The following is a 46,667-nucleotide window of genomic DNA, read 5'->3' as shown; positions in this document are numbered from 1 at the left end:
AAATCTAACTGACTTAAAACTAAATTAGTACTTAAAACTAAGTCAAAGATAAAATCAAAAGTTAGATGATAAATAATTAAAATTAAAACACAAAAAGCCCTGTAGAAATACAGGGCTTTTTGCGTTACAGCTACCAAAAAAAATGTTATGATAGAAGCTAACTAATTTAGTGCATATTTGTCTCTTTGGAGTCGATGAGTTTTAATGATGAGTTCTTATATAACTGCTATATCCTTGCTGGCTTACTTATTTAGTATTGGCCTGATATTACCCGCGATATTAAATCCTAAAAGCTATTATCGAAAGCTTCTCTTAATCACAGGCTCAATAGCATTAGTAAATCATGGGATCTATCTTCATGAGCGAATTGTATTACGTAGTGATAATATTGAGTTAGGACTTTTGAATATCGGTTCTTTTGTCAGTATCTTACTTTCGATAGCGGCTATATTTATCAGTGCAAAGGATAAAGGCTGGCAATTACTTCCAATTGCTTTTAGTTTTGCTCTAATTAATTTGATATTAACTGCTTTTTTCCCAGTGAGCTTTGTATTACATTTAGATGCTACACCTCTTTTGCTGATCCACATTGGTATGGCACTACTAGCGTACAGTACATTATTTATATGTGTCTTATACGCAACATTCTTAGGCTGGATAAATTACAGACTCAAACATAAAAATTTGCCCATGGGGAAACCCATCCCTCCACTCTTGCAAATTGAAAGACGCCTGCTGAATTTGATTTATGTAGGACTAGGATTTTTAACTATCACTCTTTTTGTTGGATTTGTATTTTTACCGGATCCATTTGGTCCACATAATGTACATAAAACATTATTGGCAAGCACTGCTTGGTGTGTCTATTTTTGTCTTATCCTTGGACATCATTTCTTTGGATGGAGAGGGATTAGAGTAGTTAGAATTAATTATTTAGGTATAATTCTATTGTCCTTAGCTTATATAGGCAATCGTTTACTTATTGGATATTGAAGGAGGGACATAATTGGCTTTTTTATCAACTCCAGCAACATTTATTATCATCTTATTATTATTGCTCTTATCTGCTTTTTTCTCTTCTTCTGAAACCAGCATTCTATCAATTAATCGTTATCGATTAAAACATCTAGTCACTCAAAAACACAAAGGCGCTATCCGCGTTGAAAAATTATTACAAAGACCAGATGAACTCATCAGTATGCTGTTAATAGGAAATAATATCGTAAATATTTTAGCTTCGGTGTTATCTGCAGATTTAGGCCATAGACTTTCAGGGGACTTAGGCGTTGCGATAGCTACTGGTGTGTTAACATTCATTGTATTGCTATTTTCTGAGATAATCCCAAAGACTTTTGCTGCTGCTTATCCAGAAAAAATTGCCTTTCCTGCGAGCTTTATTTTGAGCCCTTTGCGTACCACTTTGCTTCCATTGATTATCTGCCTAAATGTAATGAGTAGAATTTTACTGAAAATATTAGGGATCAAAGAAGTCAGCATGGGAAGCAATGCTCTTACACCTGATGAATTAAAATCGATAGTTAATGAATCAGCTGAAGAGCTGCATGAGAAAGATCAATCCATGCTATTATCTGTCTTAGATTTAGATAAATTAACTGTAAGCGATGTGATGAAGCCCCGGTATGAAGTTATAGGTATCGATATTAATAATGAGTGGAAGGTAATTTTAAAGCAATTAACACATTCACCTCACGGTAGAATCATTTTATATCGTGATTCTTTAGACGACGTAATCGGTATTTTGAGAGTAAGGGAAGCATACCGTTTATTGGCTGAAAATGATTTTGATAAACCTTATTTGCTTAGGGCGGTAGATGAACCATATTTTATTCCGGAAAGTACTACACTTAAGCAACAATTAATTGAATTTCAGCAACAAAAGAAAAAATTAGGTTTGGTTGTGAATGAATATGGTGACATCACAGGATTAGTCGCTGTTGAAGATATTTTAGAAGAGATCATAGGTGAATATACGACTTCTATCTCGCCTTCTATTCAAGAAGAGGTAAAATCTCTAGGCAATGGTCTGTTGTTAATAGATGGTGGTGCCCATGTGAGAGAGATAAATAAAGTATATCATCTAGATTTACCGATAACTGAGGCAAAAACTATCAATGGATTAATTCTGGAGTATTTCGAATCTATTCCAGCAGTCGGAGAGATTATCGTTATTGCAAAATATGAGTTCATAGTCCAAGAAGTCGAAGATAATCGCGTGAAATGGGTTAAGATAGCTAAGAGATAAATTTTATTTATAGATGTTGTCTATAAAATATTCGCAATATTATCGCCTAGTTAAATAAGCTAAGCGATAAAAACTTTTAATTGTTAAGTATTTTAGTCCTTCCTACAAAAGAATGAGAAAGAGTGGTGCTGTCAACCATCTCTAAATCTCCACCCACAGGAATTCCATGAGCAATCCGACTTGCAGTGACATCACACTCTAAACAAATTTGTGCTATATAATTAGCAGTAACTTCCCCTTCAATTGTAGGGTTTGTCGCTAAAATAACTTCAGTAATCTCTTCTTCTATTAACCGCTTAGCCAGCTTATCTAATCCTAATTCTTTGGGCCCTATACCATCAAGTGGTGATAAATGACCCATGAGTACAAAATAGCGCCCTGAAAATTGCCCAGTTTGCTCAATAGCATGAATGTCTGCTGGCGTTTCAACAATGCACAGTGTCTTGTTTGATTGTCGCTTAACGCTGGCACAAATATGGCACTGAGTTGATTCAGTAAATGTATTGCAATCAATACAATGGCCAATCTCATCCATCGCTTGAGATAAAACATTTGCTAAATTCAGTCCACCTCGTCTATCGCGTTGCAATAAATGAAATGCCATTCGTTGAGATGACTTAGGCCCAACACCAGGTAGGCATTGTAATGCTTGCATCAGATTTTCTAAAAGTACGCTTGTTTGCATATTATCTATTAGGTTAGGACACGTAAATGTTTAATTGATTAAAATGGAAATTTCATACCAGGAGGTAATTGCATTCCACCTGAAATACTCGCCATTTTTTCTTTTTGTGTTTCTTCAACTCTTCTTGCTGCATCATTGATAGCTGCTGCAATCAGATCTTCTAGCATTTCTTTATCGTCTTCCATTAAGCTTGGATCAATTTCTACACGCTTGCAATTATGCGCGCCATTGATTGTTACTTTGACCATGCCTGCACCAGATTCGCCTGTGACTTCTAATTGCGCGATTTCTTCTTGCATTTTTTGCATTTTTTCTTGCATTTGTTGTGCTTGCTTTAATAAACCACCCATTCCTGCTTTACCAAACATAGTGTTCTCCTTAGTAATATATATTAATGTTATTTAGTGATAATTTTAAGATTGTCAATTAAGGTAGGTAGACTGTTACTGTTTATTCAAAAATTAAATATTCAAATGTGTTTTGGCACACTCTTACAAAGAGGGTTTAAGCGAATAAACAGACGAAAATGAATACCATCTAAAATAATCAAATCCTACTTGTCGCTCTTTTCACATGGGTGTAATACTATCATTTTTTATACTTAAAAAGTATAGCTTACAAAAAATAATGAATTTCAAAGGCAAAATTCTAATCATTTGTTTTTGCAACACTCAAGCTATAGGTCTTATACTCTCCTCTTCTATATTAGCATCAAAGAAATTACAAAGTACTTTTAGCTGTGGATCGCCATGAATATGTTCCTTTGCTTCATTAAGAAGTTCTTTGTATATTTCTTGCCTTATTTCGAATGGGGTTATGTGAGTCTTATCATCTGAGTTATCCCAGCTTATCTCAATTCTTTCTTTATAAAATGCACTTAATTCATCGAGTATTTTTTGCTTTGCGCCATTATGAGCTAAATGTTGGTGGCTTGTACGATACGAAATTTTCACATGTTGCCCATTTTTTTCAAAAAAACTATTGAGAGCAAGTTGTTCAACCAATTTAGGTAGAGTTAATTCGTTTATCAGTTTCGCCCATGTATCCCTTTGCTGTGCCATCTCGATGAGTTTTTTTTGTACCTCAGGCGTTTTGTCTGTTTCAAATGAGTTTTTTAACTCTTTGATAGAGCTATTTAATAAGTCGCTATCCTCGATTTGTGAAGCCGTCCACTGATATTCGTCCGGTGTGTTTATCTCATCTTCATCCTCTATTTGGTTAATTAACTTTTGATGTACTGCAATCTTCTCATCTAAGGTGAGTTGTGCAGAAGCTTGCTGATTTTTGTGAGGAATATCTATTTTAGTGCCCGTAAACTGTATTTTGGATTGAGCGTCATTTGACAGATTCTTATTTAGCTTAGAGTCATCGATTAATTCATTTGCTGTTTTTGATGCATGCAACGACTCAATAGATCGATCTTCGGACTCTGAGGTAGGTATAGACTGAGCAACCTGCTCAGTCCTTAAGGACTTTTTTTCTTCAGAACCTCTAGCATGGGCTTGTTTTATTTTTTCTCTTGCTCTCAATAAGTGCTCTGTAGGGGAGAGAGTGATTTTTTCTGTTTCTGCTATTGAAGGATCTTGAGGAGAACTTGCCGTGTTGGGATCCATCACAATGTTCACTTCATTTAATAAATGAGCACCAGATGAAATCTCAGTAGGGGGAGGAGAATGGTTTGTTATAGGTACTGGAGTATAACTACCAGGGGAGTTTCTAAGCTCAGGACTATGAGTCGATTGTATGCTTGGTGAAAAATCTATTGCTTGTTTATTAACAGAACTATTTTGGGTTAAATTGCTCGTACCCTCAGAATTTTTGACTTCTTGTTTCGGTATTTTATGCGGATGAAAGGCTAATGCCCGCAGTAAAGTCATTTCTACCCCCATTTTAGGATCTGGTGCATAGGGTAACTCTTTTTGTCCTAAAATCATGATTTGATAAAATATTTGTAAATCAGTTGGGGTTACTATCCTTGCTAAGTCTTTTAGCTTCATTTCATGGTGAGCGTAGTGCGGTTCAAGTGCAGAGGGAATCATTTGAATCAATGCAATTTGATGCAAAATTGAGGTGATTTCAAGTAGCGCTTCGCGCCAAGAGTTGCCTTTTTCATTAATTAAACGAATTTGCTCAAACAGCTCTATTGTGTTACCTCGAATTAAAGCATCAACAATCGCAATAGGCTGTTCTTCATCTAACATGCCAAGCATGTTAATAACAGCATCAGCAAGTACCTGGTTCTCTCCACTAGCAATCGCCTGATCCGTTAAGCTAAGTGCATCACGCATACTGCCTTCAGCAGCTCGAGCTAATAGCTGAAGCGCTTTTATATCAAACGGTATTTTTTCTTCTGTTAGTATATAACTCAGCTGTTCGGTAATTTGCCCAATGTCCATCGCCCTAAGATTGAATTGTAAGCAGCGTGATAGAATGGTGATAGGTAATTTTTGTGGATCAGTAGTCGCAAGTAAAAATTTTACATGCTCAGGTGGTTCTTCGAGCGTTTTTAAAAGTGCATTAAAGCTATGCTTTGACAGCATATGCACTTCATCTATAAGATAAACTTTAAATCGTCCTTTCACTGGTGCATATTGGATGTTTTCCAATAATTCTCTTGTATCTTCAACTTTAGTTCTAGAAGCAGCATCGATTTCTAATAAATCAACAAAACGTCCTTTTTCTATTTCTTTGCAATTTTGGCATATACCACAAGGTGTATCCGTAACGCCTTTTTCACAGTTTAAACCCTTAGCAAGAAGTCTAGCAATACTGGTTTTTCCAACACCTCTAGTACCTGAAAATAAATAAGCATGATGAACTCTGCCATGTTTAAGGCCATTAGCAAGTGCTTTAAGCACATGCACCTGCCCAACCACTTGTTCAAAAGTTTGTGGTCTCCATTTTCTTGCTAAGACTTGATAACTCACTGTGTATTCCTTAACTGCTTCATTAAATGAATAAAAAGTTCAAAAAATCGACATGTCAATATATAGAGAGATGAATTAATGACCTTCAAAATCAGTCAGACAATAGCAGTCTATGCCCTCTGATTCCAAACGCGCTAATCCACCTATGTCTGGTAAATTTATTACAAAAGCAGCACCCACTACTTCGGCGCCCGCTTTTTTTACAAGGTTGCTTGTTGCAACGACAGTACCACCGGTAGCAAGTAAATCATCGACAATTAATACTTTATCCTCAGGTGTAAGTGCATCGGTATGAATTTCTAATTTATCCGTTCCGTACTCAAGCACATACTCTTCGCTGAATGTTTCTCTGGGTAATTTACCAGGTTTACGTACTGGAATAAATGGTATTTTTAATGCTAAAGCCAAGGGGGCACCAAATAAAAAACCTCTAGCTTCTGCGCCAAGTATTTTGGTAATTCCTCGGTTTTTATAGTGTTCAAAAAAGAGATCTATCGTCAATTGATAAGCCTCAGGGTTTTCTAAAAGGCTAGTGATATCTCTAAACAAGATACCCTCTTTAGGATAGTTAGGTATTGTTTTAATGGTTGATTTAATGTAATCAAGCGACTGGCTAGGCATTTAGCATGTCTCCTAAACTGATTTAAAGTAATATTAGACGATAAAATATTGATGTTCCAAGTTATGGATAAATCAATAAGATAATCAAACGTGGCAATTAAAATACTATTTTCTCCACTCAATTATATAAATTTCTTTGATTAAAGCATAAGATGATAAATGTATAGCTATATTTCTTTAAATGCAATAAATACGTTGAAAAAAATAAAAAATACTTGAATTGGTGCGCAAATTTAATGCGTTAAAATAGGATAGCATTATTAAAGAATTCGATACTAACGCAATGAAACATTTGTATCCTACTTTGCTTACGTTATAATCTGGTGATATTTTGTGTTATTATAACTTAGGTAACTATCAATGAATTATTTAAAATCAATTCAATTGTAATGACTGACTATACATTAGGTGTACAGCTAATGTATAGTCAGAGCCTATTATTGTATACTAATGTTTTAACAATTTGCGGTATATTGAGTTGATCTCATTAAAACTAAAAGTATCTGTTTAAGAGTCAATAATCGTGATAAGCAACAAACTGAATGATTAAAGGACTAAACGTTAAATTATCTTTATTAGAACCTGATAAATGGTTAGTTTATATCTAATAGAGAGTTGTTAGTTAATAGAAATCGAGTAAAGTTTTTGTATTAGCCGAATAAATTGATTCAGTCGGAATTCTCTCTTCATTTGAGGGAAATTATAGAAATAAATAGCATTCTTAATTTAAAAATAGTTGAGGCTAACACATGCGTGGTCATAGTAATTTTAAGCAATTAAAAAAAATAGTCTTCTTTTCAAGCGTGATTGGTGGTTCGCTACTTTTAGCAGGGTGTAACGGAGCAACGTGGTGTAATATAAAAGCAAGTCTAGGTTTCGGTTCTAAAGCAATCTGCCAACAACAAGAAAATCAAGCCAAAGGACCTGAAGTAGGTGTGTATACCTTAAAAGCACAATCATTTACACTTCAAAGTAACTTACCAGGTAGGGTGTTAGCTTATAGAACTGCTGAAATAAGACCTCAGGTGAGTGGGGTGCTTTTAAAAAAACATTTTGAGGAAGGAGCTGATGTAAAAGCAGGTACTTCTCTATATCAAATCGATCCTGCTCCATTTGAGGCTGCTGTCAGAAGTGCTGAAGGTAATTTAGCTGCAGCTAAAGCAAGCGCTGAAATTGCGAGTATCACTGTAAGCAGATTTCAATCTCTTCTAGCAAATAAATCTGTCAGTCGACAAGATTTTGATAGCGCTTTGGCCACTAAACGTCAAGCTGATGCCGCAGTGAAACAAGCAGAAGGTGCACTTGATAATGCAAAAATTAATTTAGATTACACCAAAGTGCTTGCACCTATAGATGGTAGAGTCGGGCGTTCTCATTTTACGGAAGGCGCATTAGTTAGCAGCTCTCAAACGCAAGCATTAGCAACAATCAATCAGTTAGATTCTGTGTATATAGATATTCCTCAGTCAAGTAGAGACTATCAATATCTTAGAAACAAAATTGCAGCAGGTGAACTTAAAGTAGCTGATGTGGTTAAAGTTTCTCTTAAATTAGAGAACGGCGATATCTATTCGCATACAGGTGAAGTCAGTTTTTCAGACATCAATGTCAATCCCTCTACAGGTGCTGTTGTTCTCAGGGCCATTTTCCCAAATCCTAATCAAACTTTATTACCCGGTATGTTTGTCAGTACTGTAATAGATGAAGGTGTAATTGAAAATGCAGTACTTATCCCCCAACAAGCTGTTTCCAGAACGCCATCGGGAGATGCGACAACGATTGTTGTCACCAAGGAAAATACTATAGAGCCTAGAGTCTTAAAAATTGATAGGGCTGAGGGAAACATGTGGCTTGTTGCTGAGGGCGTGAAAGCTGGAGAAAGGGTGTTGGTTTCAGGATTAGCAAACCTCAGGTTTCTAAATAAGGATAACCCGACTGTGACGGCTATTGAAGAGGATCCTAATGCACCTCCAACACAAGCGAAGAGTGAAGAAAAACCTAAAGAGTCTTAAGAGTCCTAAAAATATTTTTCACCTATAAGAATTTGCAGAGTAGTTAGTCTTATAACCCACATCGTTTAGACTTATGGGGTTCTAAGAATAAAACGATTAATCCGAATTATTTCATAATCATAGGATTTTAAAAGTATGTCTAGTTTTTTTATTGATCGTCCCATATTTGCTTGGGTTTTATCAATCATTACCATGCTCTTTGGCGCGTTGGCTGTCGTTAAATTACCTATTTCACAATATCCACCGATAGCTCCCCCTACTGTCAGTATTGAAGCGACTTATCCTGGTGCGGATGCGGTGACTGTTGAAAATACGGTAACTCAGTTGATAGAGCAAAACATGAATGGTCTGGATAACTTTTTGTATATGAGTTCAACCAGTGACTCTGCAGGTAACTCAGCGATTACTATTACATTTGAGAATGGCACAGACCCTGATATAGCACAAGTTCAAGTACAAAACCAGCTGCAAAGGGTTACTTCATTATTGCCTCAAGTAGTACAGCAACAGGGAATAAACGTCTCTAAATCAGGCGATAGTATGATGATGGTTGTTGGGTTTATCTCCGAAGATGGTAGTATGACTCAAGATGATATCTCTGATTTTATTAGCTCAAATGTTCAAGACCCACTGAGCCGTGTATCCGGTGTAGGTAATATCATTCAATTTGGTTCTCGTTATGCCATGAGAATTTGGCTTGATGCGGATAAACTTTATAGTTTTAACTTAACTACCCAAGATGTTCTCAATTCTATCAGAATTCAAAATAATCAAGTGGCGGCAGGTCAATTAGGTGGTACACCTGCTATTGAAGGCCAGCAGTTAAATGCACCGATACTAGTTCAATCCTTACTTCAAACACCAGAAGAGTTTGGTCGAATTATTTTAAAATCAGAAGCGGATGGTTCAAAAGTGACTCTTGCTGATGTTGCAAGGATAGAACTAGGCGGTGAAAACTATGCTATTTTAGCGAGATATAATGGTAGCCCTGCTTCAGGTGTTGGTGTCACTTTGGCCACTGGCGCTAATGCATTAGATACAGCTGCATTAGTTAAAGAAGAATTGGTGCGTTTAGAGCGAAATTTCCCGCCCAGTTTAAAAATTGTTTATCCTTATGACACAACGCCTTTTGTTAAATTATCAATAAAAGAAGTAACAAGAACACTAGTTGAAGCGATTATTTTAGTTATCATCGTAATGTACCTCTTTTTACAAAATGTCAGAGCAACTTTAGTGCCTACAATCGCTGTACCAGTGACATTACTTGGTACTTTTGCCGTGTTACAAGCATTTGGTTATAGCATTAATACTTTAACAATGTTTGCTATGGTACTTGCTATAGGGCTTCTGGTAGATGATGCGATTGTTGTGGTAGAAAATGTTGAGCGTATTATGCTTGAAGAAGGATTACCTCCAAGAGAAGCCACTAAAAAATCTATGGGACAAATTCAGGGACCTTTAATAGGGACTGCATTAGTAATTATAGCTGTATTTATGCCAATGATGTTTTTTGGAGGGGCGACAGGCGAGATATATAGGCAATTTGCATTAACTATCATAGCTTCCTATACAATTTCAACCTTTGTTGCACTTATCCTTTCGCCTGCAATGTGCGCTCTTTTACTTAAAAAACCTCAACATGTCGATTTTGCGACACAGCCTGGTTTTTTTGGTTGGTTTAATCGCGCATTTGAAAAAAATACTAACCACTATACTGGTAGTGTGGCAAGCATGGTACGCAAAGTGAAACGCTTTGGTGTGATTTATCTGGTATTACTAGGCCTTGGTTTTCTTATGTTCACGAATATTCCTAAAGACTTTTTACCTGAAGAAGATCAAGGGATCTTGATTGCTGGGGTGCAAATGCCTGCTGGGACTACCCAAGAATCAACGCAAAAAATATTAGAAGAAATTAACCACTATTTTGCTACTGAAGAAAAAGATAATATTGAATCAGTGTTTACAGTTAATGGGTTTGGTTTTTCTGGTCGTGGACAGAGTACCGGTTTGGTGTTTCTTCGTTTGAAAGATTGGAGTGAAAGGCGAGGTTCCGCTAATTCTGCCAGTGAAATTGCCAATAGAGCAAACGATGCGCTGAGTAAAATAAAAGCCCCTTTATTTATTTTCACCTCTGCGCCTCCTGCAATTATTGAACTTGGGAATGCGACAGGTTTTTCAATGGAATTGATGGATGTTAGTAATATTGGTACAGACAGACTGCGTGAAATAGAAGCTCAAATATCTCAACAGGCAAATGGCAGCGGACAGTTGCAAGAAGTTCGGGCCCAGTCATTACCTCCTGCACCACAATTTAAGCTCAATATTGACGAGCAGAAGGCTTTTGCCCTAGGAATTTCACTTGCTGATATTAATGCGACCCTTACAACCGTTCTTGCGAGTACCTATGTTAATGATTTTATTGATAGAGGAGATGTAAAACGAGTAATGGTTCAAGGTGAAGCACCACAAAGGATGTTACCGCAAGATATTAATCAGTGGTATGTTAGAAATAACCAAGGTGAGATGATCTCCTTTGCTGAGTTTTCAACGGCTAGCTGGCAAGTTGGACCCCAACGTTTAGAGCGTTTTAACGGTAATCCGTCCTTGAAAATTACTGGACAAGCTAATGGGGTCAGTTCTGGTCAAGCGATGGATTTAGTTGAAAGTATTGCCAATCAATTTGATGGCGTAGATGTAGCTTGGAGTGGTATGTCTTTTCAAGAACAAGCCTCAGGTAATCAGTTACCTGCCTTATTTGCCTTAGCAAGTATCATGGTTTTTCTCTGTTTAGCTGCACTTTACGAAAGCTGGTCTATTCCTTTTGCCGTTATGTTGTCTGTATTACTTGGTGTGCTAGGTGTGGTCGTCGCGGGATACTCAAGGGGGTTAAATAACGACGTTTACTTTATTGTGGCCCTTTTAACAACGATTGCACTGGCTGCAAAAAATGCAATTTTGATAGTCGATTTCGCTAAGGAGGGCATAGAGAAACATAATATGAAATTGTATGATGCAGTAGTAACCGCTGTAAAGATACGCTATCGCCCAATAATAATGACATCACTTGCTTTTATGCTTGGTGTTATTCCATTAGCTATCAGCTCAGGAGCTGGTGCAGGTGCTCAAAATGCAGTTGGTACTGCCGTACTAGGTGGGATGATAAGCTCTACTTTATTAGTTATATTTTTTGTTCCCGTATTTTTCGTTATTGTAAGATTAGTTTTCAATAAAAAAACAACAGAAACAAAAGAGGAGTAAATATTTTTGGTAGCTATGTTAATATATTAAATATTTTACCAATCAACTAAATAATAAAGGCGCATTATGCGCCTTTATTATTTAGTTGCTGCTTAATGAGTCGATATATACGCTTAAACAAAAACAAAAACAAAAAAAACATAACCTGTTTTAAGAAAAATGAAGTTTAGCAAGGACGATATTACATAAATTCACAACCATATATTAAGGAGCGGAAGGTGTTACTATGAGAATAACTCATTTAATGGAAAATCGATTGTATTTTAGTATTATTTTTACCTGTATCTTCATTACCCCTCTATTGGCTATCTTGTTCAATTTAGATTTTTCTTATTTTGTTAGCGAACAAGGAATGTATGGGAAAAGCCCTTTGAAATTTAATCAATATTTTCTCACTTTTCTATTTGTTATGACTGAAACGGTTAGTTTCCCTTATGGAGTATTGACTGGTAGCTTAGTTGTATTGACTGTCGGACGAATGCTTTTTTTTAATAAAAAACAAATAATAGGATTATTTGCGATTATCAGTTTGTGTATTTTAGTAGGACTGTCGATTAAAATGGGCATTAAGCAACTAACCTCTGAGCCAAGGCCTTATTTAATTTGGTTATCAATGATAAAGGATGGAATGCCCTTTGACTTGACAAGTTATTATGAACTAACGCGATCAAACAAAGAAGAAGTGCTCAAACATATCATTTACCAGCCTGCTCTTGAATCATGGAACATACCCCCCTATCTTGCAGAACACTGGATTATTGATAAATCTTATCGATTTCCTTCAGGGCACACTTTTTATGCCACTTTTTTTGCTTTTTTTAGTGCGTACATTTTACCGAAAAAAAACTATGGATTTGCTTTTTTATTGGGGGCTTGGGCGGTTATCGTTATGCTAAGTCGCTTATATCTGGGAATGCATATACCAATTGATTTAGTAGGCGGTGTAATAATTGCACTGCTAGCAACAACACTTGCAGCAATATTAGTGAAATTTTTCTTATTTCGCCCATTTTTTACATTATGACGCTATCTAATTACTCTATGAACAACTGAATCAGCATGATGTTAATGCTGATTATTGGGATTTTTATTCTTTTCCTTGATTGCAAATTGATTGAAAAAAATCAAAAAATCAAGCATAATTGTAATATAAATGCAAGATGGGTGAAGTTTTACATGGAATTGTAACGATTTTTTTGTGTTGTCTTCCCACAAATAATTATATAATTCACAACAATTAATTTCGATTTATAAAATCGTCCTATCTTCTGTTAATACGATTTTTTCCTAGAAATTTAGGGTTTAGCTGTCTTGGCCTAAATTTTCAGTATTTTGAGTGTCTCGCTCTAAGCAACATTATTTTGTGTTGCGCTATCGCGTTCAGGACTCATAGTCAGTTTCAGTCCTGAATAACATTGTAACTCCTGATTGCTTACAAAGGTTTTGTATGATCCGTATTTCAAAAGGCTTAGATATACCGATTGCTGGTGAACCGGTTCAATCGATTACTGAGAGCAAAACTGTCAAACAGCAAGCTCTTATAGGTTTTGATTATCCTGGACTTAAACCTTCATTTTTGGTTGAAGTAGGGCAAAGCGTCAAACAAGGGCAACCGCTCTTTTTTGATAAAAAAAATCCAGACATCATGTTCACTTCACCTGCTGCAGGTAAGGTGACTGCAATAAATCGTGGGGAAAAACGTATCTTTCAATCGATTGTAATAGAAGCGGAAACGCTAAATGATGACAATCAAATTACGTTTGAACCACTTAATGAATCAGCATCAGATGAAAATGTCCGTGCATTACTACAAAAGTCAGGTTTATGGACGGCATTTAGAACAAGACCTTACAGCAAAGTACCCGCTGTTGATGCAGTTCCTAACTCTATTTTTATTAATGCCATGGATACGCATCCATTAGCCGCGAATCCAAACATTATAATAAAAAAATACCAGAAAGAGTTTGATGCTGGAGTTAAGGTAATTGCCAAATTAGCCCCAGTGCACTTATGTCACAAATCTGATGAAAGCGTTACTGAACAAACCATTAGCAATGTAAAAACGCATCAATTTACAGGACCGCATCCTGCTGGATTAAGTGGTACACATATCCACTTTATCGATCCTGTTGGAATGAAAAAAGTGGTGTGGTCTATAAATTATCAAGATGTCATAGCGATAGGTAAGCTTGCTAATGAAGGAAACATTTGGGCTAATCGAGTGATCAGTTTAGCTGGGCCTGTAGTAAGCAAACCTAGATTGCTTGAAGTTCCTTTGGGTGCATGTATCAATGAAATCATTGATTCTGAAATAAGCCATGATTTAGCAAAAACACGCTTTATATCGGGTTCAATTTTAGGTGGACGTCATGCAAAAAATGCATTTGCGTTTCTTGGTCGATATCATTTGCAGATCAGTTGTATCGCAGAAGCTGAACACCCTGAATTTTTAGACTACATTCGTTTAACAGGTGAACGTTTTTCAGCGATGAACCTATTTTTTTCAAAATTATTTAAGAGAAAGCTCAATCTAACAACAAATACTGAGGGCGAACCACGCCATATGGTACCTTTTGGTAACTATGAGTTAGTTATGCCGCTTGATATCCTGCCTACTCAATTATTAAGATCTTTAATCATTGGCGACACCGATATGGCCCAGAAATTAGGATGTCTTGAATTAGATGAAGAAGACTTGGCACTTTGTAGCTATGTATGTGCGGGCAAATATGAATATGGCCCAATATTACGTGCACAATTGACACGCATAGAAGTGGAGGGGTAATTGTGAGTTTTTTAAAAGATCTAATTTATTCAAATGCGACTGAAAAGCATTTAAGAACTAAGACAACTGCTCATGTTAGAGATGGTGTAAGTCTTAAAAGAGCTATGTCATGGGTATGCCTTTGGACCCTTCCTGCCGTGTTATTTGCGTGGTGGAATGTGGGCTATCAAGCGAACTTAGTTTTACATGCAAATCCTCAGTTAATTGATATTCAAGATAACTGGCGCATTCCTTTACTACAAATGTTAGTTGGATTTGATCCTAGCAGCATCTTAGCTAATATGCTTCACGGAGCTATGTATTTTTTCCCTATTTTCGCCACAGCAATTGCGGTAGGTGGGATTATTGAAGTAAGTTTTGTTAAAATCCGTAATCATCTTCTTCATGAAGGATTTATGGTCAGTGCGACATTATTTACTTTAAGTGTCCCTCCAACCATTCCGTTATGGATGGTGGCAGTAGCTATTGCCTTTGGTGTGATTGTCGGTAAAGAAGTGTTCGGTGGAACAGGAATGAATTTTCTAAACCCTGCTTTGGTCGCTAGGGCATTTTTATTCTTTGCTTATCCATCTAGTATGACAGGCGATAGTATCTGGATTGCTGCGCAAGTTAATGAAACTGTTCAAGGATTTTCTGGGGCTACACCACTGGCTTTAGCTCAAATAGGTGGTGTAGAGGCCATTGAAGCTGCGAATTATACATGGCTCCAAGCATTTTTGGGCTATATGCCAGGTTCATTAGGTGAAACCAGTACATTGGCACTCGCTATTGGTGGTCTTGGGATCATTATTATGCGAATCGCATCTTGGCGAATTGTGCTCAGCGGCTTTGTTGGATTAATCGCTATGAGTTATATGTTTAATTGGATTGGTTCTGATACGAACCCATTATTTGCCATGCCTTGGTACTGGCATATGGTTCTAGGTGGTTTTGCATTAGGTATCTTCTTCATGGCCACCGATCCTGTGTCGGCATCTATGACAAATACAGGGAAGTTAATCTACGGATTTTTTATTGGTGCTTCTATTGTGTTCCTGCGTGTGCTAAACCCAAGCTTCCCTGAAAGCGTTATGTTAGCTATTTTACTAGGTAACTTAGTTGCGCCATTAATTGACTATTTTGTGATTAAAGCCAACATTAAACGTAGGAGTATCCGTAATGGCTAATGAAGAAAATCAAGTGCGTAAGGAAACACCGTTTACAATCATAAGAGCAGCATTCATTATTTGTCTTATCTGTTCTGTAATTGTATCTACGGCAGCTATTGTACTTAGCGATAAACAAGCTGAAAATAGAGCGATAGACAGACAGCGCAGTATACTTGTAGTTGCAAGACTTATCGGTGAAACTGAGCGTGTTACGGGTAATCAAATTAATGAACTATACAGTACTTTTGTGGTGCCTCGATTAGTTAATTTAAAAACAGGCCAGTTCACTGATGAAATGTCTATTGATAATTTTGACTCTTTGGCTTTAGCAAATAATCCAAATCAATCTATGGCTGTTGAGCCAAGCCAAGATATCGCTGGACTAGGCCGTATAGAAAATTTGAGTTTGGTTTATATTGTGAAAGATAAAAGCGGTCAATTGGATAAAATCATTTTACCTATGCGAGGTCCTGGACTTTGGGGACAAATTTACGGTTTTCTCGCGGTAGATGGTAATTTGAATGAAGCTTCTAATATTATTTTTTACAAACACGCTGAAACTCCAGGTTTAGGTGGTGAAATTGATAATATCCTGTGGCGTCAGCAATGGAATGGTGTGATGTTATTTAATGAACAAGGAGATGTTGTTGTTGAAGTTGTCAAACAGCGTGATCCAAATTCAGCAGTAGCTAACCAACAAATTCAAGGCTTAGCAGGTGCAACACTGACCAGTCAAGGCGTAAATAACTTTGTAAGATTCTGGTTAGGTGAGGCGGCCTTTGGACCCTTCATCAATCAATTAAGAACCATGAGTCCTGAAGAAATTGTGAAAGGAGTGAACTAATGGCTGCAAATTCACAAAAACCTACAGTATCTGGTGTAATTACTTCACCAATCGTTAATAATAATCCTATAGGTTTACAAATATTAGGAATATGTTCGGCACTTGCTGTTACATCCAATCTACAAACGGCAATGGTTATGTCTATGGCGCTCACGACTGTGGTCGCTTTTTCTAGTTTTTTTATATCATTAATTAGAAACTTTATTCCAAATTCAATCCGTATGATAGTACAGATGGTGATTATCGGGACATTGGTTATTGTTGTTGATCAGATTTTACAAGCTTATGCTTTTGAAGTGTCTCGGCAACTCTCTGTATTTGTTGGACTTATCATTACAAACTGTATTGTGATGGGCCGAGCAGAGGCATTTGCGATGTCAAATCCTCCTGTTATGTCATTTTTGGACGGACTAGGAAATGGATTGGGTTATAGTGCAATGTTATTTGTTGTCGGAGCTATTCGTGAATTCTTTGGACGAGGAAGTCTATTTAATTTCACTATCCTATCTCCTGTTAATGAAGGCGGGTGGTACATCACTAACGGCTTAATGCTTTTGCCACCTTCTGCATTTTTCATCATAGGCCTGGTGATTTGGCTTCTTAGAACCTTCAAGAAAAATCAAGTGGAAGAAAATCAGTTCCCGCTTGCATCACAGACTTCAGGTCAAGAGGGACAATAATCATGGAACATTATATCAGTTTGTTTGTAAGAGCAATATTCGTTGAAAACCTAGCTCTTTCTTTTTTCTTAGGTATGTGTACTTTTATTGCGGTCTCTAAAAAAGTTGAAACTGCATTAGGCTTAGGTATTGCGGTTGTCGTTGTTCAATCTATTACTATTCCAATCAATAACCTTATCTTTAATCATGTATTGAAGGAAGGAGCTTTAGCATGGGCAGGGTATCCAGAGATTGACTTAAGTTTCTTGGGGTTACTTGTCTATATAGGTGTGATTGCGACATTGGTTCAAATACTGGAAATGTTGTTGGATAAATTTTTCCCTAGTTTATATAACGCCTTAGGTATTTTCTTACCTCTTTTAACCGTAAACTGTGCCATCATGGGTGGAGCCTTATTTATGGTTGAACGTCGTTATGACTTTACCGAAAGTGTGGTGTTTGGTGTTGGTTCTGGTTTGTCGTGGGCCCTTGCTATTGTATTACTTGCCGCTATACGTGAGAAATTAAAATATAGTGATCCTCCCGCAGGTATCCGTGGACTAGGCTTAACTTTTATTACCATAGGTCTGATGTCATTAGGTTTCATGGTTTTATCAGGCGTACAAATCTAAGGAGAATACTATGTTAAGCAGTTTAATTGTTGCGGTGGTTGTTTTTCTCATTTTATTACTTTCAATGGTAATAATCACTCTAGTTGCCCGTTCGAAATTGGTGCAAAGTGGGGATGTCAGTATTACTATTAATGATGAAAAAACCATTACAGTACCTGCTGGCGGGAAATTATTACAAACGTTAGCAAGCCAAAATATATTTTTATCCTCAGCATGTGGTGGGGGTGGGACTTGTGCCCAGTGTCGCTGTGTGGTTAAGTCAGGTGGTGGAGAAATTCTTCCGACGGAAGAGGGCTCTTTTACAAAGCATGAAATCAGAGAAGGATACCGCCTTTCTTGTCAAACTGCAGTAAAACAGGATATGAGCATTCAAATTCCTGAAGAAGTATTTGGTGTAAAAAAATGGGAGTGTACAGTCGTATCTAATCCGAATGTGGCTACGTTCATTAAAGAGCTCACTTTAGCTCTGCCTGAGGGAGAGGATGTTGCTTTCAGAGCAGGTGGTTATGTGCAGTTAGAATGCCCCCCTCATGTGGTCAAATATGAAGATTTTGATATTGAAGAAGAGTATCGTGGTGATTGGGATAAATTTAGTTTGTGGCGTTTTGTTTCTACAGTTGAAGAGCCCGTAATAAGAGCCTATTCAATGGCGAATTATCCTGATGAAAAAGGTTTAGTTAAATTCAATATTCGTATCGCAACCCCTCCTCCAGGAAAAGATACTGTTCCTCCTGGCCAGATGTCCTCTTGGGTATTTAATTTAAAACCTGGTGATAAGGTAACTGTTTATGGGCCTTTTGGTGAATTCTTTGTGAAAGAAACCCAAGCTGAGATGGTATTTGTTGGTGGAGGTGCGGGTATGGCGCCTATGCGTTCAATGATTTTTGATCAATTAAAACGCTTATCAACTGATAGGAAAGTCACATTTTGGTATGGTGCTCGTTCTTTACGTGAAGCATTCTATGTTGATGAATTTGATAAACTACAAGAAGAAAATCCTAACTTTAAATGGCATCTTGCTTTGTCTGAGCCATTACCAGAAGATAACTGGAAAGGAATGACAGGATTTATTCATAATGTTCTTTATGACAACTATCTCAAAGCACATTCAGCTCCTGAAGACTGTGAGTTCTATATGTGTGGACCACCTATGATGAATGCATCAGTTATTAAAATGTTACATGATTTAGGTGTAGAAGATGAAAACATTATGCTAGATGACTTTGGGGGATGATAAAACCACTCATTTAGAGTAAATTTAAAAAGCCAGAGTAATCTGGCTTTTTCTTAGGTGTGAAGAGTTAATAATACGGTAAACACAACTATTGTTAAAATTATATCCTCTAAAATGAACTTAATCTCAATCCAATGAGGATATTATTATGAATCTGACGACTGAAGATGAATTTACTCATGTAGTTGCTTTGAGGCGTCCTGATTTAACTCAAAGGCAATACTGGAACCGGAACTTTTACGATAGTGGCTAGGGCCGTTGATATTTTGGGATCAAACATTAAGTATATGTCAAGAGGTTAATAAATAATCTCTTGAAGTAAAAGTGTTGGGTAAAAGGTTAAAATAAGCCAGTTTGGGTTGTTTTATGGGTTAAATGCTATCTTTGAAATAAAATTCAACATTATAAGGTAATTTTAACGGTCTCTATAAAGAACAACTATCTTAACAAGTTCCGCACGTGTCATCGTATCAATTAGAGTTGTTCTTCTTTATTGTCTATTGTCAACAGGGTGGCTCAAACCTCTAGTAAGCTTCTTTCCATATCTTTGCCTAACATTTCATCTTTCAGTTCTTTTCAATTTACGGTTTAGGAAAATGGAACCAACATTTCTTCCCTGCAAGCAGTAGTAGCAGGCGGCTAAAAGCTTTAAATAGCATTGATTGCTTCATCACTTAAAATTGATTTAAGGATAGCTTGGTATAAAATTCCCTGCATGCATGAAGTATGATTTTTGGAGCACGCATCTTCAATTTGTTTTCTATATCTAGCCCATTCGGTCTAGTTAAGATAATTCTTTTCCAATACATTGTTACCAAGGATAGGCCTTAGTATTTTTTCTTAAGTAATAAATAAAGACTGAAACTTAAAAACAAAATGCTAGGCAAAATAGCTCCAAGAAATGGTGGGATTGAAAAAACTAGACTTATCCTGCCAAAGAGTTCATTGGTGACATAAAATAAGAATCCAAAAGATATTCCTGTAAGGATCCTTACACCCATAGGTACAGATCTTAAAGGACCAAAGATAAAAGACAGCGCCATGAGCATCATGACGACTACTGCAAAAGGAGCAAATACTTTTTGCCAAAAGGTTAACTGATAGGTTTTTGCTTCTTGTCCTGCTTCTTTTAAATAAGAAATGTAATTGTACAATTCAGAAAGAGAAAGAGCTTGACTAGATAAAGCGACAACCCCTAATTTATCTGGTGTTAATTGAGAATACCAATCAAGACTTTTTTCTCTTCTATTAGAGACTTGTTTCTCATCCTCGAGTTGGGTTATGTCGATTTGTTCAAGTTGCCAGCGCTCATTATCTGCATCAAAATTCGCTTTTTTTGCATGCATTAATTCAATCAGTTCTTTATTATCATTAAAGTTAAATATATTTACACCTGAGAGCATTTGAGGGTTATCAACACGGTTAATAAAAATAAAACTATTTTTGTCTCTTGCCCATAAGCTACCTTGAGTAGAAAGAAGATCTCCTCCATAAAGTTTTTGTGCCCTATAATTACGAGCAAATTGTTCAGACATAGGAGCAACCCACTCCCCGATCGCCATATTCATAAACATCAAAATAAGTGCTGTTTTTAAAACTGACTTGGCAATTTGTATTTTAGAAAAACCTGCGGCTTTCATCACAACAAGCTCACTTCGATTAGCAAGGTTGCCTAAGCCAAGTAATGCACCTAATAATGCCGCCATAGGGAAGAAAATCTCTAAGTCTCTAGGCAAAAGAGTTAATGTAACTAAAATAGCTGAAAAAGTATCATACTGGGCTTCACCAACGCGTCGTAATTGTTCAACAAATTTAATGACTCCATCAAGGGCTATTAAAGTAAAAAGCGTCATTAGGATGCTTGTTAAAATTGTTTTACCTATATATCTATCTAATACGCCAAACATTAGGCAACTCCTGATTTAGAAAAGAGTCTTTTAAGTAGAGGACTATGACGGTAATTTAACACCACACCGATTAGGAAATAGATGAAATTGACTCCCCAAACCCAAATGATAGGATTGATTGCATCTTTAGCCACATTCGTTTTAATCGAACTTTGAGCAAGAAAATAAATCAAGTAGAGTAATATTGCAGGAAGCATACTGACCACTCTGCCTTGCCTTGGATTCACCTCACTAAGAGGGATAACAATATAAGCCATCAAAAAGATAGCAGCCACTAGAGTCAGTCTCCAATGCAACTCAGCCTTAGCTTTGCTGTCAGTCCTTGTGAGCAATTCTTTAAACGTCAACTCATCAATAGGTACATTATCCTTTTTTACTTCATTAGGTGTGGTTGGCTGGCTAATAATTGCTTGATAGGTATCAAATGAAGTAATTCTAAATTCTGCTGATTTGGCTGTGCCTTCATAACGTTTACCTTCACGTAAAACCACTTCCTGAGAGTTATCATCATTTATTTTTAATTCTCCTTCAGAAGCAATAACTATGGATGGTTTTCTGTTATCTACTTGAGCCAATTGAGCTAGGAACACCCCTTCTAGGGTTTGCCCATTAATATCACTGACATAAATTACTGCACTTCTATCGGGCGTAGGTTGAAATTGGCCCTGGACTAATGCAGCAAGCGTAGGATTACTTTTTGCATTTTCAATCAGAGTTGTTTTATATTGTGCAGACCAGGGCAGAAAATAAGAAACATTTAATATTGCTGCAGTACCTGTTAATATAGCAAGCAAGGCCGCACTAAAAAGAACTCTTTTCGGTGACATGCCACATGCATATAATGCAGTTATTTCACTCTCAGTGTGCATTTTTCCTAACGCCATTAAAAGTGCTAAAAATAAGCTTAAAGGCAAAATAAGCTGAGCCATATCTGGCACGCCTAAGGCGAGCAGAGGAAAAATAAGATCGGCAGATACCTGCCCTTCGACAGCAGAGCCCAAGATACGTATCATACTTTGACTGAAGAAGATCAGTAATAATATGAGGAGTATAGAAATTTGTGTTTTAAAGATCTCTTTGATGAGATAGCGTACAATGATCACTAATCTGTTTGCCTTTAAATAATATTTTTTAATTATTCTCCCAGAACAGATGATTTGGGAACGATACAACAAACGCTAAGTATTTATTATACCGTGTTAGTTTGCAGTGTGACTAATTTTTTTATGTATATTGTAGTGGTGCCTCCTAAAAAATACAATAATTTGTCATTTAGAGGAGGTCACAGCTTTTGATTTCTACAGTCTAAAGTAAGAAGTATCGAGAAATAAGCTTTTTAGATGCGCGAAAAAGTTTAGATTATCGATATGTTTAGTAAATCATCCTAGTTAAGTTTATGGCTAACTTGGACATATTAAGTTTTAAATGTTTTTGTTCATTAATTTTTAGTCGGATATAAGAGGAAAGGAAAATGAATTTTTTAGTAAAATCTATTAATGCTGAGAAACAAAAATCTGATTGTCTTGTTGTTGGGGTCCATTCAACGAAATCATTAAGCTCTGCAGCTAAAGCGCTTGATGAAATAAGTGAGGGGGAGCTTTCTAAAATTTTAGCTTTAGGTGATATCCAAGGTGAAATAGGACAGACGCTTCTTCTTCAGGGCCTTAAAAACGTCCCTGCTTCTAGAATTTTATTAGTTGGGTGTGGTAAAGCCAAATCACTATCTCAAAAAGAGTATGGTCAGTTAATCAAATCAGCTTATGACGTATTAAAAAGCACTCATGTAAAAGATGTTGCTGTTTTCTTAACAGATTTGGCTGTTGATAGTCGCTCGATTTATTGGAAAGCAAGACGTGCTGCTGAAATCATTGGTGATCTATCTTATCAATTTGAACAGTTTAAACAAAACCCTAAAGCTAAGCCTAAACTGACAAAATGGATTTTTAATGTAGTAGATAAAAAAGAATTACCTTCTGCACAAAATGGTTTAGATCATGGCGTTGCGATTGCTAAAGGTGTTAAAGATGCTAAAGATCTAGCTAACATGCCTCCTAATATATGTAATCCTCTTTATTTGGCTGAACAAGCTAAATCGCTTGCGCAAGATTATAAAGACTCTATTTCTCTTAAATTGATTGATGAAAAAGAGATGAAAAAACTCGGAATGGAATCTTATCTTGCTGTGGGCCGTGGATCTAAAAATGAATCGGTCATGTCAATTTTAGAATACAAAGGTTCAGCTAACAAAAACGATAAACCTGTTGTGCTCGTGGGTAAAGGTTTAACCTTTGATACGGGTGGTATTTCATTGAAACCAGCTCCTGAAATGGACGAAATGAAATATGATATGTGTGGAGCTGCAAGTGTCTTTGGTGTGATGAGAGCGATTGCTGAGCTAAAATTACCGATTAATGTTATTGGTGTATTGGCAGGTTGTGAAAATATGCCGGGCAGTAATGCATATCGTCCTGGTGACATACTAAAAACATTATCAGGTCAAACGGTTGAAGTATTAAATACCGATGCGGAAGGAAGACTTGTGCTTTGTGATGCACTGACATATGTTGAACGCTTTAAACCTGAAGTGGTTATCGATATTGCGACGTTAACTGGGGCTTGTGTGATTGCTTTAGGTGGACACATCAGTGGATTAATGTCACCTGACGATACTGTGGCCAATGATCTTCTTAAAGCTTCAAATGCAGCAAATGATAAGTTCTGGCGCTTACCGATGGATGAAGAGTATAACAAACAATTAGAATCTAATTTTGCGGATATGGCAAATATTGGAGGTAGAGCTGGTGGTACGATAACTGCTGCATGCTTCCTTGGACGTTTTACTAAAAATTACCCTTGGGCTCACCTTGATATTGCTGGAACAAGCTATGTTTCTGGTAAAGCAAAAGGTGCGACAGGCCGTCCAGTGACTGCATTAGTTGAGTACTTACTACAAAAAGCAAAAGTCTCAGAAATCTAATAGCTGAATTTTTAAATGAGGTAGCTATATTCAATAGAATATATCGCTATCTCATTTAGCGATTAAGAGATCAAACTATTTACTTTCATTCCATAACTACAGCAGGACAAGAACGCAATAAGCTATTGATTTTATAATGATAGCTTAATTAATATACTGTTGTTTATGTTTATGTTTATGTTTATGTTTATGTTTATGTTTATGTTTATGTTTATGTTTATGTTTATGTTTATGGGCGAATTCGGAACTTGTCAAGATAGTTGTTAGTTATTGGACTCCAATCACGTATACGCCTTTTAGCCCATCTATTAGGATAGATTTCTTTTTTCTGGTTCATTACCACTTGTCTTTTCTGTAATTTAGCCACATCCTTACCTGTGCGTTTATCAGCAGGAGTAATAAATTGATAAGTCTCTTTTTTCAATCTACTTTTTCCTTTATCAATGACATTATTCGTATATGAATCCCTATCTTAGTACATTAAGCATTCATTTAGATTATTATTTGTGAATACAATCACACAAGTATATTTTTTAACTGCTATATTATTGCATTTGTTTAAAGTGTAGGACATTATTACGACTTTATGTCATTCTTATGGCAATAATATTAAAAAAGTTACTATTTTTGTATTTTATTCAATCTTATCTCAACAGAGTGTAGGTTAATTCTCAAGGAGCAAATATGATAGGTTTTTTTAAGCCAGCACCTCATAAGGCTTTAGTGGCAGATGATTTAATTGATCCACTATATAAGCGTTTAAGGTGGCAGTTATTTATTGGTATTTTTTTTGGTTATGCCGCTTATTATTTAGTGCGTAAGAACTTTGCGTTAGCAATCCCGGATTTGATTGAGTTAGGTTTTACTCGTGGTGATTTAGGTGTTGCTCTATCTGCTATCTCAGTTTCATATGGTTTTTCGAAGTTTTTTATGGGCGCTGTATCCGATCGTTCAAATCCAAGGTTATTTTTATCAGCAGGTTTGATATTGTCATCTTTTACTATGATGCTGATGGGATTTTTTCCTTTTGCAACATCAAGCATAGCAATAATGTATGCACTTTTATTTTTTAATGGTTGGTTTCAAGGAATGGGATGGCCACCTTGCGGTCGAACCATGGTTCACTGGTGGTCTCATAAAGAACGTGGAGCAGTAGTTTCAGTTTGGAACACAGCTCATAACGTAGGTGGTGGAATTCCTCCTCTACTTTTCCTACTAGGTATGTATCTTTTCGACGATTGGCGTTCAGCATTTTATATGCCAGCAATCGCAGCACTCATTATGGCCGTATTGGTTTACGTTTTGATGAGGGATACACCTCAATCATGTGGTTTACCGTCGATTGAGCAGTATAAAAACGATTACCCACCTGATTATTCAGATAAACATGAAGAAGAATTTTCTACTAAACAAATTTTTCTGGACTATGTTTTAAATAATAAATTATTATGGATGATTGCGATTGCGAATGTTTTCGTTTACTTATTACGTTACGGTATTTTAGATTGGTCACCAACATATTTAAAAGAAGTGAAAGATTTTACGTTAAATAAATCATCGCTCTCTTATTTCTTATACGAATGGGCAGGTATTCCGGGTACATTATTATGTGGTTGGATGTCAGATAAAGTATTTAAAGGTAATCGTGGAGCAACAGGAGTGTTCTTCATGATCCTTGTTACAATTGCTACAGTAGTATTTTGGTTAAACCCTGTTGGTAATCCAGGTGTTGATATGGCTTGTATGATTATTATTGGTTTCCTAATTTATGGTCCTGTTATGCTTATCGGTCTTCATGCATTGGAACTTGCACCGAAAAAAGCAGCTGGAACAGCAGCAGGATTTACAGGTTTATTTGGTTACTTAGGTGGTTCAGTCGCTGCCAGTGCTGTTGTTGGGTATACGGTAGATTACTTTGGCTGGGATGGTGGCTTTATAGTGATGGTAGGAGGAAGTATCCTTTCAGTTATACTTTTAGCAATTGTTATGGTGATGGAAAAAAAGAAAAAAAATGAAGAAGCCTAATTCTTTACTCATTTTTTCAGTGTACTTAAAATAATTTCTTTCTTATGTTTGTACAGAGTATTTTATTCTATAAATAAAATACTCTGTACTTAATTTTTCTATTAACTGTTTTCCTTCCCTTATTTGCAGGTTCTTTAATTCCCCCAACTTTCTGAATGAAATTTGAACTATTTCAATGGTTTTTGCAAAACACTTTCAGTTAAATAATACGTCATTTTAGGGCATGTTCTCTTAGTAATTTTTTGATAAATAGAGCTTATTCGTGATCTTAATTCAAAAAACAGACTTATCAGCGATATTTGCTCGACATTTAGTTGAAAAAAGGGTATTTTTAGACGTCTAGATTTCTATACGTTTATACGTCTATAAGAGTGGTTTTGGTTGAAGTGAATATAAGTCCTAGGAGTGGAAAATGCCCATAAGAATTCCCGACGAATTACCTGCGTATCGGTTTTTAACAGAAGAAAATGTGTTTGTAATGTCTGATAATCGAGCGTTAACGCAAAATATCCGTCCACTTAATATTTTAATCTTAAACTTAATGCCTAAGAAAATTGAAACTGAAAATCAGTTTCTGCGTTTATTGTCCAATACCCCGTTACAGTTAAATATTAAATTAATGCGTTTAGTGACACATGAATCTAAAAATACGCCTATTGAACACCTTGATAATTTTTATTGTAGTTTTGATGAGATAAAAGATAAAAATTTTGATGGGCTGATTGTGACAGGCGCTCCTTTGGGGAAAGTTGCATTTAGTGAAGTAAGTTACTGGCATGAAATTGAAAAAATTATTCATTGGTCGAAAGATCATGTGACTTCAACTCTCTTTGTTTGCTGGGCTGTACAAGCAGCTCTGAATATTTTATACGGTTTACCGAAATCCACATTGATTGATAAGTTATCAGGTGTTTACCAGCACAATATCACTGAAGCTCATGGTTTATTGACGCGTGGATTTGATGATAGTTTTTGGGCACCACATTCACGTTATGCCGCTTTTGAAGTAGAAACGCTTGAAAAACTAGCGGGTATTGATATTTTTGCTAAATCTGAAGAGGCTGGCGCCTATTTATTTGCTAGCAAAGATAAAAGACAGGTTTTTGTCACGGGACATCCCGAATATGATGTACATGTATTGTCTGATGAATATCATAGAGATATTGCCGCTCAACTTAACCCTAATTTACCAGTTAATTATTTTCCTGATAATGACTCTTCAAAAGCACCTAAAGCGATTTGGCGAAGCCATGCCTATTTATTATTTGCTAATTGGCTAAACTACTATGTATATCAAATTACGCCTTATGATTTAAGTGTGATGAATCCTACTCTGGATTAATGTGGAGCAAGAGTAATTTATTATATATTTGTAGGACTTTGATAAAAAATTAGGCTTATTTGAGCTACTAAGCGATTGAAGCCATAATGACTGCTAGTAGTTAGTAGTTAGTAGTGAGTAGTTAGTAGTGAGTAGTGTAAAGTTATCAACACAACACAATCAGCGGATTTTACAGTACAATAATGATTAAATTATATTAAAAACATCCCACCACGAATGAGAAAAAGGCATGAGCACAAATAATAGTATTGAACGTAGTGAATCATTAAAAGCACAGCTAAACGAGCGTATCTTACTACTTGATGGGGCGATGGGTACCATGATCCAATCCCATAAACTAGAGGAGGCTGATTATCGAGGTGAGCGATTTAAAGATTGGCCGTCGGATTTAAAAGGTAACAATGATCTTTTAGTTCTCACAAGACCTGATATTATCCTGTCGATTCATGAACAGTACCTAGAGGCGGGCGCTGATATCATTGAAACAAATACGTTTAATGCCACATCTATTGCTATGGATGATTACGGCATGGCGGAACTGGTTTATGAAATTAATTTTGCAGCAGCACAGCTAGCTAGGCAAGCAGTCGATAAATGGAATGTTATAACGCCAGAAAAACCAAGATTCGTAGCAGGGGTGCTTGGTCCTACTAATAGAACAGCTTCTTTATCTCCTAATGTCAATGATCCTGCCTTTCGTAATGTTAATTTCGAGCAATTAGTGAAAGCTTATAGAGAAGCGATCAAGGCATTGGTGTCAGGAGGGGCTGATATCATAATGATTGAGACGATTTTTGATACTTTAAATGCAAAAGCAGCTGCATTTGCTATCGAGTCTGAATTTGAAGCTCTAGGGATTAAGCTACCAGTTATGATTTCGGGCACGATAACAGATGCATCAGGCCGTACATTATCAGGGCAAACGACTGAGGCATTTTATCACTCTTTAAGGCATACAAATCCGGTTAGTTTTGGTTTGAATTGTGCTCTAGGACCAAAAGAATTAAGACCTTATCTTGCAGAATTGTCCAAGATAAGTGAATGTGCTGTCTCTGCACATCCAAATGCGGGGTTACCTAATGCTTTTGGTGGGTATGACTTAGATGCCCATGAAATGTCATTGGAAATTAAAGAGTGGGCCTCTTCTGGTTTTCTTAATATTGTAGGTGGATGCTGCGGCACAACGCCAGAACACATCCGAGCGATAGCGAAGGCAGTAGAAGGGATAAAACCACGAACTACTCCTATTATTGAAAAAGCGTGCCGTCTAAGTGGGCTTGAACCATTAATAATCAATCAAAATTCACTTTTTGTCAATGTTGGTGAAAGAACTAATGTGACCGGTTCTGCTAAGTTTAAACGATTAATCAAAGAAGAAAATTACCACGAGGCATTAGCTGTGGCACTTCAACAAGTCGAGAGTGGTGCACAAATTATCGACATCAATATGGATGAGGGAATGCTTGATTCTAAAGCTGCCATGGTCAGATTTTTGAATTTGATCGCAGGTGAGCCGGATATAGCCAGAGTTCCTATCATGATTGACTCATCAAAATGGGAAATCATTGAAGCGGGCCTTCAGTGTATTCAGGGTAAAGGGATAGTTAATTCAATTTCTCTAAAAGAAGGGGAAGAGAGTTTTATTGCACAAGCTAAATTAGTTAAGCGTTATGGGGCAGCTGTTGTTGTAATGGCATTTGACGAGCAGGGCCAAGCAGATACTAGAGCTAGAAAAATTGAAATTTGTCGTCGTGCGTATCAAATATTGACTGAAGTAGTGTTATTCCCCCCTGAGGATATTATATTTGATCCCAATATTTTTGCGATTGCCACAGGAATAGAAGAACATAATAATTATGCCATGGATTTTATTGGGGCTTGTGAAGACATTAAACGTGAATTACCGCATGCTTTGATTTCTGGTGGTGTATCTAATGTCTCTTTCTCATTTAGAGGAAATGAGCCAGTTAGAGAAGCCATACATGCAGTCTTTTTATACCATGCAATTAAAGCAGGTTTGAGTATGGGGATCGTAAATGCAGGACAATTAGCAATTTATGATGAGTTAGATCCTGAGTTAAAAACAGCGGTTGAAGACGTGGTTTTAAATCGACATGGTAATGCTACTGAGGTACTCCTTGCCTTAGCAGAAAAATATCGTGGTCATGTAAGTGAAACAGTCAGTGAACAAGCGCAGTGGCGGCATTTAGAGGTGAATGCACGTTTAGAGCATGCTTTGATAAAAGGAATCACGGAATTTATAGAAGAAGACACTGAAGAAGCGAGACAGCAGGCAGCTAAGCCAATTGATGTGATTGAAGGTCCTTTGATGGCGGGAATGAATACCGTCGGAGATTTATTTGGTGCAGGGAAAATGTTTTTACCTCAAGTGGTGAAATCTGCTCGTGTCATGAAACAAGCAGTTGCTTATCTCGAACCTTTCATTCAGGCCAGTAAGCAAGCAGGACAAACCAATGGAAAAATACTTCTAGCTACTGTAAAAGGTGACGTGCATGATATCGGCAAAAATATAGTAGGTGTCGTACTTCAATGTAATAATTATGAAATCATTGATTTGGGTGTTATGGTACCAACTCAAAAAATATTAGATACGGCACGCGCTGAAAATGTTGACATAATAGGGTTATCTGGATTAATTACCCCTTCATTAGATGAAATGGTAAATGTAGCTAAAGAGATGCAAAGACAAGATTTTTATTTGCCTCTTTTGATTGGCGGAGCGACTACATCTAAAGCTCATACTGCTGTCAAAATTGAACCAAATTACAAAAATGCGCCGACTGTTTATGTTCAAAATGCATCTAGAAGTGTTGGTGTGGTTGCTGCTCTTATCTCTGATGAGCAAAGACCTGAATTTGTATCACGAATAAAAGAAGAGTATGAAGTGGTCAGAGCACAACATGCACGTAAAAAACCAAGAACTCCTCCTATTAGTTTACAAGCTGCAAGGGGCAATGCATTTGCAATAGATTGGCAAAACTACACACCACCTAAGCCTAAGTTCCTTGGCGTTAAAGAAATAGAAGCCTCTATAATGCTCCTAAGAGAATATATCGACTGGACACCATTTTTTATGACTTGGTCTTTAGCAGGAAAATATCCGAGGATATTGGAAGATGAAGTGGTGGGGGTTGAAGCGAAAAAACTCTTTAGTGACGCAAATCTGTTGCTTGATGAATTAGCTCGATCACAAACGCTACTGCCCAAAGGGATTTTTGGGTTGTTTCCTGCTAACCGCGTGGGGGATGATGTTGAGATTTATACAGATGAAAATCGTGATACGGTTTTATCAGTTACAAGACATTTACGTCAACAAACAAGTAAAGAAGAATTTGCTAATTATTGCTTGGCCGATTTTATTGCACCAAAATCCTCAGGGGTGCGTGATTATTTTGGTGCGTTCGCAGTCACAGGCGGATTGGAAGAAGATCGTTTAGCTGAAGCGTATGATAAAAAACACGATGATTATAATAAAATTATGCTCAAAGCTCTGGCTGATAGATTAGCTGAAGCATTTGCTGAGTATTTACATCAGCAAGTGCGTAAAGAATTCTGGGGTTATGCGCCTGATGAGAATTTATCTAATGAAGAGCTTATTCGCGAAAAATATCAAGGAATAAGACCTGCACCTGGCTATCCAGCTTGCCCAGAGCACACTGAGAAATCTGTTATCTGGGAGCTGTTAAATGTAGAGAAAAAAATAGGCATGTCATTAACCGAATCTTATGCAATGTGGCCAGGAGCTTCAGTGGCTGGATGGTATTTTAGTCATCCAGAAAGTCGTTACTTTGCTGTAGCACAAATTCAACGTGATCAAGTCGAAGACTATGCACAGCGAAAAAATATGCCGATACGAGAAGCAGAAAAATGGTTAGCACCTAACCTAGGGTATGATTCAGAAGAGTAAAATCGTGTTTCAATTTTGAGATTATATTAAGGCAGTTCTTGGAGATTAATAAGGTGTGTCATGTATAAACCAGAGAAACGATTAGTATACATTTTTTCACTCGGGCCGTTACTCATTGGGCTTGCTCTGTATTTTTTGTATGGCCTAGTCGTTTTTTTAAAACTTACATTCTTGCAAGAAACCCAAAGTTTAGGGCAATTTTTTTTTCTAGTTATTATGCGGTTGCTTCCACCTGCTATTTTCTCTTTTGTGCTAGTTATCTTGCCTACAACAGTGTTTGGCATTGTATTTGTACACAACTTACATAGGGAGCATATGCAGCAAAATATCTTATGTGGGTTGTTTGTGCCAATTATTTTTCTTATTCCATTAGCGACATATTTGATCTATGCATTGGTTGTGGAGCGTTATCACAATGGTCCTGCTGAAGTGGCTGAATTTCTGCTGGTGTGTTTTGCCACAATTTTCATCCCTTTACTCTATGGTTTAATTGCGTTTGTCGCCTCTTTTCTTTTAAATACATTATATTTTCAAAGATATAGAAAAAAGGCTTTAAAAATTGAAAACATCAACAGTATATAATGATTGTTTGTTCGGACTATGATTGCTTATATGTCACTTTAATGTATTTAAAGTAGTTTACACCATCTGATAGACAGGAAAAAGCTTAAATTATCTCTCCAAGTATCATCTTAATATTGATATGCTTAGTAGGTATGAAATCCGATAAATCATTTTGGTGTGTACTCACATGGTATCCATAGAATAATCTCTAATTAAATGTAGGCTAGGTCTTTTTAATATAAATAAAAAGAAACTGTTGATGCCATATTGTTTAATTTGAGATTTAATTTCTCTGAAATAGTCGCTTGAATCAGTATGTCTAAATATCGAAAAATGATCTTGTGTCTCTTTTGGGATATAAAAATTAAGCCATTTAAGTGATAAAATTTCGTATATAACTGTTAAACATTATGTTTATGCATATGTTTGGGCTAAATAACATGCAAATAATTGATAAGCTTTTGGTTGAATTTCTAAGACCATTGTTTGTTATTAATTATAAGGCGATTGGCTTTAGCATTAGCCTTCTTAAAAAGTCCATTAAACTACTTATCTTTTCTGGCATGACGCAGAAAAAAATCAAGCTAAGGATAACAAAATATTAAAGCTAAAAATTTAGCTTTAATGAGTTGATTTGTGCGTTAATTGTGCTTTAGTCAATTAAACTTACCTGTTTTTTATACTCAGGTGTCTTTATAATCCTTCTCAATCCTCATAAAAAACTGCTTAAGGTCCATTCATATATGATTCAATTTAATCAAGTTTCACTTACTTTGTCTGGTAAGCCCATTTTAAAACCTTTTGATTTAAGTATTGACCAAGCAAGAGTGGGGATCATTGGCAGTAATGGTGGGGGTAAAAGTTCTCTGGTCAGATTAATTAATGGTCTGCTGTTACCTACAGAAGGAGAGGTGCTTGTTGATGGTTTCGATACCTGTAAAGCAAGGAAAACCGTTCGGCAAAAAGTCGGTTTTGTTTTTCAAAATCCAGATAATCAAATTGTAATGCCTACTGTAGGTGAAGATTTTGCTTTTGGCCTAAAAAATAAAGGGTTATCCAAAGATGAAATTGCGTCACTGTGCGAAGAATTTTTAACTCAATACGGCTTATGGGAGTTCAAAGATTCTCCGGCACATTTGCTAAGTGGTGGTCAAAAGCAGTTACTGGCTATTTTAGGTGTGTTAGCTACGAAACCTGAATATATTGTCTTTGATGAACCCACCACATTACTTGATTTACGTAATAGAAAAAAAATAGCACAATTAATTGATTCGTTATCAATCAAAGTGATCATGATCACTCACGATTTGGTATTATTAAATAATTTTCAACGTGTTTTAGTGCTAGATGAGGGGGTAATTAAAGTCGATAGTTCCCCTAAAGAGGCTATTAAGTTTTATGAGGATTTAATGGCATGATTTCTGTTTATTATGATGGGCAGTCCTTTTTGCATAAATTACCTGCTTGGTTTAAATTGCTATTATTATTTTTTATCACAACACTGATGTTTGTTATTCCAAATATGTCTTTGGTACTAGGGCTATTAGTGTCTATAACCCTATTATATTATTTTTCATCATTACCTTATTCTCAGCTTAGAAAACTAATAAAAGTCTCTTTTTTATTGCTCCTGATGATTTTTTGTTTTAATGCCTATACACATGGTTTTATGCTTGCCTTAGTGATTGTCTTAAGACTTTTCGTTGTTATTTTATTTTCTAGCATGATAAGTCTCACAACTCGTATGACGGAAATGATGGATGTCATCACAAATATATTAACTCCTTTAAGTTGCTTTGGTATTAATGTATCAAAAATCAGTTTGTGTATGCTCCTAACTATTCGGTTTATTCCTATGCTATATGAAATCGCTCATCAAGTCAGAGAAGCGCAGTGTTCAAGAGGGGTTGAACATCATCCATTTGCGTTAATTATCCCGATATGCATTCGAGTCTTTAAACAAGCAGATGAGCTGACTCAGGCTTTAGATGCTAGAGGCTTTGAATCTATCTCTTCTAATAAAAAAAATAGGTAGTCTTATGTCAACAAAAGATCTTGTTTATATTGCCTTATTTGCAGCACTTATGGCTGCATTTGGCGTTTTCCCTCCAATAATTTTTCCTATTATAGCAGTGCCTATCACTTTACAGTCATTAGGTCCTATGCTTGCTGGTGCATTATTAGGCGCAAAAAAAGGGGCGCTTGCTATGATACTTTTTTGCGTATTAGTTGCCATCGGATTTCCCTTGTTATCAGGAGGAAAAGGAGGGTTAGCTCCATTCGTGGGTCCAACAGCTGGCTTCATTTATGGCTGGATAATCGCGGCGTTTATAATTGGTTTTTTTTATCAAAAAAGTTTCTGTCAGCAGAATTTGGTAGCAGAGTTGAGTGTGATGATATTGGGAGGAATCGTTGTAGTCTATGGCTTTGGTGTTATCTGGCTAAGTATAGTTGGGAACATTACTTTATCTAACGCTTTGATGAGTATGCTTGTTTTTTTACCTTTAGATTTTATTAAGGTATTTATAGCGATATTTGTTGTCCGAAATCTTAAGAAAATAGGTATGTTCTAGGGGAGTTAGTAAAACATTTCTAATACGAAGAGTGATTCTTTTGGAAAATTAGGCTACATTTTCCCTTAAATTTATTGTATTTAAATGCAACGAAAGAAGTTCATATTAAAATTGAGATCACATAAGAGCTGTATTGTCTCAGTTTGCTGTATATTTACTTCATCAATGAGGTGGCTATTTACTTTGTTAGTGCATTACGTGTTGAAATATTTCATTTCAACACGTTGGGATGTGTTTAAAGAGAAGTGTAAATCTAAACAAAATTTTTAGTGATTAATTATTCACTAAAAAATTCATCCGAATCATCTAGGCTAAGTGGTTCTTCTGAGTGAATGATACCTGTGTTATCGGCATACACATAATCATCAGAGAAGAAAGTCACGCCACCAAAATTGACTCTTACATCAGTTTCTCCGATGCCAACGGCATCTACTCCGACAGGAATTGACGCTAAAGCAGAGATCCCAATGTCTATTTCTGACAAATCATCTACATGCCTAATCGCACCATAAACGATTAATCCTTCCCAATTATTTTCAAATGCCAAACTCGCCACTTCATTATCAACCAGGGCACGTCTGACAGAGCCGCCCCCATCAATAATGAGTACTCGACCAGCGCCATCTTCTTGGAGGATATCAAATAGTAAACCATTATCCTCAAAACATTTAACCGTCGTGACTCTCCCATAAAAATGAGTTCTGCCGCCATAATTGACGAACATAGGATCGACCACATTAATCTCTTCGTGATAATGATCGCATAAATCTGACGTATCAAAAGGTGCGGGTAGTACCATGATATACCTCCATAGTGTGGATCAGGGTTAAGACAAATGTCACAACATGCCAAAATAAAAAAGTCAGTGAATATATATCAATCAGTAAATCAAAAATTACTCTTTAAATTCTTCACAGATAGGTTTGACAAAGCTGACTCCCATATCCCAAGGCTGTTCAATCCATGTATCTTGGGCGATAGGCTGTACAAAGTCATCGACAAGGTGTTCACCTGCAGGCTTAGCAAAAATGGTGACAAATTTCGCTTTAGGATAGATTTCACGGATTACACGGGCGGTATTGCCGCTATCAACTAAATCATCAACCACAATAAATCCTTCTCCGTCTCCTTGTGCTTGTTTTAGGATACGCATTTCTCTTTGGTGATCATGATCATAACTTGAGATACAAATAGTATCTACATGTCTGATCCCTAACTCTCTTGCTAATAGTGCGCTAGGAACAAGACCTCCTCGACTTACAGCAATAATACCTTTCCATTGGGATACGGGAAGAAGTCTTTTCGCTAAAGTTCGAGCAAAGATTTGTAGGTTATCCCAAGTAACAATATATTTTTCGACAGATTGAGTCATAGTATTTTCCTAGCGTTGCAATGTTAAAATTGCGCGGCATTATAGATTTTTGATGTAATAAATGCTAGTAAAAGCCGGATAAATTACATTTATTCACTAAAAAAATTCAGGAAATGAACTTTTTTAGTCCCAAAAACTATTTTGGCGCGTTAATTAAGATAAAAAAAGTCCAATTTGGCTCTCTTTTATTTGGCTGACTTCTTCTTTTAGTTCCTTAACAAAAGAGGCGCTAAAGGGGGTATCTAAAATGAGACGGAATATTTCCCATTGATTATCCCATTCATCCTTTATGGGTTCAAGTTCATTTGCTTCTGCTTCAGTAATTTCAATGTCATGCTCAGCTAAATAAACATCGCACACCGTTTTTAGAGAAATTTGGCTCACTGATAAAGCATGCTCTAAAACATCATCGGTTAATTTTGCATGCAGTGCTTCAGAAAGTGCTTCACAAGCATCAATCGCAGGATGAACTGCATAAATTGAATAGTCAGATTCTTGAGGGATGAGAAGCTCTAATTTTTCTAATTGGCCATCAAAATTAATTTGAACATTTTTAACACTTAGACTTTCCCAGAGTAAGTTCATAATTTGTTTAAACTTATCAAAATTAACTTTTTGTTCAGTATTGAGTGCAAAAAAACCATAGTTAATCGCCATTCTTTCACATAAAACTAGCATAAATAACTGTAATTGTTGGGGTGAAAGTTTCTTTAATCTTAACTGTAATGGATTTCTAAACATGCAATAGTCCTAGCGTTATACGAGAGTGTCGTGTTGAGGCTTTATTTTTTACTGAGTTCATCAACACGAAGAGAAGTTTATTATTGGAATAAATCATCTAATAGAAGATATCTTTTATTTAAAACGTATCATTTCATATGATAGGGTTTTGAGTAAATATGCACCGCATCAATAAAATGCTTCGCATGTTCTGGGTTGACATCTAAATGGATACCATGGCCGAGATTAAAGACATGGCCACTGCCTTCACCGTATTGCGCTAAGAGGCGTTGGACTTCTTCTTCTATGATCTCTTTTGGAGCATATAAGACACTAGGATCCATATTGCCTTGAAGAGCAACACGAGTCCCAACTTTTGATTTTGCAACATCAAGATCAGTTGTCCAATCTACACCAACAGCATCACAACCTGTTTGAGCTATATGTTCTAACCACTGGCCACCATTCTTGGTAAACAGAGTTGTAGGTACTTTACGGTTTTCATTGATTTTAATGAGCTCGGAGACAATTTTTTGCATATAAGGTAAAGAAAACTCTAAGTAAGCCTTTTTGCTCAATACTCCGCCCCAAGTATCAAAAATCATTACAGATTGCGCACCGGCTTTAATTTGTGCATTTAAATAGACAATAACACAATCTGCTAATGTGTCGAGTAATAAATGCAGGGCCTTAGGATCACTATAGAGCATTTTTTTAATTTTAGTGAATGCTTTACTGCTGCCACCTTCAATCATATACGTGGCGAGGGTCCAAGGGCTACCAGAGAATCCAATTAAAGGCACGCTACCTGCTAGGGCTTTTCGGATGGTTCTCACCGCATTCATGACATAACCAAGTTCCTGCTCAGGATCGAATACGGCCAATTTTTTTATATCATCGAAAGATTTGATAGGGCGCTCGAAGCAAGGGCCTTCTCCAGGTGTGAAATAGAGCCCTAAACCTAACGCATCAGGGATAGTCAAAATATCTGAAAATAAAATCGCCGCATCTAAATCAAAACGTCTCAGTGGTTGTAATGTTACCTCACAGGCAAGCTCAGGGTTCTTACATAACGACATAAAATCACCCGCTTGCGCTCTTAACTCTCTGTATTCTGGTAGGTATCTTCCTGCTTGCCTCATCATCCATACGGGGGTGCAATCTACAGGTTCGTTTAATAGCGCTTTGAGATAGCGATCATTCTTTAATGTCTGTTGCATAAGTTGTCAATCCTATTTTTTATCTTATTTTGTCAACTGATCACGCATGATCAGTAGTATCCCTGCAAAGGATAATGGTGTCTTCAATCAATCGTCTTGCGATGGTACCATAGGGAGGAAGATTAGGAAGATTATCAATATCATACCAATCAGCATCTAGGATCTCTTTTTTATCGCATTGGATTTCACCTGAATCGTAATCTGCCATAAAAGCCAGCATCAATGAATGTGGAAAAGGCCAAGGTTGTGAGCTGACATAGCGAATATTTTTAATCTTGATACCACACTCTTCCATGACTTCACGTCGCACGGCATCTTCAACTTTTTCAGCGACTTCCACAAAACCAGCAAGAACGGTATAGATCTCCCCTCTATGTCTTGTGTGATTAGCTAGTAGAATTTTATTTTCTTTTTTGATAGCAACAATAACAGAAGGTGCAATTTGGGGGTAGTAACGCTGTTTACATTCGTTATTCGGACATAGCATAGCCCACTCATGGTAGCTATGTATCATTTCTGTTGAACAGTAGCCGCAATATTTATGTGAGATATGAAATTCAATGAGTTGTACGGCTTTACCGATCAGCTGAAATAATACGGGGTCGAGGTTAAGTAGTGGCCTCAAAGGGCTCATACCTTTGTCTCTGGTTTGTGCAATAGCAATTACCTTTGAGTTTTCAAATTCACCGATTAAAAAGCCTTGTTTTCCAGTCAAATTAAATTGTTTTGCTTCTCCTAAAGGCAACTCTCCTTGGTGAAGAAAAACGGATTGGCCATTGGTAACCACCCAATAGCCCGAATCGTCTTCAGAAATTGTTTGACCTATCACACTTAAACCTCATAGTATCTAACGGTTGATTACGGGGATAAAAGTGGTCGCTTGATTGACTTAAATCCCTCACATTCAAATTATCTTAGTGATGGCTAAGAGCATCTAATTTCTCATCACTCAAGGTGAGTTCTTCATTAAGATTAACGCTAACGCCTCTTTTAATCACATTTTGTGCAATCTCTTGTGCTTCTTCTAAAGAGTGCATTTGATAGGTACCACATTGATATTCATTTAATTCTGGAATTTTTTTCTGATCTTTTACAGCTAAAACATCATTCATAGCCGCTAGCCAAGCGGTACTCACTTGTTGTTCATTTGGAGTACCTATTAAGCTCATATAAAAACCTGTGCGGCAACCCATTGGTGAAATATCAATAATTTCAACATCTTGATTGTTCAAGTGGTCGCGCATAAAACCAGCAAACAAATGTTCTAAAGTATGAATCCCTTTTTCAGACAAAATTTCTTCGTTTGGGACACAAAAACGCAAATCGAATACCGTAATGGAGTCGCCCTTAGGGGTTGTCATTTTTTTAGCTACTCGCACCGCTGGTGCATTCATACGGGTATGGTCAACAGTAAAACTATCTAATAAAGGCATAATGATATCTCCAATAAGTAAAGGTTAATACAACGTAATTATTCACCACCATTTTGCTTTAAGAATTCAGCAAAAGGAATGTTATCTTGTGCTTCTATTTCTTTTTGTTTTTTTATAGATAATTGACTTTGTTCCACAAAATCGTCTTTAGTTAATACTTGATAACTGCTTTGATTCAATGCCTCTTTATAACTTTTCGCAAGGGATAAACCAACCTGAGATAAACCTTCTTTTTTAAAGCGCTCAAGCAGCTGACCTGAATAAGTTAATTCAGGTTCATCAAAGGCTTTGATCCACTTATTACAGACATCTTCATAGGAATTATCAGTTTCTTGTCTATCTAAAATTCTAGCAATTCTGGTTAAATCAACAAATAAACTCTTACCAATTAAGCGTAAAGGTTGTTCCTGTCCTTCACAACCAACAGAAATCGTTTGTTCAGGTTTTCTACCCTCCACGACAATTTTTTGCCAGTTTCTTTTTGTATATTGTATTTCTTCACTACGCATCATAGGTGCGTCGGCAAGTACACACCAAATCAAAAAGAGATCGACAAATCTTGCTTGCTCCTCATTAATGCCAATAGGAGAGAAAGGGTTAATATCAAGCGATCTCACCTCGACATACTGAATACCACCTCTTAATATAGCATCAGATGGTCGCTCATTCGTTAATGTGACTCTTTTCGGTCTAATTGGTGCATACAGTTCATTTTCAATTTGAAGAATATTACTGTTAATTTGAATGCGTTTACCCTCTTTTTCAAGTCCAATAGCTTGAAATTCTTCGGATTTCAACGTCATTGCATGTCTAACTTGGCCGATATAGGTATCAACGCTGTTATAAGTTAAACCAAGGGCACTTTGTGCTGAACTAGTATAGCCTAGATCGCTTAACCTCAAAGAGGTACCATAAGGCAAATAAGCCATAGAGTCAGTAAATTCAAAAGGTAATTTAGTTAATTTATTATTTAAAAAAGAACGGCATATTGCAGGAGATGCGCCAAATAAGTAAGGAATAACCCAACCAAAGCGATAATAATTTCTGATGAGTTTTAAATAGGCAGCAGAAATTTCATTTTTGCCAGTGACTTCATCACCAACTCCTAGATACGCACTCCAAAAACTCATAGGAAAAGAGAAGTTATAGTGTACTCCAGCAATCGTTTGCATGACAGCGCCATATCTTTGTTTTAGACCTTCACGGTAAAGTGCTTTTAACTTACCGATGTTAGAAGAACCATACTCAGCAATCCGTACCTCTTCATCATTAGCAATAAAGCAAGGCATGCTAAAAGGCCATAGTTGTTCATCACCAATCGATTTGATCGTATTAATATGTAAGTCATTCAGAAAAGCAAAGGTTTCCTTGATATTCGTTTGCGCTGGGGTAATAAATTCTAACAGCGATTCGGCAAAATCGGTGGTTATCCAGGGATGAGTCAAAGTAGAGCCTAAAATCTGTGGGTGGCATGTTTTAGCAAGGTTACCTTCTTTATCAATTCGTAAAGATTCTCGCTCAAGGCCGCGTCGGATACCGTTTAACGCCTCAGGATTTGATTCTAACCAATTAAGTGCTGATGATATATTTGGGATCACTATGTTTCTCTCTTTATTTATTACATTTTAGCTATGAGTAAGTTTATTTCACAATGTTTTTATTGTAGCTCATTCACAACCAGTTAGGTAAATTTTACCATACTTGAAAATTAAGTTATGTAGATACTATCTTCTAAGTAAGGTTATAACCAGATGAAGAGTTGAAGAAGACTAATTTATCTTCAGTTTAGCATTTAAAGAACAATATGTATAAACGAATTTGAGTGCAATCGCATGAATGATCGAAAACCATTCATTAAACAAATATTTTCAAAATAATATTTTTTAAACTATACACTTGATTCATTATATAATATGGATTTTAGTCTTATAAAAATTATCTATTGTCTTTATAAGACTAAAAAAGAAAAGGTATACTTATCATTCCATATCTTCCCGCTTTTCCTATAAATAGAAACAAACAGCATTTTCTTATTTTTAGTCTTTGCCATCCAGCAATTAAGCAAAGGAGATCACCTATGAGGGGCACGGCGCTCAGTAACAAAGCATAGTAGCCATATTTATTGATCCAGATCTGTGCAGTTGTATAGATTTTTGTTTTGCTATTTTTTGTTTTACTGGGGAACAACCTACCAATGAATAGATTAGTTATGCCTCCTAGTGTATTACCGATAGAAGCAATTAACCAAAGAGTAAAAAAAGAGTGTGAGGTAAATTTCAGCAGACTCAAGTAAATGAGTTCTGAGCTCAAAGGTAATATTGTAGCACTCAGAAAGGCATTAAAAAATAGCACTACCAATGAATAAGGAGTGTCTACATATTCAAAGAAAAAATCAATCACTTGAACTAGGTTACTCTCAGATATAAAGATGGTGCATCCGGGAGGATTCGAACCTCCGACCGCTCGGTTCGTAGCCGAGTACTCTATCCAGCTGAGCTACGGATGCATAGGTAAGGATTACATTAGGAACTGATAAATGGTGCATCCGGGAGGATTCGAACCTCCGACCGCTCGGTTCGTAGCCGAGTACTCTATCCAGCTGAGCTACGGATGCAAAAAAATGGCGGTGAGAGAGGGATTCGAACCCTCGATGCGGGATAAACCGCATACTCCCTTAGCAGGGGAGCGCCTTCAGCCTCTCGGCCATCTCACCGATTCTTGATGTTTAGCAACAAGAAGTGCGGTGTATAATACGGTCTGAAAAAAATAAGTCAAATCATTTTTACAAATGTTGTGTTCGTTTGTGCAAAAGGTATTCAATTTTGTGGTGTAAAGTCATTTTTTTAGTAAATAAGGATAAAAAAGGAGTGAGAGCAGGGCAAATCAATTAGGATAAAAAAACAAGATATTAATTAAAGGAGAAAGTGAATATGACATATTAAGGCACATAGTGTGCCTTAAACAAGCTGAGTTATAAGATTTATTAACCTGGTATGTAAAAATAAAACTGCTTACTACAACGTTTTTAGAAAAAGAACAGAATATTCATAACAAAAAAGACTTTTATATACTAAGCGTCTTTTGATTTGTCATCTTGAATACGTTGGTAAATTTCTTCCCTATGTACGCTGAGTGACTTAGGGGCATCAATACCAATACGAATTTGATTACCTTTAACATCAAGTACAGTGATTTTTACGTCATCTCCTATAATCAGTGTTTCACCTATGCGGCGTGTCAATATGAGCATTTTATCATCCTTTTTTATGCTTTAGAAATTAGTGTATTAAGTCACAGTTCAAGTGCAAGTGATAAAATACACAAATGTTTAACACCGGACTGCGTGCGTATAATACAAAAAATGAAACACAAATGTCCATTCATTTTTGTATTTAAATAACAATTTGAATATATTTACTTTTTAGGTGCAAATAGAAATGTTTTATTACAAAATTAGACGTAAACACACAAAGCAATAAAATTGAATATTTAATTTAAGTTATTGAAAAATAGCGAGGTTTTTGGAGTGGTAATTTTATCTAAACAATTGCTGAAAATCCCCCCTTACTAAATATAGAACCATTAAGGGGGGATCTGGATCAGAAAAAGACTTTCAAATTATTGAGAAGTGATCCAACTTTCTATCGCGTTAAATGCTGAATCTATTCCGGTAAGGAGTGTCCCTCCAGCTTGAGCAAAATCGGGTTTCCCGCCGCCTTTACCATCAATGAATGGTGCAAGATGAGCAACAAGTTTGCCTGCACTCAATTGATTAATTAAATCCGTGGTGATACCAGCCAATAAAGTCACTTTATTGGCTTCAGTGTCTATGGCAGCTAATACAATGATCCCTGTTGTGATTTGATTTTTTAAGTCATCAATCAGGTTTCTGAGTAGTTTAATATCATTACTGTGCACCTTATGAGTAATCACTTTAAGCCCATTGATAGTTTTGGCTTGAGAGATCAGTTCATTTTTATTTTGGCTCAATTGTGCGGCTTTGAGTTGAGCTATTTCTTTTTCTAACTGTTTGTTTTTTTCAACTTGCGCAGTTATTTTTTCTAGTAAGCTATCTTTATCGGTTTTTAAGAATTGAGATAATGAGGAGAGGTTATCTTGATTTTTTTGAATTAATTCAAGTGCAGTTTTACCCGTTGTTGCTTCAATTCTTCTGATCCCCGCAGCTATACCAGACTCACTTGTAATAATAAATGAACCTATGTCTCCCGTTCGTTTTGCATGTGTTCCACCACAAAGCTCAATTGAATAATCACCCATTGATAATACGCGAACAGTATCGCTGTATTTTTCACCAAAAAGTGCCATTGCGCCTTTTGCCTTTGCATCATCAATATTCATCAAATGGGTTTCAATCAAAAAGTTTTTACGAATTGCTTTATTCACTTTGTGTTCAATTTGTCTTAGTTCATCGTTTGAGATACTTTCATTATGAGAAAAGTCAAAGCGCAAGGCTTCTTCATTGACTAAAGAACCTTTTTGGGTAACGTGGGTACCTAAAGTTTCACGGAGAGCTGAATGTAATAAATGTGTTGCTGAATGATTGAGTCTAATAGCTTCCCTTCTCATTTCATTAATTTGCGTATTTAATCTGTCACCTACTTTCAATGACCCTTGTGCTAATATACCAATATGCCCTATGGCATCTGCATATTTTTGGGTATCCTGCACCTCAAATAGGGTTTGATTCGCTACGAGTTGTCCCGTGTCCCCAATTTGCCCACCAGACTCGGCATAAAAAGTGGTTGTATCCAAAATGATGATACCTTGTTCACCAGAAGAGAGAGCATTAACTGCTTTGCCATCCACAAAAATAGACTTAACTGTAGCAACTGTTTGGTCAATTTCATATCCTTCAAATTGTGATTTTTCTGTAGGATTAATTTGCGCAGCATATTGCGTATTAAAACCACTTGACTCTCGAGCACGTTTTCGCTGATTATCCATTTCACGTAAAAAACCAGTCTCATCAATTGTTATATTTTTTTCACGACATACATCAGCCGTGAGATCGCTTGGGAAACCGAATGTATCATATAATCTAAAGACTATTTCACCACTTAATTCATTTCCTTTAAGATTACTTAATGCCTCATCAAGTAAGATGAGTCCGCGTTCAAGAGTACGTGCAAATTGTTCTTCTTCAGCTTTTAGAGTGGTTTCTATTAATGATTGTTGTGCTTTAAGTGCATCACCTGCACTGTCCATCACTTCAATTAAAGGTTTGACTAGTTTATGGAAAAATGCTTCTTTAGCCCCAAGTAGGTTACCATGCCTTACAGCTCTTCGAATAATTCGACGTAGGACATAACCTCTTCCTTCATTAGATGGAAGAACACCATCGCCAATTAAAAAAGCAGTAGAACGGATGTGATCTGCTATAACACGTAGAGATTTATTATTTAAATCAGTGACATTCAAGATTTTCGCAATGGTTTTGATTAGAAATTGAAACAAATCGATATCATAGTTAGAGTTAACGTGTTGAAGTACTGCGCTTAAGCGCTCAAGGCCCATTCCTGTGTCGATGGAAGGTTTAGGAAGGTTTTCTAGTGTACCATCAGCTAAGCGGTTAAACTGCATAAAAACCAAATTCCAAATTTCAATAAAGCGATCTCCATCTTCATCAGGTGAGCCTGGGGGGCCTCCAAACAGATGTTCACCATGATCATAGAATATCTCAGAACAAGGACCACATGGACCTGTATCACCCATTTGCCAGAAGTTATCAGAGGCATATTTTTCGCCTTTATTATCTCCTATGCGAATTATCTTTTCATGGGGGATGCCAATTTCTTTATGCCATATGTCATAGGCTTCATCATCTGTGTGGTAGATTGTTACTAGTAATTTTTCTTTAGGTAAACCAAACCATTGAGGACTTGTTAGGAGTTCCCATGCATAATGAATGGCATCCTTTTTAAAATAATCACCAAAGCTAAAGTTACCTAACATTTCAAAAAACGTATGATGCCTAGCTGTATAACCTACATTTTCGAGATCGTTATGCTTTCCACCTGCACGCACACAGCGTTGGGCTGTAACTGCTCTGGTGTAGTCTCTTTTCTGGGCTCCTAAGAATAAGTCTTTAAACTGATTCATCCCTGCATTTGTAAAGAGGAGAGTCGGATCGTTATGTGGTACCAAAGAACTGCTATCTACAGCTTGATGTCCTTTACTCTCATAAAAACGGATGAAAGTTTGGCGGATATCAGCAACTGTTTTAATAGAATTTGTCATAAGTTAAACCTTAATTTGATGATATTAATTGCTATGTTGATAATTCATATTGTATAACTAAAAAGATAACTTTTATCAACGTTATTTGAATAATTATATAACAAAGCACTTAAGAATGATGCATGGGTATTATAAATTTCTTGGAAATCAGGCAAATTATTTTTTGATACGTGCGTTTATAGGGTGCAATAGCATTTTGAATAATGTTGTTTTATTTCTGTCCTCAAAACCTTTTTGACCTATCGGCATTAAGGTAGTATCTACTGAAGGGTTTTGAATATAGGTTTTAAATAGTTTATCCCATACGGAAAGATTAAAGCCGAAATTACTATTAAATTCACTGGGTAAAGTAGAGTGGTGAATCCGATGCATATCAGGCGTGACGAGAAACAAACGTAAATACTTATCTAATTTTTGTGGTAATTTTAAATTAGCGTGATTGAAAATCGCCATACTATTCAAAATGATCTCAAAAAGTAACACAGCTAAAAAGGGGATCCCAAGTAAGAAAATAAATCCAATTTTTATCCCCATTGAAAATAAAAATTCCAGAGGGTGGAATCTTAGGGCGGTAGAAGTATCAATTGATTCATCAATATGATGCACTTGATGTAAGCGCCAGAATAAAGGAATTGCGTGAAATGCTAAATGCTGCAAATAGATAAGTAAATCAAAAAGTAAAATGGATATAACAACCACAACCGGGCTCGATAGAAGAAATTGATTGAATAACCCTATATTACTTTTCTCTGCAATGATAGCCGCACCTGTTGCTGAAATAGGTAATAAAATGCGCATTAAAAAGCTGGCTATTATTACACACGAATAGTTGATTGACCATCTTATGAAACGTGTTGATTTAAGTTTTTGAGAGGGAAATAAATACTCTAATAGACCAAAAATAATAACGCTAAGTAAAAATAAGCTTAGACGAATTAAATTTTCATTACTCATATGATTAAATCCTTTTAAATATTAAAGTAGTCAAATCGCATTTATCCAATTTTATTTCCTGTTAATTATTTTACTTTTATATCACTTTTATTAAGAATATAAGTAATCAACATAACAAGAATACTTATTATGTGATTTATAAACACATTGTTGATTCATCTATTTAATTACAACGTTTATCGTTCAAAAGTGACAATTTAAATAAAAAAAGAACTTTAACAGCTGATCTCTTTTTTTTACTTTATTATTAATTAGCAAAACGTGGATTCGTATAATAAGTGCATACCCGCTGTCAGTCGCATGGGATTAATTGAGGGTCGAAAAGT

At 36.4% G+C, this 46,667-nt stretch carries 37 protein-coding genes and 3 tRNA genes; 19 read left to right on the top strand and 21 right to left on the bottom strand.

The window, feature by feature from the left end; all coding sequences use genetic code 11:
• Nucleotides 1-204 precede the first annotated feature (204 nt).
• Nucleotides 205-993, top strand: coding sequence for a cytochrome C assembly family protein (locus ACFFIT_RS10600; RefSeq protein WP_385877641.1), 789 nt, complete (start codon nucleotides 205-207; stop codon nucleotides 991-993).
• Nucleotides 994-1,006: 13 nt separating this feature from the next.
• On the top strand, nucleotides 1,007-2,263 hold the full coding sequence (locus ACFFIT_RS10595) for a CNNM domain-containing protein (RefSeq protein WP_385877639.1): 1,257 nt from the start codon (nucleotides 1,007-1,009) through the stop codon (nucleotides 2,261-2,263).
• Between the two features lie 76 nt (nucleotides 2,264-2,339).
• Here the strand turns inward: ACFFIT_RS10595 and recR are convergent, their stop codons facing one another.
• From recR to apt, 4 genes are all read right to left on the bottom strand, one after another.
• Entirely contained in the window at nucleotides 2,340-2,948 is a 609-nt protein-coding gene (recR, locus tag ACFFIT_RS10590; protein WP_385877638.1) for a recombination mediator RecR, read from the bottom strand.
• Between the two features lie 38 nt (nucleotides 2,949-2,986).
• Nucleotides 2,987-3,316, bottom strand: a complete 330-nt coding sequence (locus ACFFIT_RS10585; RefSeq protein WP_385877637.1) for a YbaB/EbfC family nucleoid-associated protein — start codon at nucleotides 3,314-3,316, stop codon at nucleotides 2,987-2,989.
• A 303-nt stretch (nucleotides 3,317-3,619) separates the two neighbouring features.
• Nucleotides 3,620-5,875, bottom strand: a complete 2,256-nt coding sequence (gene dnaX / locus ACFFIT_RS10580) for a DNA polymerase III subunit gamma/tau (RefSeq protein ID WP_385877636.1) — start codon at nucleotides 5,873-5,875, stop codon at nucleotides 3,620-3,622.
• 75 nt (nucleotides 5,876-5,950) lie between these two features.
• On the bottom strand, nucleotides 5,951-6,496 hold the full coding sequence (apt, locus tag ACFFIT_RS10575) for an adenine phosphoribosyltransferase (RefSeq protein WP_385877635.1): 546 nt from the start codon (nucleotides 6,494-6,496) through the stop codon (nucleotides 5,951-5,953).
• A gap of 749 nt (nucleotides 6,497-7,245) precedes the next feature.
• On the opposite strand from apt, the gene ACFFIT_RS10570 reads away from it, so the two are divergent.
• The 9 genes from ACFFIT_RS10570 to nqrF all read left to right on the top strand — a co-directional run bounded on the left by ACFFIT_RS10570 (nucleotide 7,246) and on the right by nqrF (nucleotide 19,068).
• Nucleotides 7,246-8,508 carry an efflux RND transporter periplasmic adaptor subunit gene (locus ACFFIT_RS10570; protein ID WP_385877634.1) on the top strand — a complete coding sequence of 421 codons (1,263 nt, stop codon included), beginning with the start codon at nucleotides 7,246-7,248 and terminating at the stop codon, nucleotides 8,506-8,508.
• Between the two features lie 135 nt (nucleotides 8,509-8,643).
• Nucleotides 8,644-11,766 carry an efflux RND transporter permease subunit gene (locus ACFFIT_RS10565; protein ID WP_385877633.1) on the top strand — a complete coding sequence of 1,041 codons (3,123 nt, stop codon included), beginning with the start codon at nucleotides 8,644-8,646 and terminating at the stop codon, nucleotides 11,764-11,766.
• A gap of 226 nt (nucleotides 11,767-11,992) precedes the next feature.
• Nucleotides 11,993-12,790, top strand: a complete 798-nt coding sequence (locus tag ACFFIT_RS10560; protein ID WP_385877632.1) for a phosphatase PAP2 family protein — start codon at nucleotides 11,993-11,995, stop codon at nucleotides 12,788-12,790.
• 423 nt (nucleotides 12,791-13,213) lie between these two features.
• Nucleotides 13,214-14,551: a Na(+)-translocating NADH-quinone reductase subunit A gene (locus tag ACFFIT_RS10555; protein ID WP_385877631.1), complete on the top strand. Its 1,338-nt coding sequence runs from the start codon at nucleotides 13,214-13,216 to the stop codon at nucleotides 14,549-14,551.
• 2 nt (nucleotides 14,552-14,553) lie between these two features.
• A complete protein-coding gene (locus ACFFIT_RS10550; protein ID WP_385877630.1) occupies nucleotides 14,554-15,717 on the top strand; it encodes an NADH:ubiquinone reductase (Na(+)-transporting) subunit B in 1,164 nt (387 codons plus the stop codon).
• Nucleotides 15,710-16,543, top strand: a complete 834-nt coding sequence (locus ACFFIT_RS10545) for a Na(+)-translocating NADH-quinone reductase subunit C (protein ID WP_385877629.1) — start codon at nucleotides 15,710-15,712, stop codon at nucleotides 16,541-16,543. Before ACFFIT_RS10550 ends, ACFFIT_RS10545 begins: the two co-directional genes overlap by 8 nt.
• Nucleotides 16,543-17,223, top strand: a complete 681-nt coding sequence (locus tag ACFFIT_RS10540) for an NADH:ubiquinone reductase (Na(+)-transporting) subunit D (protein WP_385877628.1) — start codon at nucleotides 16,543-16,545, stop codon at nucleotides 17,221-17,223. The genes ACFFIT_RS10545 and ACFFIT_RS10540 overlap by 1 nt, the downstream gene beginning before the upstream one ends.
• Before the next feature lie 2 nt (nucleotides 17,224-17,225).
• Nucleotides 17,226-17,834 carry an NADH:ubiquinone reductase (Na(+)-transporting) subunit E gene (gene nqrE / locus ACFFIT_RS10535; RefSeq protein ID WP_385877627.1) on the top strand — a complete coding sequence of 203 codons (609 nt, stop codon included), beginning with the start codon at nucleotides 17,226-17,228 and terminating at the stop codon, nucleotides 17,832-17,834.
• Between the two features lie 10 nt (nucleotides 17,835-17,844).
• On the top strand, nucleotides 17,845-19,068 hold the full coding sequence (nqrF, locus tag ACFFIT_RS10530; protein WP_385877626.1) for an NADH:ubiquinone reductase (Na(+)-transporting) subunit F: 1,224 nt from the start codon (nucleotides 17,845-17,847) through the stop codon (nucleotides 19,066-19,068).
• A gap of 827 nt (nucleotides 19,069-19,895) precedes the next feature.
• On the opposite strand, the gene lptG is transcribed toward nqrF, so the two are convergent.
• Together lptG and lptF are read right to left on the bottom strand one after the other, a co-directional pair.
• Entirely contained in the window at nucleotides 19,896-20,975 is a 1,080-nt protein-coding gene (gene lptG / locus ACFFIT_RS10525) for an LPS export ABC transporter permease LptG (protein WP_385877625.1), read from the bottom strand.
• Nucleotides 20,975-22,078, bottom strand: coding sequence for an LPS export ABC transporter permease LptF (lptF, locus tag ACFFIT_RS10520; protein WP_385877624.1), 1,104 nt, complete (start codon nucleotides 22,076-22,078; stop codon nucleotides 20,975-20,977). Before lptF ends, lptG begins: the two co-directional genes overlap by 1 nt.
• A gap of 368 nt (nucleotides 22,079-22,446) precedes the next feature.
• Between lptF and ACFFIT_RS10515 the strand changes: the two genes are divergently transcribed.
• On the top strand, nucleotides 22,447-23,952 hold the full coding sequence (locus ACFFIT_RS10515; protein WP_385877623.1) for a leucyl aminopeptidase: 1,506 nt from the start codon (nucleotides 22,447-22,449) through the stop codon (nucleotides 23,950-23,952).
• A 229-nt stretch (nucleotides 23,953-24,181) separates the two neighbouring features.
• Here the strand turns inward: ACFFIT_RS10515 and ACFFIT_RS10510 are convergent, their stop codons facing one another.
• Nucleotides 24,182-24,376, bottom strand: a complete 195-nt coding sequence (locus ACFFIT_RS10510) for a hypothetical protein (protein ID WP_385877622.1) — start codon at nucleotides 24,374-24,376, stop codon at nucleotides 24,182-24,184.
• Nucleotides 24,377-24,636: 260 nt separating this feature from the next.
• On the opposite strand from ACFFIT_RS10510, the gene glpT reads away from it, so the two are divergent.
• The 7 genes from glpT to ACFFIT_RS10475 all read left to right on the top strand — a co-directional run bounded on the left by glpT (nucleotide 24,637) and on the right by ACFFIT_RS10475 (nucleotide 34,384).
• Nucleotides 24,637-25,977, top strand: coding sequence for a glycerol-3-phosphate transporter (gene glpT / locus ACFFIT_RS10505; protein WP_385877621.1), 1,341 nt, complete (start codon nucleotides 24,637-24,639; stop codon nucleotides 25,975-25,977).
• Nucleotides 25,978-26,389: 412 nt separating this feature from the next.
• On the top strand, nucleotides 26,390-27,319 hold the full coding sequence (gene metA, locus ACFFIT_RS10500; protein ID WP_385877620.1) for a homoserine O-acetyltransferase MetA: 930 nt from the start codon (nucleotides 26,390-26,392) through the stop codon (nucleotides 27,317-27,319).
• 229 nt (nucleotides 27,320-27,548) lie between these two features.
• Entirely contained in the window at nucleotides 27,549-31,247 is a 3,699-nt protein-coding gene (gene metH / locus ACFFIT_RS10495) for a methionine synthase (protein WP_385877619.1), read from the top strand.
• A 60-nt stretch (nucleotides 31,248-31,307) separates the two neighbouring features.
• The gene (locus ACFFIT_RS10490; protein ID WP_385877618.1) at nucleotides 31,308-31,829 is read left to right on the top strand and encodes a hypothetical protein; all 522 of its coding nucleotides are present in this window, start codon (nucleotides 31,308-31,310) and stop codon (nucleotides 31,827-31,829) included.
• A 725-nt stretch (nucleotides 31,830-32,554) separates the two neighbouring features.
• Nucleotides 32,555-33,229 carry an energy-coupling factor ABC transporter ATP-binding protein gene (locus ACFFIT_RS10485; protein WP_385877617.1) on the top strand — a complete coding sequence of 225 codons (675 nt, stop codon included), beginning with the start codon at nucleotides 32,555-32,557 and terminating at the stop codon, nucleotides 33,227-33,229.
• Nucleotides 33,226-33,846 (top strand): energy-coupling factor transporter transmembrane component T family protein, encoded by a 621-nt coding sequence (locus ACFFIT_RS10480; protein WP_385877616.1) that lies wholly within the window; start codon nucleotides 33,226-33,228, stop codon nucleotides 33,844-33,846. The genes ACFFIT_RS10485 and ACFFIT_RS10480 overlap by 4 nt, the downstream gene beginning before the upstream one ends.
• A gap of 4 nt (nucleotides 33,847-33,850) precedes the next feature.
• Entirely contained in the window at nucleotides 33,851-34,384 is a 534-nt protein-coding gene (locus ACFFIT_RS10475; RefSeq protein WP_385877615.1) for a biotin transporter BioY, read from the top strand.
• Nucleotides 34,385-34,661: 277 nt separating this feature from the next.
• Here the strand turns inward: ACFFIT_RS10475 and rraA are convergent, their stop codons facing one another.
• The 14 genes from rraA to ACFFIT_RS10410 all read right to left on the bottom strand — a co-directional run bounded on the left by rraA (nucleotide 34,662) and on the right by ACFFIT_RS10410 (nucleotide 46,341).
• Nucleotides 34,662-35,183, bottom strand: a complete 522-nt coding sequence (gene rraA, locus ACFFIT_RS10470; protein ID WP_385877614.1) for a ribonuclease E activity regulator RraA — start codon at nucleotides 35,181-35,183, stop codon at nucleotides 34,662-34,664.
• A gap of 96 nt (nucleotides 35,184-35,279) precedes the next feature.
• Nucleotides 35,280-35,756, bottom strand: coding sequence for a xanthine phosphoribosyltransferase (gene gpt / locus ACFFIT_RS10465; RefSeq protein ID WP_385877613.1), 477 nt, complete (start codon nucleotides 35,754-35,756; stop codon nucleotides 35,280-35,282).
• Nucleotides 35,757-35,909: 153 nt separating this feature from the next.
• Nucleotides 35,910-36,497 carry a YjaG family protein gene (locus ACFFIT_RS10460; protein ID WP_385877612.1) on the bottom strand — a complete coding sequence of 196 codons (588 nt, stop codon included), beginning with the start codon at nucleotides 36,495-36,497 and terminating at the stop codon, nucleotides 35,910-35,912.
• 128 nt (nucleotides 36,498-36,625) lie between these two features.
• Entirely contained in the window at nucleotides 36,626-37,696 is a 1,071-nt protein-coding gene (gene hemE, locus ACFFIT_RS10455; protein WP_385877611.1) for a uroporphyrinogen decarboxylase, read from the bottom strand.
• Between the two features lie 40 nt (nucleotides 37,697-37,736).
• Nucleotides 37,737-38,522 carry an NAD(+) diphosphatase gene (nudC, locus tag ACFFIT_RS10450; protein ID WP_385877642.1) on the bottom strand — a complete coding sequence of 262 codons (786 nt, stop codon included), beginning with the start codon at nucleotides 38,520-38,522 and terminating at the stop codon, nucleotides 37,737-37,739.
• Between the two features lie 88 nt (nucleotides 38,523-38,610).
• Nucleotides 38,611-39,129, bottom strand: coding sequence for an S-ribosylhomocysteine lyase (gene luxS, locus ACFFIT_RS10445; protein ID WP_385877610.1), 519 nt, complete (start codon nucleotides 39,127-39,129; stop codon nucleotides 38,611-38,613).
• Nucleotides 39,130-39,167: 38 nt separating this feature from the next.
• Complete coding sequence (gene gshA / locus ACFFIT_RS10440) at nucleotides 39,168-40,727, bottom strand: glutamate--cysteine ligase (protein WP_385877609.1); 1,560 nt, start codon at nucleotides 40,725-40,727, stop codon at nucleotides 39,168-39,170.
• 358 nt (nucleotides 40,728-41,085) lie between these two features.
• Complete coding sequence (locus ACFFIT_RS13415; protein WP_512701388.1) at nucleotides 41,086-41,481, bottom strand: YqaA family protein; 396 nt, start codon at nucleotides 41,479-41,481, stop codon at nucleotides 41,086-41,088.
• A gap of 77 nt (nucleotides 41,482-41,558) precedes the next feature.
• Nucleotides 41,559-41,635: transfer RNA gene (locus ACFFIT_RS10435), tRNA-Arg, on the bottom strand.
• A 31-nt stretch (nucleotides 41,636-41,666) separates the two neighbouring features.
• A tRNA-Arg gene (locus ACFFIT_RS10430) sits at nucleotides 41,667-41,743 on the bottom strand.
• Nucleotides 41,744-41,750: 7 nt separating this feature from the next.
• Nucleotides 41,751-41,842: transfer RNA gene (locus ACFFIT_RS10425), tRNA-Ser, on the bottom strand.
• A 357-nt stretch (nucleotides 41,843-42,199) separates the two neighbouring features.
• Nucleotides 42,200-42,379: a carbon storage regulator CsrA gene (gene csrA / locus ACFFIT_RS10420; protein ID WP_385877608.1), complete on the bottom strand. Its 180-nt coding sequence runs from the start codon at nucleotides 42,377-42,379 to the stop codon at nucleotides 42,200-42,202.
• Nucleotides 42,380-42,747: 368 nt separating this feature from the next.
• Nucleotides 42,748-45,387: an alanine--tRNA ligase gene (alaS, locus tag ACFFIT_RS10415; RefSeq protein WP_385877607.1), complete on the bottom strand. Its 2,640-nt coding sequence runs from the start codon at nucleotides 45,385-45,387 to the stop codon at nucleotides 42,748-42,750.
• A 156-nt stretch (nucleotides 45,388-45,543) separates the two neighbouring features.
• The gene (locus tag ACFFIT_RS10410; RefSeq protein ID WP_385877606.1) at nucleotides 45,544-46,341 is read right to left on the bottom strand and encodes a sterol desaturase family protein; all 798 of its coding nucleotides are present in this window, start codon (nucleotides 46,339-46,341) and stop codon (nucleotides 45,544-45,546) included.
• Nucleotides 46,342-46,667: the final 326 nt, after the last annotated feature.

The sequence above is a fragment of the Thorsellia kenyensis genome, assembly GCF_042432445.1.
Classification (GTDB): Bacteria; Pseudomonadota; Gammaproteobacteria; order Enterobacterales; family Thorselliaceae; genus Thorsellia; species Thorsellia kenyensis.
Note: the sequence above shows the minus strand (reverse complement) of the source record. Positions and strands in the feature narration are given on the sequence as shown.

Coding starts and splice junctions, on each gene's coding strand:
- ACFFIT_RS10600 (WP_385877641.1), top strand. CDS start 205: ATGATGAGTTCTTATATAACTGCTATATCCTTGCTGGCTTACTTATTT.
- recR (WP_385877638.1), bottom strand. CDS start 2,948: ATGCAAACAAGCGTACTTTTAGAAAATCTGATGCAAGCATTACAATGC.
- ACFFIT_RS10585 (WP_385877637.1), bottom strand. CDS start 3,316: ATGTTTGGTAAAGCAGGAATGGGTGGTTTATTAAAGCAAGCACAACAA.
- apt (WP_385877635.1), bottom strand. CDS start 6,496: ATGCCTAGCCAGTCGCTTGATTACATTAAATCAACCATTAAAACAATA.
- ACFFIT_RS10570 (WP_385877634.1), top strand. CDS start 7,246: ATGCGTGGTCATAGTAATTTTAAGCAATTAAAAAAAATAGTCTTCTTT.
- ACFFIT_RS10565 (WP_385877633.1), top strand. CDS start 8,644: ATGTCTAGTTTTTTTATTGATCGTCCCATATTTGCTTGGGTTTTATCA.
- ACFFIT_RS10560 (WP_385877632.1), top strand. CDS start 11,993: ATGAGAATAACTCATTTAATGGAAAATCGATTGTATTTTAGTATTATT.
- ACFFIT_RS10555 (WP_385877631.1), top strand. CDS start 13,214: ATGATCCGTATTTCAAAAGGCTTAGATATACCGATTGCTGGTGAACCG.
- ACFFIT_RS10545 (WP_385877629.1), top strand. CDS start 15,710: ATGGCTAATGAAGAAAATCAAGTGCGTAAGGAAACACCGTTTACAATC.
- ACFFIT_RS10540 (WP_385877628.1), top strand. CDS start 16,543: ATGGCTGCAAATTCACAAAAACCTACAGTATCTGGTGTAATTACTTCA.
- nqrE (WP_385877627.1), top strand. CDS start 17,226: ATGGAACATTATATCAGTTTGTTTGTAAGAGCAATATTCGTTGAAAAC.
- nqrF (WP_385877626.1), top strand. CDS start 17,845: ATGTTAAGCAGTTTAATTGTTGCGGTGGTTGTTTTTCTCATTTTATTA.
- lptG (WP_385877625.1), bottom strand. CDS start 20,975: ATGTTTGGCGTATTAGATAGATATATAGGTAAAACAATTTTAACAAGC.
- ACFFIT_RS10515 (WP_385877623.1), top strand. CDS start 22,447: ATGAATTTTTTAGTAAAATCTATTAATGCTGAGAAACAAAAATCTGAT.
- glpT (WP_385877621.1), top strand. CDS start 24,637: ATGATAGGTTTTTTTAAGCCAGCACCTCATAAGGCTTTAGTGGCAGAT.
- metA (WP_385877620.1), top strand. CDS start 26,390: ATGCCCATAAGAATTCCCGACGAATTACCTGCGTATCGGTTTTTAACA.
- metH (WP_385877619.1), top strand. CDS start 27,549: ATGAGCACAAATAATAGTATTGAACGTAGTGAATCATTAAAAGCACAG.
- ACFFIT_RS10490 (WP_385877618.1), top strand. CDS start 31,308: ATGTATAAACCAGAGAAACGATTAGTATACATTTTTTCACTCGGGCCG.
- ACFFIT_RS10485 (WP_385877617.1), top strand. CDS start 32,555: ATGATTCAATTTAATCAAGTTTCACTTACTTTGTCTGGTAAGCCCATT.
- ACFFIT_RS10480 (WP_385877616.1), top strand. CDS start 33,226: ATGATTTCTGTTTATTATGATGGGCAGTCCTTTTTGCATAAATTACCT.
- ACFFIT_RS10475 (WP_385877615.1), top strand. CDS start 33,851: ATGTCAACAAAAGATCTTGTTTATATTGCCTTATTTGCAGCACTTATG.
- rraA (WP_385877614.1), bottom strand. CDS start 35,183: ATGGTACTACCCGCACCTTTTGATACGTCAGATTTATGCGATCATTAT.
- gpt (WP_385877613.1), bottom strand. CDS start 35,756: ATGACTCAATCTGTCGAAAAATATATTGTTACTTGGGATAACCTACAA.
- ACFFIT_RS10460 (WP_385877612.1), bottom strand. CDS start 36,497: ATGTTTAGAAATCCATTACAGTTAAGATTAAAGAAACTTTCACCCCAA.
- hemE (WP_385877611.1), bottom strand. CDS start 37,696: ATGCAACAGACATTAAAGAATGATCGCTATCTCAAAGCGCTATTAAAC.
- luxS (WP_385877610.1), bottom strand. CDS start 39,129: ATGCCTTTATTAGATAGTTTTACTGTTGACCATACCCGTATGAATGCA.
- csrA (WP_385877608.1), bottom strand. CDS start 42,379: ATGCTCATATTGACACGCCGCATAGGTGAAACACTGATTATAGGAGAT.
- alaS (WP_385877607.1), bottom strand. CDS start 45,387: ATGACAAATTCTATTAAAACAGTTGCTGATATCCGCCAAACTTTCATC.
- ACFFIT_RS10410 (WP_385877606.1), bottom strand. CDS start 46,341: ATGAGTAATGAAAATTTAATTCGTCTAAGCTTATTTTTACTTAGCGTT.